Origin of the sequence: Pseudomonas sp. TWP3-2 (assembly GCF_049897765.1) — a bacterium.
Lineage (GTDB): Bacteria > Pseudomonadota > Gammaproteobacteria > Pseudomonadales > Pseudomonadaceae > Aquipseudomonas.
Window position 1 is genome coordinate 113,318 of the sequence record NZ_JAFCWW010000008.1, and the last position, 56,743, is coordinate 170,060.

Genomic DNA, 56,743 nt, shown 5'->3' on the forward strand with positions numbered 1-56,743 from the left:
GCCCGACAAACAAAACGGAACCGTCTGACTGCGCAGGCGCTTGGGCGCACGGCCTGCACTCGGGTATGCTCGGGGCCACTTTCGTATCGCTATAAGCCGAGCCATGACCCGTCTACTGCGTTACACCCTGCTGCTGGTATTGCTCGCCCTCGCCGTGATCGGCGCGCTGATCTACAGCCTGACCTGGCGCCCCGACGCCCGCGAGACCCTGCCGATCAGCTGTTCTGGCCAGCCGCCGACGCTGATGCCAGGTCAAGCCATGAAAGTCATGACGTGGAACGTGCAGTACCTGGCCGGTAAGCGCTATGTGTTCTGGAATGATCAGGCACAGGGCGACGATGAAGCGCCGACCCGCGAAGACATGGCCTTCAGCCTCGACGAAGTGGCGCGGGTGATCCGCGACGAGCAGCCCGATGTGGTGCTGTTGCAGGAACTCGATGACGGGGCCAAGGCCAGCGACTATCAGAATCAGTTGAAACTGTTGCAGGAACGGGTCGCCGATCTGTATCCGTGCAGCGTCAGCGCTTTCGACTGGAAGGCTGATTTCGTGCCTGACCGGCACATCTTCGGCAGTGTCGGCCGGCAACTGGCGACCCTCAGCCGCTATCGCATCGAACACGCCGAACGCCTGCAATTGCCGGTCGAACCATCCAACTTCATCAGCCGCCAGTTCCAGCCGAAAAACGCCTTGCTCGCAGCCACCCTGCCGCTGAGCGACGGCAGCCAGTTGACGGTTTTCAACACTCATCTGGATCGCGCCAGCCAATCTGATGACACCCTGCAAGCGCAAGTGACGGCGGTGGCCAAAGTCCTCGATAAATACGAAAGCCGGGGCACCCCGTGGGTGATTGGCGGCGACTTCAATCTATTGCCGCTCGGCCAGTATCGACGCCTGCCGGCCGAACAACGCACGCCCTACTCCGCCGACAGCGCGCTGCATCTGCTGTGGGACAAGTATCCGATGATCCCGACCAACAACGAGGCCAGCGGCATCGACCGCGCGCGCTGGCTCACGCACTACCCCAACGACCCCGGCCTGAATGGCCCGGATCGCACCGTCGACTATCTGTTCTACAGCGCCAAGATCAAACGCATTCAAGCGACGGTGCGCCAGGACGATACCTTGCGCATCTCCGATCACTTGCCGGTGATTGCACGGTTCCTGCTGCCCGCCGCGCCTTGATTACCCATACCCCTGTAGAGCTGTCGAGTGCAACGAGGCTGCGATCTTTTGATCCTCAGGTGCCACGCGGTTTAGCCCGTGCAGTGGCCTCAGCCACCAGCGGATCATCCGGCCAATAGTGCTTCGGATAACGCCCCTTCAGATCCTTCTTCACCTCGGCGTAGGTGCTGCGCCAGAAGTTCGCCAGGTCCTGCGTCACCTGCACCGGCCGCCGCGCCGGTGACAGTAGATGCAACTTCACCACCTGCCGCCCGCCGGCAATTCGCGGCGTCTCGGCCAGGCCAAACAACTCCTGCAAGCGCACCGCGAGAATCGGTGGGTGCTCACTGTAATCCAGACGAATCGAGGAACCCGACGGCACGCTCAGATGATGCGGCGCCAGTTCATCGAGTTGCTGCGGCAGCGGCCATGGCAGCAGATTGCGCACGATGCTCGACAGGTCCAGATTGGCGAAATGACTGAGTCGCGAGACTTTGCCCAGATACGGCATCAGCCAGTGTTCGAGGGTTTTCAGCAACGTCGCGTCGCTGACATCCGGCCATTGGCTTTCGCCTTTGCCGTGCAGGTCGAGCTGACGCAACAGCGCCACTCGCGCCTGCCACTGGCGTAGTTCCGGGGTCCATGGCAGCAGTTCCAGACCTTTACGCCGCACCAGATTGACCAGCGCTTGGCTGCGCGCATTTTCGTCGAGACCGGTCAGCGGTTCGCGGCTGAGGATCAGTTCGCCAACCTTGCGCTGACGCTCGGCGCGCAGTACGCCTTCGCGTTCGTCCCAGTCCAGTTGATCGACGCTGTGCACTTGCTCGGCGAGCACCGAATCGAACAGCGCCGGATCAAAATCCGCCGCCAGATAAATCCGCTCCTCGCGCTGGCCCTGACGGCTGCCGAGATCGGCGATGACGATCCATGCTTGTTTCATCAGGCTGTCGGCTTCGGCGAACAGCGCGGCGCGACCGTTGGCCAGACGATATTCGGCGCCACCGGCCCGCCGTTGCTGAGCGACACGATCCGGGTAGGCCAGCGCCAACAACGCGCCGAGCCAGCGTGGATGATCGGGATCGCTGACCGGCTCGGTGGCTTTGCCGCGCAGATAACCGCGATATTGCCGTGCCAGTTGCCGCGCACGCTGCACGCCGCCCTGCGCCCCACGGGCCGCACGCTCCTCGCCGGACAACAACACCAGACGGCTATGCAGATCCGCGCCCGCACCACGCAAAATATCGCGTTCGCCGAGCAGTGCGGCAACGTCGCAAGCCATGGTCGCCAGCCCCAATGCCTGACCGCGCAGCAGCAAATGCGCGATGCGCGGATGCGCCGGCAATTCGGCCATCGCCTGCCCGTGGCGATTGAGGGTTTCACCGTCCAGCGCCCCGAGACGCTGCAACAGATCCTGCGCCTGTGCATAGGCTGCGGCTGGCGGCACATCGAGCCAGACCAGATCCTGCGGCGTCACGCCCCAACGACCGAGTTGCAGCGCCAGCCCGGCCAGGTCCGCCGAGAGAATTTCCGCACTGCCATAGGCCGCCAGTTGTTCGTGTTGATCCTGCGACCACAAGCGATAACACACCCCCGGTTCCAAGCGACCGGCGCGGCCGGCGCGCTGGGTGGCGCTGGCCTTGGAGATGCGCTGGGTGTCGAGTCGGGTCATGCCGCTGCCCGGATCGAAACGCGGCACCCGCGCCAGTCCGGCATCGATCACCACGCGCACGCCGTTGATAGTCAGGCTGGTCTCGGCAATATTGGTCGCCAGCACCACTTTGCGCTGGCCGGCCGGGGCCGAATCAATGGCGGCGCGTTGCGCGTTCAGGTCGAGTTCACCGTGCAGCGGGCACAGCAACACGTTGCTGCTCTCGCCGATGGCATCCGCCAGTTGTTGATGAACGCGACGGATCTCCGCTTGCCCCGGCAAGAACACCAGCAGGCTGCCGGTTTCATCGTTCAGCGCTTCGAGCACAGTTTGTGTCACGCGCTGATCGATGTATTCGCCGGGCTGAAACGGCCGGCCCCAGCGCATCGTCACCGGGTACATGCGGCCTTCGCTGCGCAGGATCGGCGCGTCGTCGAGCAATCCGGACAAGCGCTCGCCTTCGAGCGTGGCCGACATCAGCAAAATCTTCAGCGGCTGTTCATCGCGAAACAGCTCGCGACCGTTCAGACTCAGCGCCAACGCGAGGTCGGCGTCGAGGCTGCGCTCGTGGAATTCGTCGAAGATCAGCAGACCCACGCCGTCCAGCGCCGGATCGTCCTGCAAGCGCCGGGTGAGGATGCCTTCGGTGACCACTTCGATTCGGGTGTTGGGACCGACCTTGCTGTCGAGGCGGATGCGATAACCGACGGTTTCGCCGACCTTCTCCCCGAGTTCACTGGCCAATCGTTCGGCAGCAGCGCGGGCGGCGAGTCGCCGTGGTTCGAGCATGAGGATGGTCTGCCCGTTCAGCCATGCTTCATTGAGCAGGGCCAAAGGCACGCGGGTGGTTTTACCGGCGCCGGGCGGTGCTTCGAGCACGGCTTCGTTGCGTGTCGCCAAGGCTTCACGCAGGGCGGGTAAAACTTCGTCGATGGGTAAAGAAATCATGCTGGCTCCAGAACAGAGGGCCGAGTATAACGGCGAACTGCCGGGCGTTCGTCAGGGTCTTAACTTCACCCGACTACGCTTCGTTAATAGATGACTCAGGAGATTTCCCATGCGCTTACCTTTTCGCCTGATTGGCGGTGTACTGGTTGCCACCCTGCTTACGCAAATCACCGCGTGCGGTTCGATTTTCTATCCCGACCGGCGTGGCCAGATCGATGGCAAGATTGACCCGGCGATTGCCGTGCTCGATGCCGTCGGCCTGTTGTTCTACATCGTTCCCGGCCTGATTGCGTTTGCCGTGGACTTCGCCACTGGCGCGATCTATTTCGAACCGGGCCACACCGCCCAAGTTGATCCGGCCAAGCTCAAGCAAGCCATCGGCCCCGACGGTCAGGTCGATAACCTCAAGTTGCAGGCGATTCTCGAAAGCGAGTTGGGCCGTAACTTGCCACTGGATGATCCGCGCCTGATCCAGCACAAGGGCAGCACTCAGCAACTGGCGATGTACGGCCTGCAACCTGCCGCATAAGGAATCGATGCACCCATGACATCCAGCCCCGAACACGCCCGCCTGCTGCGACTGGCAACCCGCGCCTCGGTGGCGGTGGCCTGCACGCTTATCGTCGCCAAAGCCATCGCCTGGTGGCTGAGCGGCTCGGTAAGCATGCTCGCCGGCCTCACCGACTCGGCGCTGGATGGCGTGGCGTCGGTGCTCAATCTGCTCGCGGTGCATTACGCGCTGCGTCCGGCGGACGACGATCATCGTTATGGGCACGGCAAAGCGGAATCGCTGGCCGGCATGGCGCAGGCGCTGTTCATTGGCGGCAGTGCTGTGCTGATTGCGTTTCAGGCTTATGAGCGACTGAACGACCCGCAGCCGCTGGGTGCACCGTGGCTGAGCATCGGTGTGATCGTATTCTCGCTCGCACTGACGGCGGCGCTGCTGATGTTGCAGCACCGGGTGATCAAGGCGACCGGCTCCAACGCCGTGCGCGCGGACTCGCTGCATTATCGTTCGGACATGCTGCTCAACGGCAGCATTCTGATTGCGCTGGTGTTGGCGGGAATGGGTTTCGAGCAACTGGATGCGTGGTTTGGTCTGGGAATCGCCGCGTACATTCTGTGGAGCGCCATTCAGATCGCGCGGGAAAGTTTTTCCGTGTTGATGGATGAAGAACTGCCGACGGACGTCAGCCAGCACATGCTCGAACTGGCTTGCGGTGTGCCCGGCGTATTGGGCGCGCATGATCTGCGCACGCGGATTTCCGGCAATCACTGGTTCGTGCAGTTGCATCTGGAATTGCCGGGGGAACTGACGCTGTCAGTCGCCCACGGCATCAGCGATCAGGCGGCAGACGCCATTCACGCCGCCTACCCACGGGCCGAAGTGCTGGTGCACGCCGACCCGCAGGAAGTGGTTAACGCCGCTCGGGCTCAGAAGTTGACCTGATAACCGCGACTGCTCAAGCAACTGCCCTGAGCCTGGCGGTAAGCCTGAACCACTCCGGGCGCTGGTTGATAGGTCGCGGTGCGCGGATCGAAACCGCTTTGCTGCACCGCGTACTGATAGCACTGATAACCGTCCTGCTGCACTTGCTGCGGCGACTGGCCGTTGGCCGGATACGCTTCGACGTCATAGCCATTGCCGGTGGGCTGCGGTTGCTGCTGCACCGGCGGTTCGACCACCACGTAATCCTGCGTCGCTTGCTGGTAGGCGTAATACGAGCCGGCCGCGAGGAACAGTAGCGATCCGCCAATCCACACTTCTCGCGCATAATCCGGCAGGTACTGCGTGCGAATCCCGCGCGGCGGTTGAACCACGATGTAACGCGGGCCCTGCGGGCGATACCAGTAGCCGCCGGAGTAGAAATAATCCTGGCCGCGATACGGCACGCGGTAGTCACGATCCGGGAACCGGTCGATCACATGCCCCGGCCGATATTGCGGGCCAGGCCCCCAGCCGTTGCCGTGTCCCTGTGGGCGACCGGGCCAGCGATTGTCGTTGGGACGATTACCGGTCTGCCATTGCTGGTTGTGGCCGTTTTGTGGGCGCTCGTCGCGGTAGTAACCTTGGCGTGGTTCCTGAGTCTGGCGCACGGCATCGGGGCGCGGCTGGATCGGCAGGCTGTTGGCCGGCAATTGCGGCGGCGGAGGCGGCTGGCGCACCGGGTTGGGGTTGTACGCCGGACGGTTCTGGTTTTGGTTCTGGTTCTGCCATTGGCCGTTATGCTGCGGCTGACCGTTGTGCTCGAACTGGCGGCTGTTGTCGCCACGGATGATTTCGTTGTTCTGCGGGCTGCGGCTCTCGGGATCATCGGCAAGTGCTTGCGCACCGACACTCACACACAGCAAACCAACACCGGCCAGCTGCCAGATGCGCGACTTCATGAAATTCCTCACTGCGGCTCAGGCCTGTGATTAAGAATGGCGTGTAGCTAAGACCGGGCAAATACACACCGGGTTCTGCTACAGGTTATCAGTCACGCAACTTATTTATTGAGCGCTGGGGCAGCAAATCGCGCGCAAGAAAAAAGGGAGACCCGTCGGCCTCCCTTCTAGAGAATTGCGTCCTGGCTCGACGCTTATGACGTCGGCTCACCTCACGCCGTCTTGTGGACAGTGTGCAGCTCGGGGGCCGGCCCAGCCCCGGTGGGGGTGGCGGCCGCGGAAGGCCGGATTGGGCGGGCCGCGTGGACTGTGTTACCGAGCAGTGATTCTAGTGTTAAGAATAGGCCCGAGGCTGCGACACAGGATTGCGAAGATTGCTCGAATAAACACCACTTGCGCAATTTTTAACCCTGGATAGATAATCCGCCGCAATAGTTACGACAAAGGACCGATTGATGAGCAAACTCGACCGTTACGACCTGAGCATTCTGGCGGAATTGCAGCGCGACGCCCGCATCTCCAACCAGGAGCTGGCCGAGCGCATCGGTCTGTCGCCCTCGCCGTGCTCGCGCCGGGTCAAGCAGCTGGAAGACGACGGCTACATCTCGCGTCAGGTCGCGCTGCTGGATCGCAAGATGCTTGGTCTGAGCCTGACGGCTTATGTACTGATCGGCATGGATCGGCACACGCCGGAGCGTTTCGAGAATTTCGAAGCGGCGATTCGCACGTTGCCGCAGGTGTTGGAATGCAGTCTGGTGACGGGCGTGGATGCTGACTATCAGTTGAAGGTGGTGGTGCCGGACATGGATCACTACCAGAAACTGCTGCTGGGGCATTTGACGCGGATTGACGGGGTGACGAGTGTGCGCTCGAGCTTTGTGTTGAATCAGGTGCTCAACAGCACTGAACTGCCCCTCACTCATCTGCGTAGCTGATGACGCCATCGCGGGCAAGCCACGCTCCCACAGGTTACGCGCTGATCGCAATATCGTGATCAACACAAAACTTGTGGGAGCGTGGCTTGCCCGCGATAGCGTCAGCACAGACAACCAATGACTGCGGCAGGTCAATGCTCGACGATTCACCCATGGCGTATAATCCCGCCCGCCCTTTCAGCCCCAACTGCGCCGGAGAACCCCGATGGATCCTGCACTACTTGAAGAGTGGATGATGACCGGCCTGGTCAGCATCCTGATCATTTTCATGGGTTTCATCGTCTGGGATCTGGCGAAGAAGTCCAAGGCAGGGCGCTTTGGCTCGTTCATTCTGTTTTTCGTGCTGGGCCTGGGCGTGGCCGCGTTCATCATCAAAAGCGTGGTGATCGGCCTGATCGAATCCGGCGCCTTATAAGCGTGCCGGCGCTTCTTTCCACTGGCCCTGATCGAGCCCTTCGATGCTCCAGTCGCCAATCCTGACCCGCACCAGACGCAAGGTCGGCAAACCCACTGCCGCGGTCATCCGCCGAACCTGACGATTACGCCCCTCGCGAATCACCAATTCCAGCCAACTGGTCGGCACACTTTTGCGAAAGCGTACGGGCGGGTTGCGTGGCCACAGCTCAGGTTCGTCGAGTTGTCGCGCCTCGGCCGGCAAGGTCATGCCGTCATTCAGCTCAACGCCATCGCGCAAACGCTGCAACTGTTCGGCAGTCGGCTCGCCTTCGACTTGCACCCAATAGGTTTTCGCCAGTTTGTGTTTCGGATCGGCGATCCGCGCCTGCAACTGTCCATCGTTGGTCAGCAGCAGCAAACCTTCGCTGTCGCGATCCAGCCGCCCCGCCGGATAAATTCCCGGCACGTCGATGTAATCCTTGAGCGTCGCCCGCCCTTCGCCGTCGCTGAATTGCGTCAGCACATCGAACGGTTTGTTGAACAGGATCAGCTTCGGCTCGGCCGGCGGTGCTTTGGCGACGCGGCGCGCGGCGGACGGAGCTGGCTTCGCGCCGGGGTGACGGGAAGGTGGACGTGGGGGACGCGACATAAGAAAGAAGACATTTAGCGATCAGGGCTGACAATGCTAGTGCCCCGACCGCCAAATGACCACGACAAACCGTTAGCGGAACGGCGGCTCGTCGAAGCTGCGCAGTTTGCGCGAGTGCAGCGAGTTGAGTTCGGTGCGCAGCAGATCCACCGCTTCGATGCCGATCTTCAAGTGCTGGCTGACCGCACGTTCGTAGAACGCGTTGGCCGAACCTGGCAGTTTGATTTCGCTGTGCAGCGGTTTGTCCGATACGCAGAGCAACGTGCCGTACGGCACGCGCAGGCGATAACCCTGTGCGGCAATCGTGCCGCTTTCCATGTCCACCGCCACGGCGCGGGACAGGTTGATCAACGGTCGCTCCTGGGCCCAGCGCAACTCCCAGTTACGGTCGTCGTAGGTCAGCACGGTGCCGGTGCGCAGGCGTTTTTTCAGGTCGTCGCCCTTCTCGCCGGTGATGTTGGCGGCCGCTTGTTGCAGCGCCATTTGCACTTCGGCGAGTGCCGGGATCGGAATGTTCGGCGGCACCACGCGGTCGAGAATCCCGTCGCGGCGCATGTAGGCGTGGGCCAGCACGTAGTCGCCAATGGTCTGCGACTGACGCAAACCGCCGCAGTGACCGATCATCAGCCAGCAATGCGGACGCAGCACGGCCAAATGGTCGGTGATGTTCTTGGCGTTGGATGGGCCGACGCCGATGTTGACCAGCGTCACCCCGTGGCCATCGCTGGCGATCAGGTGATAGGCCGGCATCTGGTAACGGTGCCAGACCACGCCGGCAGCAATCGCCGAGGCTTCTCCATGATCCATGCCCTTCTCGATGATCACGTTGCCGGGCAAAACCATGCGCACGAAACGCGGGTCGCTGCGCAGTTGCTCCAAGCCGTGGACGATGAACTGGTCAACGTAGCGGTGATAGTTGGTCAGCAGAATCCAAGGTTGCACATGACGCCAATCGCTGCCGGTGTAGTGCACCAGTCGGCGCAGCGAGAAGTCCACCCGCGCTGCGTCGAACAGCGCCAGCGGCAATGGATCGGTGTTTTCCCAATCGTAGAGACCGTCGGCAATGCCATCGGTGGCGGCGGACAGGTCGGTGCTCGGGAACACTCGCGCCAGCACGGCAGCGGTGACGCCGGAGCCAGCCAGTTCATCGCCCTGCTCGACCACGTACGGATACGGAATGTTCTGCTGGCTGACGCCGACCTCCACGGTGACGGTGAAGTCGTGCATCAACGGCACCAGCTGTTCCAGCAGGTATTTGCGGAAGGCTTTTGGATGGGTGACGGTGACGCTGTAGGTGCCCGGCAATTGCACTTTGGCGTAAGCGCGGGTGGTCTGCGGGACTTCGCCATGGCAATGATAGGTCAGTCGCAGTTCGGGATAACGGAACAGGGCGCGCTGCGCGGCGTCCGGCTCGACGCGATCCTTGAGGTAACGCTTGAGCGCCGAGTTCAGCGCAGTCGTGGCCTGCTCATGCAGTTCGGCCAGACGATCCACGGCTTGTTCGGCGGTTGCAACGACAATAAACGCTTCGGTCACGATCAGCTTCCTGTGTTCTGACTTGCAGAGCTTCATCTTGCCTGCATCGTGGCGCGACGGGAACAGTGGCATGTTGGCAACCACACAATATGTGGGCCGCCACAATCACTGTAGGAGCTGCCGCAGGCTGCGATCTTTTGATCTTGTCTTTAAATCTACAGATCAAAAGATCGCAGCCTTCGGCAGCTCCTACACGGGAATTGTGTTGGATCAGAAAGATTGTGGGGTTGAGCGGGCGACGATGGCTTCGACATCCAGCCCACGCGGCAACGCACCATAAACCCGGCCACCACCACTCAGGCGACTGGCGATGAACGCATCGCTGACCGCTGAATTCCCAGCCTCGAGCAACAGCTTGGCTTGCAGCCCCAAGGCAATGTCCTCGGTCAACTGCCGCGCCCGATACTGAATGTCACTGGTATCTTTGAACGACGCCTGCAACTGCTGGATATGCGCCGCCAGGCGTTTATCGCCATGCCCGTCGCCCATCTCGCTGAACAACACATCAAGCACGCCCGGCTCTTTCGACAGTGCTCGCAACACATCCAGACACTGCACGTTACCCGAGCCTTCCCACGTCGAATTGACCGGCGCCTCGCGGTACAGGCGCGGCAGGATGCCGTCTTCGACATAGCCAGCGCCACCCATGCATTCGGCCGCTTCGTTGATCATTGCCGGCGCGCGTTTGCAGATCCAGTATTTACCCACCGCCGTCACCAGCCGGGCGAATTGCGCTTCGTGGCGATCGTCCAGATGATCCAGCGCCTTGCCCATGCGCAGACTCAGCGCCAGCGCCGCTTCGCTTTCCAGCGCCAGATCGGCCAGTACGTTTTGCATCAACGGTTGTTCGCTGAGCAGTTTGCCGCCGACCGTGCGATGCGCACAGTGATGGCTGGCCTGAGTCAGGGCCTGACGCATCAATGCGCTGGAGCCGACCATGCAATCGAAACGGGTCATCGCGACCATTTCAATAATCGTCGGCACACCGCGCCCTTCTTCGCCGACCATCCACGCCAGCGCGCCACGGAACTCGACTTCGCTGGAAGCGTTCGAGCAATTGCCGAGTTTGTTTTTCAGACGCTGAATGTAGAACTGATTGCGCGTGTCGTCCGGGCGATGGCGCGGCAGCAGGAAACAGGTCAGGCCCTTGTCGGTCTGCGCCAGCGTCAGGAACGCATCGCACATCGGCGCCGAGCAAAACCACTTGTGCCCGACCAGTTCATAAGCCTGACCCGGCCCACTGGCGCCGACCGGATAAGCCTTGGTGGTGTTGGCGCGCACATCGGTGCCGCCCTGTTTCTCGGTCATGGCCATGCCGATGGTCACGCCAGCCTTGTGCGCCATGCCGATGTTGCGCGGGTCGTATTCAGTAGCGAGGATTTTCGGCAGCCATTGTTCGGCCAGATTCGGCTGCAAGCGCAGCGCCGGCACACTGGCGAAGGTCATGGTCAGCGGACAACCGCTGCCGGCCTCGGCCTGACTGTGCAGATAACTCATGGATGCACGCGCGACATGCGCGCCGTCCTGTGGATGCGCCCACGGTAGCGAAGTCAGGCCATGTTCAATCGCAGTGCGCATCAGTTGGTGATAAGCGGGATGAAATTCCACCAGATCGATGCGATGACCGTAGCGGTCGTGGCTGGCGAATACCGGTTTGTTTTGATTGGCGAGGAACCCGGCTTCCATCAACGGCCCGCCGGCCAGTGCGCCGTAGGCATCGATGCGCGACTCGGCCCACCCGGCCCCGAAGCGCCGCGACCACTCTTGCAACGGCAGGTCGATGCGGTACAGGTTGCTGCCGTCCAGCGACGGCGGCTGGTTGGTGACGTCGTGGGTTTCGGCGAACTGATGCAGGTTCATGACGGGGCTCCTTTGGTCAGCCAGAGCCTCAGTTAAGCACCGCACCGAGGCTGATCAAAGTGTCATATCGGCCTAAATGACGGCGCTTTCACCCCATCAAACGCACAGCACTCGTCGCTCAAGCGCGGCGCGCAAGTCTTCGAATTTCACCGGTTTGCTCAGGTAATCGATCAACGCGCCGGTCGCGCAATGCTCGCGATCCGGATTCAGCGCGATCATGAACACCGGCAGGTGCGCGCATCCCGGCAAGTCACGAATGCGGCAGCACAACGAAGCGCCATCGAGGTTCGGCAACTGGCAATCGATCAGCACCGCGTCGAACGGCTCACGCCCCAGATAATCCAGTGCCGCCGTAGCATTGTCGGCCGTGCGGACGCGAAAGCCGAGCTTGAGCAGCATGCCGCGCATCACCAGTTGATTGACGCTGTTGTCGTCCACCAGCAGCACCGTGCAATCCTGCGGCGCGCGCTCGGCGCCCCGAATCATCGAGGGCGCCGCTTCCACCACCGGTAACTCGAACTTCACGTCCAGTTGAAAGCGGCTACCGCTGCCAGGCTCGGAACGGTGCGTGAGTTTGCCGCCGAGCAATTCAACCAATTGACGACAAATCGCCAGACCGACGCCCAACCCGCCATATTCGCGTGTCATCGAACCGTCGAGCTGGAAGAAACGCTGATACAGGGTCGCCTCGCCCAAATCGGTAAAGCCGATGCCGGTGTCGATCACTGCGAACGTCAGCGCCATCCGATCACCCTCCGCCGGTTTGCCGGTGACGCGCAGCGCCAGACCGCCAACGCGGGTGAACTTGATCGCGTTATCCAGCAGGCATTCGAGGCATTGCGCGAGTTTCGCGCTATCGCCATACAAGCGATCCGGTAGGGTCGGCAGCACCTCGACTTTGAAGTCCAGGGACTTGGCCGCCGCGTTGCCGTCGAATTGCGCACGCAGCGCCTCGACCACCCCGCGCAGGCTGAAGCTGCCCGATGCAACCTTGAGCTTGCCGGCCTGCAATTCGGTGAGGGTGAGGATGCCGTTGACCATGCGCATCATGTCCCGCGCGGAACTGGCGGCGGTCTGTTGGTATTGCTCCAGCTCCGAATCCATCTCCACGGTCTGCATCAGTTCCAGCGAACCGATCACACCGTTCATCGGCGTACGCAATTCGTGGGTCAGGGTGGCGAGGAATTCATCCTTGAGTTTGTTGCTGTGCGCCAGTTGCTGGTTGAGCACTTCGAGTTTTTGCCCGGCATCGAACAAGGTCTGCGCCTGCTGCTCGCGCATCGCGTTGATGCGGTCGGCCAGCGCCAGCGACAGCAGCGCCACTTCGATCGCCGAGCCGATCTGGCTGGCGTACATGGTCAGGAACACGTTGGGCAGCAAGCCGAGGACCATCATCGTGTTGACCACGCCACCGAGCAGGAACGCCGACCAGGCGATGATGAAGTAACGCGCCACGCGCAGCCCGCGCCACCAGGCGAGAATCCCGGCGGCGAAGATCACCACGGTGAAGGTCAGCGCCAGCGTCGTCGCCAGGCGCAGGGCCAGCGCATAACTGGTCATCAGCGACAGACCGACCACCAAGGCGCCGAAGGCGATCAGCGCGATCAGCACGCGATCAAGCCAAGGGCTGTAGATTTTGGTCTGCAGGAAACTGCGGGCGAACTGGCTGCCGAACAGCCCGGCGCAACCAATAAAAAACGGCGTGGAGGCGTTAGCCCACCACGGATTGTCCGGCCAGAAATACTCGACCGCCGCGCCGTTCACCGACAATTGATAGAGGCCGAACGAGCCGATGTAGAAGATGTAATACAGGTAGCTGGTGTCGCGCACGCTGAGGTAGATGAACAGGTTGTAGACCAGCATCCCCAGCAGCACGCCATAAATGATGCCCAGCACGTACAGGCGCACCGGCTGATCTTCGAGATACGCGGTACTCGACCACAAAGTGACCGGCGCCTGAATCGAGCCTTCGCTGGACATCCTTAAATAGACGGTTTGTTGCTGGTCAGGCTTGAACGTCAGATCGAACAGGTAATTGTTCTGGCGAATCTCGCGACTGGCGAACGGCAACGCGTCACCGGTCTGGCGCACCAGACGGAACTCGCCATTCGCGTCGGGCAAGTACAGATCGAGATGATCGAGCGGCGGATACGCCAGTTCCAGCAGCCACGTGCGCTGGGCGGCGGGATTGCTCGGGCGGTAGTGCAGATCGATTTTCAGCCAGAACGCCGAGCGCGAGTAACCGGCATTCAGCGTGGCTTTGTCGTGAGCTTTGAAGTTGCCGGCAGCGGCTTGCGCACGCACGTCGGCAATGCTCGCCGTGCCGCTCGCGTCTTCAAACACTTGCAGGGATCGCCCGAGCGGGAGGCTCTGGGTGAATTCGTCGAATTCGACGGCGTTTGCCAGGAGGGGCAAACACAACAGCAACATCAAAAAATAGCGCATTGAAGCCCCAGCGTGGCTCGTCCGGTTGTGTCAGGAAGCCCCCCATTCCTTTTGAGTAGACGTACAACCGGTATCAAATGTTATTGGTTTGGATCCAGCCTAGCATAGCCGCTGATGGCCATTGAGCACCATTGAAATATTTCCTACAAAGGCTCTAGAACGGGCGTTCCAGAGCAGATGCGCGGGCTAGAGCTGTTGAGTCGGTCAGAATGTTCGGTGCGATGTGCTTTTGTGGCGAGGGGATTTATCCCCGTTGGGCTGCGAAGCGGCCCCAAAACCTGCGATGAGGTTTTTCCTGACACACCGCATAGGCTGGATTTACGACTGCTGCGCAGCCGAACGGGGATAAATCCCCTCGCCACAATGTATCGGCAAGCCTGTGCGCCACTGAACCGGAAAAAGATGTTTGGTGGTAAGCTCGCGCACCATGAATATCTACAGCTCCCGCCCCGTTGTCCTCTGTCTCTCCGGCCACGACCCCAGTGGTGGCGCCGGCTTGCAGGCAGATATCGAATCCTTGCTCGCGCAGGGTTGTCATGCGGCGCCGGCCGTCACCGCCCTGACTGTGCAAGACACGGTCAACGTCACGGACTTCCGCGTCCTCGACCGCGAATGGGTGCTGGCGCAGGCGAATGCCGTGCTCAACGACTCCGAAGTCGCCGCAGTCAAACTGGGCATGCTCGGTTCGCTGGAGATGGTCGACACCATCGTCGAGCTGCTCTCAGCGCATCCGCATCTGCCAGTGGTCTGCGATCCGGTACTGCGCGCCGGTGGCGGCGGACGGCTGGGCAAGGACGAAGTCGGCTATGCGATGCGCGAACGTCTGCTGCCGCTGTCGATCATCGCCACACCGAATCTTCCGGAAGCGCGAATCCTCGCCGAACTGCCGGAAGGCACTGCGGATGAGTGCGCGGAAAAGCTCCTGCCGTTCGTCAAGAATCTGCTGATCACTGGCGGGCATGGCGACGAAACTGAAATCCACAATCGCCTGTACAGCCGCGACGGTCTGCGCGAAACCTTCTATTGCCAGCGTTTGCCAGGCAGCTATCACGGGTCCGGTTGCACCCTGGCCAGCGCCTTGGCCGGTCGACTGGCCCAAGGCGAAGACCTTACCAGCGCCGTGCGCAGCGCCCTCGATTACACTTGGCGCACCTTGCGCGATGCCGAACAACTGGGCAAAGGCCAGTTCGTGCCGCGTCGTCTGCCGCTGGATTTCTGCTCGTAACGTCGTGAGGTGTGCCTGATGAAACTCCGTGGCCTGTATGCCATCACCGACAGCCAATTGCTGGCCGGCAAGTTTCTGTCTTACGTGGAGGCGGCGCTCGAAGGCGGCGTCACCCTGCTGCAATACCGCGACAAGAGCAGCGACGAGGCTCGGCGCTTGCGCGAGGCCGAAGCACTGCGCGATCTGTGCGAGCGCTACAAGACGCAACTGATCATCAACGATGACGCCGAACTCGCTGCACGGCTGAACGTCGGCGTGCACCTCGGGCAGACCGACGGCCCGCTGTCGCCGACCCGCGCCCTGCTCGGCTCGAAAGCGATCATCGGTTCGACCTGCCACGCGCAGATTGCGCTGGCCGAACAAGCGGCAAAGGAAGGCGCGAGTTACGTCGCCTTCGGCCGTTTCTTCAACTCCAACACCAAACCCGGTGCGCCGACGTGCGGCCTCGATCTGCTCGATGAGGCCAAGCGCACGCTGCATCTGCCGATCTGCGCGATTGGCGGCATCAGCCTGGATAACGCCGCGCCGCTGGTGGCCCACGGCGTCGATCTGCTGGCCGTGGTGCATGGCCTGTTCGGTGCCGAGAGCACAGCAGAAGTGACGCGCCGCGCCCGCGCATTCAACGAATTGTTCAAATCCTGATTTCTGAGAGCCCGATCATGTCTCGTTCCGAAACCCTGTTTGCCAACGCCCAGAAACACATTCCCGGTGGCGTCAACTCGCCGGTTCGCGCATTCAAGAGCGTTGGCGGCACGCCGCTGTTCTTCAAACACGCCGAAGGCGCCTACGTCACTGACGAAGACGACAAGCGTTATGTCGATTACGTCGGTTCCTGGGGGCCGATGATCCTCGGCCACAGCCATCCGGAAGTGCTCGACGCAGTGCGCAATCAGCTGCAACACGGCCTGTCCTACGGCGCACCGACGGCGATGGAAACCGAGATGGCCGATCTGGTCTGCTCGCTGGTGCCATCGATGGAAATGGTGCGCATGGTCAGCTCCGGCACCGAAGCGACCATGAGCGCGATCCGCCTGGCCCGTGGTTACACCGGTCGCGACAGCATCATCAAGTTCGAAGGCTGCTACCACGGCCACTCCGACAGCCTGCTGGTCAAGGCCGGCTCCGGTGCATTGACCCAAGGCGTGCCAAGCTCGGCCGGTGTGCCGGCGGCGTTCGCCAAACACACCCTGACCCTGCCGTTCAACGACATCGACGCCGTTGAAAAAATGCTCGCGGAAGTCGGCCAGGAAGTGGCGTGCATCATCGTCGAGCCTGTGGCCGGCAACATGAACTGCGTGCCACCGGCACCAGGCTTCCTTGAAGGCCTGCGCACCCTTTGTGACAAGCATGGCGTGGTGCTGATTTTCGACGAAGTGATGACTGGTTTTCGCGTAGCCCTCGGCGGTGCTCAAGCGCACTACGGGGTGAACCCGGACCTGACCACCTTCGGCAAGATCATCGGCGGCGGCATGCCGGTTGGCTGCTTCGGTGGCAAACGCGCAATCATGGAACGCATCGCGCCGCTCGGCCCGGTGTATCAGGCAGGTACTTTGTCCGGCAACCCGTTGGCCATGGCCGCCGGCCTGACCACGCTGCGCCTGATCAGCCGTCCGGGCTTCCACGCCGAACTGACCGATTACACCACGCGTCTGCTCGACGGCTTGCAGCAGCGTGCTGACGCGGCGGGCATTCCGTTCGTAACTACTCAGGCTGGCGGCATGTTCGGCCTGTATTTCAGCGGCGCTGACGACATTGTTACGTTTGAAGACGTGATGGCCAGCGACGCTGCGCTGTTCGGGCGCTTCTTCCACTTGATGCTCGAAGGTGGCGTGTACCTCGCACCGAGCGCCTTCGAAGCCGGTTTCACCTCGATCGCTCACGGCGACGCCGAGTTGAAAATCACCCTCGATGCCGCCGAGCGCGCCTTCGCTGCACTGAAGTAATTGCCGGACCGCTGACGTTGGCCATTGCCGACGTCAGCATTTACCTACACCCCCGCCCTTTTTCCGACGCCGCTGCCAAAAATCTCCCCTAAAGTGGGCGATATATTCCCCGCGCAGCAGAAAATCGAGTAAAGACTTTGTAAGGTTGGCCCTGCTTATTTCATAATGCGCGCTTATTGGATCCCTCGACGGGTCCGCGTGCCCTTCAGAGGTAAGTCGATTCTCATGAACCGCACCGGCCGCACCCTTGCATTGGGCTGCCTGTTGCTCCTTCAGCCCCTGCTCGCACATGCACAAGCAGGCGGCAACTCGTTGTTGATCCCGGCGATGGGTCGTTGCACCCTCAATACTCAGCCGCAAGACGTCACGCAGGCGCTCGCTGCCTGCCAAAAGGCTGCGGATGAAGGCGACGCGCAGGCGCAATACGAGTTGGGTGAGTTCTACTACGACGGCAAGAATGCGCCGCGCGACCTCAATCAAGCCCTGAGCTATTTCGAGAAGGCCTCACTGCTAGGCCACGCCCAGGCACAATTCAAGCTCGGCACGATGTTCTTCCACGGCGAAGGCGTGCAAGCGAATAACATCCAGGCTTATATCGTGCTGAAGATGGCGGCGGTCAACGGCGCGGAAGACGCGCTGGATACGGCTGACGAAGTGTCCGAGAAAATGTCCCGCGAAGATCTCGAAACCGCCACCCAGGTACTCGGGCAGATTTTCCGCAAATACCTGATGGAATTGCAGAGCGCCGACGGCCGTACGCCGTTTTCGCCATTGCCTTAATCGCTGCAAGATCCTGTCGAAAGAGGATTTACTGTGGCGAGGGGATTTATCCCCGTTCGGCTGCGCAGCAGTCGCAGTACAGTCACTGCGGTGAGTCAGACAGAACGAATTGGCAGAACTTGGGGCGGCTTCGCCACCCAACGGGGATAAATCCCCTCGCCACAAAAACCCTGCATCACGCGTTACTTACTTCTCAGGCATCGGCACCGGGAATGGCATCACATTGCCAACCCCGCCGCGCGCTTCGCTGATTTTCGGTGTGCCGAGGCGCTCCACTTCGTCGATGCGCACAATCGAATGCATCGGCACAAAGCTGCGCACCACGCCTTCGAACTGCGCCTTGAGCTTTTCTTCGCTCGGATCGACGACCACCTGAGTGCGCTCGCCAAAGACGAATTCTTCCACTTCCAGGAAGCCCCACAGATCACTTTGATAGATCTGCTTGGCGTACATTTCGAACACCTGACCCTGGTTGAGGAAAATCACCTTGTAGATTGGAGCTTCGCGTTTGGTCATGGCGGGCGGAAACACATCGGGGATAAAAATGAGGGCGCGAACTATAGCATAGCCGCCGGACGCGCAGCGGTAGGAACCTGGGGACATGTTCCCTATAATGCGCGGTTCTTTGAATCACGTGACGATCCGAATCCATGGCCAAGAAGCTTTACATCGAAACCCACGGTTGCCAGATGAACGAGTACGACAGCTCGCGCATGGTCGATCTGCTGGGTGAACATCAGGCCCTGGAAGTGACGGCCCGCGCCGAAGACGCCGACGTGATTCTGCTCAACACCTGCTCGATCCGCGAACGCGCCCAGGATCGGGTCTACTCCCAGCTCGGCCGCTGGCGCGAACTGAAACTGGCCAACCCGGAGATGGTGATTGCCGTCGGCGGCTGCGTGGCCAGTCAGGAAGGCGCGGCGATCCGTGATCGCGCCCCGTATGTCGACGTGGTGTTTGGCCCGCAGACCCTGCACCGCCTGCCGGAAATGATCGACGCTGCACGCATTACCAAACTGCCGCAAGTCGACGTCTCGTTCCCGGAAATCGAAAAATTCGACCACTTGCCCGAGCCGCGCATCGACGGCCCAAGCGCCTATGTCTCGGTGATGGAAGGTTGCAGCAAGTACTGCACGTTCTGCGTGGTGCCTTACACCCGTGGCGAAGAAGTCAGCCGACCGTTCGACGACGTACTGGCGGAGATCATCCACCTCGCTGAAAACGGCGTACGCGAAGTGACTCTGCTCGGGCAGAACGTCAACGGCTATCGCGGCACCACCCACGATGGGCGCCTGGCCGATCTGGCGGAGCTGATCCGCGTGGTGGCCGCCGTCGATGGCATCGACCGCATTCGCTACACCACTTCGCATCCACTGGAGTTTTCCGACAGCCTGATCCAGGCCCACGCTGATGTGCCGGAGCTGGTCAAACACCTGCACTTGCCGGTGCAATCGGGTTCCGACCGGATCCTGTCAGCGATGAAGCGCAACCACACTGCGCTCGAGTACAAATCCAAGCTGCGCAAACTGCGCGCGGCGGTGCCGGGGATCTGCATCAGTTCGGACTTCATCGTCGGCTTCCCGGGCGAGACCGAGAAAGATTTCGAGCAGACCATGAAGCTGATCGAAGACGTCGGTTTCGACTTTTCCTACTCGTTCGTCTACAGCCAGCGTCCGGGCACCCCGGCCGCCGACCTGACAGACGACACCCCGGAAGCGCTGAAGAAAGAACGCCTCAACGCCTTGCAGCACCGTTTGAATCAGCAAGGCTTCGAGATCAGCCGACAAATGGTCGGTTCGACCCAGCGCATTCTGGTCACTGACTATTCGAAGAAAGACCCGGGCGAGCTGCAAGGGCGCACCGAGAATAATCGTATCGTCAACTTCCGCTGCGACAATCCGACCCTGATCGGCCAGTTCGCCGACGTGCACATCGACGCGGCGCAACCGCACTCGCTGCGCGGCTCGTTGATCCAGTAACAAATTCCGAAATCAGTGGAGATCAAATGTGGGAGCTGGCTTGCCAGCGATAGCGGTGCAACAGGCGACATTTTTGCTGGACTTGCTGGCCTCATCGCTGGCATGCCAGCTCCCACAATGGACTGCGCTGTTCTTGAGAATGAGCTCATTTATTTAAGAGCTTTCGCACCCACGCCACTGGCGTTATCCTTGATTTCATCTTAATTGCCCCAGGGCGGCTAAATACGACCTTGAACGCACCCATCGAACCACATCGTTTTATCCTCGAGCCCTTTGAGGCTCGCCGCTTCGCCAATCTGTGCGGGCAATTCGACGAGCATTTGCGCTTGATCGAACAGCGCCTGACCATCGAGATCCGCAACCGCGGAAACCAGTTCGAGCTGATCGGCGACCCCAAGCACACCACGTCCGCGGAAAATCTGATTCGTCGCCTGTACCGGGAAACCAAAGGTTCAGAGCTGTCGCCAGATACGGTGCACCTGTTCCTGCAGGAATCGGCCGTGGTCGAGCTGGACAATCACGCTCCCGCCGAAGCTTCCGTCGCCCTGCGCACCAAGAAAGGCATGATTCGCCCGCGTGGCTTGAATCAGCTGCGCTATGTGAAGGAAATCCTTGGTAACGACATCAATTTCGGCATCGGCCCGGCCGGTACCGGCAAGACCTACCTGGCGGTTGCCTGTGCGGTAGACGCGCTGGAACGCGAACAGATCCGGCGCATCCTGCTGGTGCGCCCGGCAGTTGAAGCGGGTGAAAAACTCGGCTTCCTGCCTGGCGACCTGTCGCAGAAGATCGACCCGTACCTGCGCCCGCTCTACGACGCGCTGTACGAGATGCTCGGCTTCGAATACGTGGCCAAGTTGATCGAGCGTCAGGTGATCGAAGTTGCACCGCTGGCCTACATGCGCGGTCGTACGCTGAACAACAGCTTCATCATTCTCGATGAGAGCCAGAACACCACGGTCGAGCAGATGAAAATGTTTTTGACCCGCATCGGTTTTGGCTCCACGGCAGTGATCACCGGCGACATCACCCAGGTCGACCTGCCCAAGGGCACCAAGTCCGGTTTGCATCACGTGATCGAAGTCCTGAAAGACGTGCCGGGTATCAGCTTCACGCATTTCATGCCCAAAGACGTGGTGCGCCATCCACTGGTGCAACGCATCGTCGAAGCCTATGAGCGCTTCGAAAATCGCGTGGCCGATGAACCTGCGAAGGACACGCGCCGCGATGCTTGAGCTTGACCTGCAAATCGCCACCGAAGCGTCCGCACCCAGCGAAGCCGAATTCCGCCAATGGTGCGAACTGGCCCTGCGCCAGCGCACCGCCGACTCGGAAATGACCATCCGTCTGGTCGACGTGGAAGAAGCGCGTGAGCTCAATCACACCTGGCGCCAGAAAGATTACGCGACCAACGTGCTGTCGTTCCCGGCGGACGTGCCCGACGAGTTCCTCGACATTCCGCTGCTCGGTGATCTGGTGATCTGTGTGGCCGTGGTCGAGCGCGAAGCCGCCGAGCAAGGCAAGGAACTAAAGGCCCACTGGGCACATCTGGTCATTCACGGCTGTTTGCATTTGCTCGGTTACGACCATATAGATGACGACGAAGCCGAAGAAATGGAAGCGCTGGAACGGGAGTTGCTAGCCGAACTGGGCTACCCCGATCCGTACGCGGACGACGAAATCGACACAACCCCCACTGTTTAATACAAAGGATTCAGAGTAATCGCTATGAGCGAAGATCGATCGAGCAACGGGCAGAAGTCATGGCTGGGTAAACTCACCCAGGCTTTTGCCCACGAGCCGAAGAACCGTCAGGAGCTGCTTGAGCTGCTGCGCGATGCACATCAGAACAAACTGCTGGACAGCGAAGCGCTGGCCATCGTCGAAGGCGCCATTCAAGTGGCTGACCTGCAAGTGCGCGACATCATGGTGCCGCGCTCGCAGATGATCAGCATCAAGGCGACCCAGACACCCCGCGAATTTCTCCCTGCCGTGGTCGATTCGGCCCACTCGCGCTATCCGGTCATCGGCGAAAGCCATGACGACGTGATGGGCGTGCTGCTGGCCAAGGATCTGCTGCCGCTGATCCTCAAGGAGAACGGCGACAGCTTCAACATCAAGGATCTGCTGCGTCCGGCGACTTTCGTGCCGGAGTCCAAGCGTCTGAACGTGTTGCTGCGCGAGTTCCGCGCCAACCATAACCACATGGCCATCGTTATCGACGAATACGGCGGTGTGGCTGGTCTGGTGACCATCGAAGACGTGCTGGAACAAATCGTCGGCGACATCGAAGACGAGCACGACGTCGAAGAAGACAGCTACATCAAGCCGCTGCCCAGCGGCGACTTCCTGATCAAGGCCCTGACGCCGATCGAAAACTTCAACGAGTTTTTCGACAGCGAGTTCTCCGACGATGAGTTCGACACGGTCGGCGGTCTGGTGATGAGCGCGTTCGGGCACTTGCCAAAACGCAACGAAATCACTGAAATCGGCGCCTATCGTTTCCGCATCCTGAACGCCGACAGCCGTCGGATTCATCTGTTGCGACTGACCCCAATCGCCCGGTAAAAAATCTAAGGACTGAAATGCGCTGGACAACCCGCCCCGGCTGGCCCGGTAACCTGCTGGCCGTGGCGGCCGGTGCTATCACCACTTTCGCTCTCGCGCCGTTCGATATCTGGCCGCTGGCCTTGCTGGCGGTCGGCCTGTTCTATGCCGGCCTGCGCGAGCTGAACCCGCGTCAGGCGTTGGGCCGTGGCTGGTGCTTCGGTTTCGGCCTGTTCGGCGCCGGCACCAGCTGGATCTACTACAGCATTCACCACTTCGGCGGCGCTTCAGTGCTGTTGGCCGGGTTCCTGATGCTGCTGTTCACGGCGGCGATTGCCTGGTTCTTCGCCTTGCCTGCGTGGATTTGGGCGCGCTGGTTGCGCCGCAATGAAGCGCCGCTGGCCGATGCGATGGCATTTGCCGCGTTGTGGGTGGGTCAGGAAGCGTTTCGTGGCTGGTTCCTCACAGGTTTCCCGTGGCTGTATTCCGGTTACAGCCAGCTCGATGGCCCATTGGCCGGACTCGCGCCAGTCGGCGGCATGTGGCTGGTGTCGTTCGTGCTCGCGCTGACCGCTGCGCTGATCTACAACACGCCGCGCTTGCTGAAAACCGGCCGCAAAGGTTTTGTGGTGGCGGGTCTGTTGTTGCTCGCCGGGCCGTGGGTCGCGGGCATTGCGCTCAAGGGCCACGCCTGGACCAGTCCGTCCGGCGCGCCGCTGACGGTTGCTGCTATTCAAGGCAACGTTGCGCAAAGCATGAAGTGGGATCCGGCCGAGCTGAACGCGCAACTGGCGCTGTATCGTGACCTGAGCTTCCGCTCGAAACCGGTGGATCTGCTGATCTGGCCGGAAACCGCCGTCCCAGTGCTCAAGGAGTCGGCCGAGGGCTACCTGAGCATGATGGGCACCTTCGCCGCCGAGCGTAAATCGGCGCTGATCACCGGCGTACCGATTCGCGAAATGGTCCGTCACGAAAGACGCTTCTTCAACGGCATCACGGTTCTTGGCGAAGGTGATGGCACTTATCTGAAACAGAAACTGGTGCCGTTTGGCGAATACGTACCGCTGCAGGACATCCTGCGCGGGTTGATCGCATTCTTCGACCTGCCGATGTCCGACTTCGCCCGCGGCCCTGCCGATCAGGCACTGTTGCAGGCCAAGGGTTATCAGATCGCGCCGTTCATCTGCTATGAAGTCGTCTATCCGGAGTTCGCCGCCAGCCTGGCCGCGCGCAGTGATTTGCTGCTTACCATCAGCAACGACACCTGGTTCGGCACCTCGATCGGCCCGCTGCAACACTTGCAGATGGCGCAGATGCGCGCGCTCGAAGCGGGACGCTGGATGATTCGCGCCACCAACAACGGCGTGACCGGACTGATCAACCCGTTCGGGCAGATCACCGAACAGATCCCGCAGTTCGAGCAAGGCATTCTGTACGGCGAAGTCGTGCCGATGCATGACCTGACGCCGTACCTGCAATGGCGCTCATGGCCGCTGATCGTATTGTGTCTGGTGTTGTTCGGCTGGGCACTGATGGCGAGCCGGATGTCGAAAACCCTTTAAAGACCGACGCAACCCCCTGTGGCGAGGGAGCTTGCTCCCGCTCGGCTGCGCAGCAGTCGCAATGCAGACAACGCGGTCTGACTGTAACCACGCGGTGCCTGTTTTTGGGCCTGCTACGCAGGCCAGCGGGAGCAAGCTCCCTCGCCACAAAAGCTTTTCAGCGGTAGAACAGTGAATAGCCGACCTGCCCCACCGCCTCATTCAACAACTGTCCGCTCTGCCAGATCGACTTGAACTCCGGCATCCAGCCACCGAGCGGTCGGGCATTGTCAGTGCCGAGGAAGCCCACCGGCGCCGGCACAACCTCAAATCCCGCCTGCTTGAAACTCCACACCGCACGCGGCATATGCCAGGCCTGAGTGACGACCACTACCCGTTTGACCCCTTGCGGCAGCAAAATCTTCGCGCTCAGTTCGGCGTTCTCCCACGTTGTACGGCTTTCGCCTTCCTGCCAACGCACCGTCACGCCGAAATCATCCAGTAACGAATCAGCCATCAACTTGGCTTCCGTCGGCGGCGTACCGTAATGCAGACCGCCACTGGTCAGAATCGGAAGTCCCGAGGCCTTGGCCAAACGCGCTGCATAGCGCTGGCGCTCGAGCCCGACGCCGGTCGGCTGATCCTCGCCCCACGCCAGATCACCACGTTCACGCCCGGAACCCAGCACTACGATCGCATCGGCGCGCTGCGCCAGTGTTGTCCACTCTTCCCGGGGCAGCGGCGGCTCGCGCTCCAGCATCTTGGCGCTCCACTGCACCACCACCGGCAGACTCATCAGCAAGAACCCGCCAAACCCCAGAGCAAAACACAGCCCGGCCAGACGTGGCCGTGTGCGTCGCAGCCACCAGGCGGCGAGCAACAACAGCAAGAGAATGCCGGGCGGCAACAGAAGTTGTTTAACGAAATAACGAAAAGGCATCGAGCATCTCCAAAGATGCCCGAAGCCTAAGTGGGTTAGTACAGCGCGACAACCGGTAGGAGCGGATCCGTTGAAAAAGATCCGCTGTTTGACCTGCCATGCGTTACTTGGCCTGCAGAGTACGAACCTTTTCAATAACTCTGCCGGGCGCCTTGTCCTTGAGCCAGATGACCTTGGCCGAATGTGCTGCATCGAGCTGCTTCACTGCTTGCGACAAGCATCCGTGCGTTTCACGTTCACTGCGATCCAGATAGGCCTTGACCAGTTTGAACTCGGCGGGGCTCAAGCCACGCAATTCCAGTTCCAGGGGGCGCTCATCGCGCAGCCGGCCAGCGGTTTTGGCAGCATCCAGGGCCATTCCCAGACGGTCCATCAACCGCTCATACAACTCGGGTTTGGTAACGTTTTTTTGCTGTTGCTCCACCATCCCTCACCTCATTGAAGATAAGAATCACTCCCCAGTTAGAGCTTAGCTTCGCTGCACAATCCGGCTGTACGCCGCGACCAACGGCCCTCGCCAGCATTTCGCCGGCCAAAACCCCTGCAATCAGGGTTTCCCTAGGCCAAGCGCGGTCATGTATGCTACGGCGCTTCCTGTAACTCCACTTCCAGCATCCCCGGCCCGCTCCGGATGACGCATTGAAGAGGATTAGGCCACCCCTATCCAGTACAAAAGTAGCCATGCACGAACAATATCAGCCCCGTGAAATCGAAGCCGCCGCCCAGTCATTCTGGGACGAGCAAAAGTCCTTTGAAGTCAGTGAACAGCCAGGCAAGGAGACTTTCTACTGCCTGTCGATGTTCCCTTACCCCAGCGGCAAGCTACACATGGGGCACGTGCGCAACTACACCATCGGCGACGTGATCTCCCGCTATCAGCGCATGCAAGGCAAAAACGTTCTGCAACCGATGGGTTGGGACGCGTTCGGCATGCCGGCAGAAAACGCCGCGATGAAGAACAACGTGGCACCGGCCAAGTGGACCTACGAAAACATCGCCTACATGAAAACCCAGCTGCGCAGCCTGGGCCTGGCGGTGGACTGGTCGCGCGAAGTCACCACCTGCAAGCCGGATTACTACCGCTGGGAACAATGGCTGTTCACTCGCCTGTTCGAAAAAGGCGTGATCTACCGTAAAAACGGCACCGTGAACTGGGACCCGGTCGATCAGACCGTTCTGGCCAACGAGCAAGTGATCGACGGTCGCGGCTGGCGCTCCGGCGCGCTGATCGAAAAGCGTGAAATCCCGATGTACTACTTCAAGATCACCGCCTACGCGGATGAACTCCTGGAGAGCCTCGACGAACTGACTGGCTGGCCTGAACAGGTCAAGACCATGCAGCGCAACTGGATCGGCAAGTCGCGCGGGATGGAAGTGCAGTTCCCGTACAACGTCGATTCGATCGGCGAAGCCGGCGCACTCAAGGTGTTCACCACCCGTCCGGACACCCTGATGGGCGCGACTTATGTCGCTGTTGCCGCTGAACACCCGCTGGCCACTCTGGCCGCTCAGAACAATCCCGAGCTGCAAGCGTTCATCGCTGAATGCAAGGGCGGCAGCGTTGCTGAAGCCGACGTCGCCACGCAAGAGAAGAAGGGCCTGCCAACCGGCCTGTTCGTCGAGCACCCGTTGACTGGCGAAAAACTGCCGGTATGGGTCGCCAATTACGTGCTGATGCATTACGGCGACGGCGCGGTCATGGCCGTGCCGGCCCACGACGAGCGTGATTTCGAATTCGCCCACAAGTACGACCTGCCGATCAAATCGGTGGTGCGCACCAGCTCCGGCGAAACCAACCCGGCCCCGTGGCAAGACGCCTACGGCGAGCACGGCACGCTGATCAACTCCGGCGAATTCGACGGTCTCGACTTCGCTGGCGCGTTCGACGCGATCGAAGTTGCGCTGATCAAGAAAGAGCTGGGCGCCTCGCGCACCCAGTTCCGCCTGCGCGACTGGGGCATCAGCCGTCAGCGCTACTGGGGCTGCCCGATCCCGATCATCCACTGCGAAACCTGCGGTGACGTGCCGGTGCCGGAAGACCAATTGCCAGTCGTGCTGCCGGAAGACGTGGTGCCGGATGGCGCCGGTTCGCCGCTGGCGCGCATGCCCGAGTTCTACGAGTGCAGTTGCCCGAAATGCGGCCAGCCTGCCAAGCGTGAAACCGACACCATGGACACTTTCGTCGAGTCGTCGTGGTACTACGCCCGTTACGCCTCGCCGCACTTCGAAGGCGGCCTGGTGGAAAAATCCGCGGCTGACCACTGGTTGCCGGTGGATCAGTACATCGGCGGCATCGAACACGCGATTCTGCACCTGCTCTACGCGCGCTTCTTCCACAAGCTGATGCGTGACGAAGGTCTGGTCAGCTCCAACGAGCCGTTCAAGAACCTGCTGACCCAAGGCATGGTGATCGCCGAGACTTACTATCGTCGCGAAGCCAACGGCGCCTACACCTGGTTCAACCCGGCGGACGTGGAACTCGAACGCGACAGCAAAGCCAAGGTTATCAGCGCCAAGTTGATCTCCGACGGTCTGCCGGTGGAAATCGGCGGCACCGAGAAGATGGCCAAGTCGAAGAACAACGGCGTTGATCCACAGTCGATGATCGATCAGTTCGGAGCCGACACCTGCCGTCTGTTCATGATGTTCGCCTCGCCGCCAGACATGAGCGCCGAATGGTCGGACTCCGGCGTCGAAGGTTCGCACCGTTTCCTCAAGCGCGTCTGGCGTCTGGCTCAAGCGCATGTCGCTCAAGGCCTGCCGGGCAAACTCGATGTCGTCAGCCTGAACGACGAGCAGAAAGCCGTTCGCCGCTCGATCCACCTGGCCATCAAACAGGCCAGCCATGACGTCGGCCAGAACCACAAATTCAACACCGCCATCGCTCAGGTGATGACGCTGATGAACGTGCTGGAAAAAGCCGCGCAAGTCACCGAGCAGGATCGCGCGCTGGTTCACGAAGGTCTCGAAGCCGTAACGCTGTTGCTGGCGCCGATCACCCCGCACATCAGCCACGAGCTGTGGAAGCAACTGGGTCACGCTGACCCGGTGATCGACGCCGTCTGGCCGGTGGTGGATGAATCCGCGCTGGTGCAGGACAGCCTGACCCTGGTCATCCAGGTCAACGGCAAGTTGCGCGGCCAGATCGAAATGCCGGCAACCGCCACTCGCGAAGAAGTCGAAGCCGCCGCCCGTATCAACGAGAACGTGCTGCGCTTCGTCGATGGCCTGACTATTCGTAAAGTGATCGTAGTGCCCGGGAAACTGGTCAATATCGTCGCCAGCTAATTGGATCGGGCGCCAGGTCAGCCTGGCGCCGAGTAAAACCTTTCGGGCCGCAGAGTCGGCCCACATGGTTTCAAGGGGAGCAACAAGATGATCAAACGCAATCTGCTGGTGATGGGCCTCGCTGTCCTGCTGAGCGCCTGTGGTTTCCAGCTGCGCGGCACTGGCACCAACGAGCTGAGTATCAAGGAACTCGACCTGAGCGCGCGCAACGCTTACGGCGAGACCGTGACGCAACTGCGTCAGGTGCTGGAGTCCAGCGGCGTGAAAGTGATTTCCGGCGCACCGTACAAACTGTTTCTGGCTAACGAGCAGGAAAGCCAGCGCATTCTGAGCTACGCCGGCGCCGGTCGTACTGGTGAATATCAGGTCAGCACCGTGCTGAACTACGATATCCGCGGGGACAAAAATCTGCTGCTGTTGAGCGACAAGCTTGAAGTGCAGAAAGTCTTCATTCACGACGGCAACAACCTCGTCGGTTCCGATCAAGAGGCCAACGACGCTCGTCGCGAAACCCGCCGCGAACTGGTTCAGCGCATGATGCTGCGTCTGCAACAGCTGACGCCCGCTCAGCTTGAGCAACTGCAGCAAACCGCCGACAACCGCGCCAAGGCTGAAGCTGATGCGCTGGAAGCGGCGCAGAAAGCTGAAGCGGAAACCCCGCGTCAGTCGCCGCTCGAACTGCCGCAGCAGTAAGACGTACGGGGCGCTCAGGCGCCCCGTTCGCCGTTTCTTATGAAGCTCGCTCCCGCACAACTCGGTAAGCACCTGCAAGGCGCTCTCGCGCCGGTCTACATCATCAGCGGCGATGATCCGCTGTTGTGTCAGGAAGCTGCCGACGCTATCCGCGCTGCTGCCCGTCAGCAGGGTTTCGACGAACGCCAGGTATTCGCCGCCGACGCCAGTTTCGATTGGGGCACGTTGCTGATGGCTGGCGCGAGCATGTCGCTGTTCGCCGAAAAACGCCTGCTGGAACTGCGCCTGCCTTCGGGCAAGCCCGGTGACAAGGGTGCCGCGGCGCTGATCGAATATTGCTCACGCCCCGCTGAAGACACCCTGCTGCTGATCAGCTTGCCCAAGCTCGACGGCAGTGCGCAGAAAACCAAGTGGGGCAAGGCGCTGGTCGAAGGCCAGCAGACCCAGTTCGTGCAAATCTGGCCGGTGGATGCCAACCAGTTGCCGAGCTGGATCCGTCAGCGCCTGTCGCAAGCCGGATTGTCGGCCAGCCAAGACGCAGTGGAGCTGATCGCCGCGCGCGTCGAGGGCAATCTGCTCGCCGCCGCGCAGGAAATCGAAAAGCTCAAGCTGATGGCCGAAGGTGGGCAGATCACCGTCGAAACCGTGCAAGCGGCCGTGGCCGACAGTGCGCGTTTTGACGTGTTCGGCCTGACCGACGCGGTGCTCAACGGTGAAGCGGCCCATGCACTGCGCATTCTCGAAGGACTGCGCGGTGAAGGCGTCGAGCCGCCAGTGATTCTCTGGGCCTTGGCGCGCGAGTTGCGCCTATTGGCCAACATCGCGCTGCAATACAGCCAGGGTACGCCGCTGGACAAGTGCTTCAGCCAGGCGAAACCGCCGGTCTGGGACAAGCGCAAACCGCTGATGAGCAAAGCCTTGCAACGCTATACCGCGCAACGCTGGGCGCAACTGTTGCTCGAAGCGCAGCGCATTGATGCGCAGATCAAGGGCCAGGCTGCCGGTTCGCCGTGGATGAGCCTGAGCCGGTTGGCGTTGTTGATGGCCGGCCAGCGCTTGTCATTGCCCGCCGAATAAGATCTTTTGACTTTTTTCCTACACAAATCTCAGGCGTCTGCCCTATAGACAGACGCCTGACATCGGCAGATCATTTCCCGCGCAAAACTCACTCACTCGAGAGAATCCTCATGAGCAAAAAGCCATCGAAAAATGGCCCGAACAAGGCCAAATCCATCATCGCCCAGCCGCTGTTCCGCAGCCGCCAGGAACGCCCGGCCAAGGGCAAAGGCAGCTACCGCCGCGAAGCCTTCCAGTCTGACAGCTGGGGGGCTTCTTACTTTCTGGCCGCTTAAAGCGCAGCACCCCCTCCTCATGTTAAGGTCTGCACCTGATTCGTATCTTCTGGACCTGTGCATGCCCTTTTGTATTCCTCGTCGTTGGCCCTTCAGCCAACTGATCGCTGCATCCAGCTTCGTACTGCTTGTCGCCTGCGCGGAAAAACCCACCGCTGCCGACGCACAACCGCTTCAGACCGTTCCCGTTTCCACGGCCCCAGCGATCATCCCGCCGGTAGTGCCGACTGGTGACAACCTCGATCTCCAACCTTCCCAGACATTTGCCGAATGGCAGGCCGGTTTCCGCAAGGATGCTCTGGCCGCCGGGATTCGCGCCGACCTGTTCGACCGCGCCTTCGCCGATGTCAGCTTCGACGCCAGCGTGATCCGCGCCGACCGCAGCCAACCCGAGTTCTCGCGTCCGGTGTGGGAATACCTCGACGGCGCTCTGTCGCCACTGCGCGTGCGCAAGGGTCAGGCGCTGCTCACGCAGTACGCCGATATTCTGCAAAGCATCGAGCAGCGCTACGGCGTCGATCGCCAGGCACTGGTCTCGGTGTGGGGCATGGAGAGTAACTTCGGCCAGTTCCAGGGCAGCAAATCGGTGATCAACTCGCTGGCGACTTTGGCTTACGAAGGCCGGCGTCCGGGCTTTGCCCACGCGCAACTGATTGCAGCGCTGCAGATTCTGCAACAGGGCGATATCACCCCGGAGAAAATGCTTGGCTCCTGGGCCGGCGCCATGGGCCAGACTCAGTTCATTCCGACCACTTACAACACCCATGCCGTGGATTTCGATGGCGACGGTCGCCGCGACATCTGGGGCAGCCCGGCCGATGCATTGGCATCGACTGCGCACTACCTGCAAAGCTCGGGCTGGCAGCGTGGCCAGCCCTGGGGTTTCGAGGTGCAGTTGCCGAGCGGTTTCAATTACACCCTGGCTGACGGCACGATGCGCAAAACCGTCGCTGAGTGGCGGCAGTTGGGCGTGATTCTGCCGGGGGGCAGCCAAGGTTCCGAGCAGCTCTCGGCCGCCCTGCTGCTGCCGGCCGGTTATCGCGGCCCGGCGTTTTTGGTTCTCGACAACTTCCGCGCGATTCTCAAGTACAACAATTCTTCGTCGTATGCGTTGGCGGTGAGTCTGTTGTCCGAGCGTTTCACGGGGGCTGGTCTGATCAACGGTTCGTGGCCGAAAGACGACATGCCGCTGAGCCGCTCCGAGCGGATTGAATTGCAGAACCTGTTGAGTGCGCGCAATTACGATGCCGGCACAGCGGACGGGATCATCGGCGCGAATACGCGCAAGGCGATTCGCGCTGCGCAGCAGGCGCTTGGCTGGCCGGCGGATGGGTATCCGACGCACAAGTTGCTCGAGAGCCTGCGTAACCAATAAGGCAAGATCAAAAGATCGCAGCGTGCCGCAGCTCCTACACGGGATCGAGCTGCGGCACGCTGCGATCTTTTGCTTTATGGGGTGACTACATCCTGCTCCAGCATCAACTCTTTCTTGCCAGCATCCAGCCGAACCAGCGCGCCCATCGGCAGCGTCAGGTTCGGATTGCAATGCCCGCTGCGCCATCCCGACAACACCGGAATCCGCAATGGCGCGAACGTCTGCTTGAGCAAGCGGTTCAGCGCATCAGTATCAACCCCCGCCACATCCCCCACCAACACACCACGTAACTTGCCTAACACACCAGCCAGCCGTAAATGCGTGAGCATGCGGTCGATGCGATACAGCGGCTCGTTAATATCTTCGAGAAACAGAATCACCCCTTCGGCGTCCATCTCATAAGGTGTGCCCATGACCGCGGTGAGCATCGCCAGATTGCCGCCGAGCAAGCGCCCGTGGGCAATGCCCGGCTCCAAGGTGGTCAACGGCCAGGCAACCGGATGATTCAACACGCTGCCCGCCGTCAGTTGTCCACGCAGCATGGCGAAGAATGAAGTGACGGTCGGCGGTTCCTTGTCGCCCAACAGGTCGGCATTGAGCAGCGGCCCGTGGAATGTCACGAATCCGGCATAACGGCTGATCGCCAGGTGCAGCGCGGTGATGTCGCTGTAACCGATAAATGGCTTGGCATTGCGGCTCAGCAGGTCGAAGTCGATTTGGTCCAGCAAGCGTGGCGTGCCGTATCCGCCGCGCAGGCAGATGATCGCATCGACCTCTGGATCAGCGAATGCTGCGTGCAGGTCATTCAGGCGCACGTCATCGCTGCCGGCCAGATAACCGTCTTTCTCGTAAACGCCGGGAAACACCCGTAAGCCATAACCCCGGGCGCGCATCCATTGCACGGCTTTGTCGGTGTCGAGCGTGGCCGGGCCGGCAGGCGCGATTACGCCGATCAGCCCTTCAGACGGCAGCGCCGGTACGGGTTTGTGCGGACAAAGGGTGTGGGTCGGTCGAACGGTCATCCATGGATCTCCCTGTGTGTAGTCGTGCACACACAGTAGTCAGGAAAGCGGGTAAACAAAAGAGGCACTGCGGCCCTCGCCACAGGTTCAGTGATTGCTCCGCAAATGAAAATACCCGCCTGGGCGGGTATTTTTGTGAAGCAATCAACGTCGGATCAGGAACCCATCAGCTCGGCCTTGACCAGCTTCGCCTGCTCGTCGGCGTGGTACGACGAACGTACCAGCGGGCCGGAAGCGACGTTCTTGAAGCCCATCTTGTAACCTTCCTCGGCGAACCAGGCGAAGGTGTCCGGGTGCACGAAACGCTGCACCGGCAAGTGGCTGCGCGATGGTTGCAGGTACTGGCCGAGAGTCAGCATGTCGATGTCGTGTTCGCGCATGCGCTTCATGACTTCGATGACTTCTTCGTCGGTCTCGCCCAGACCCAGCATCAGGCCGGATTTGGTCGGAATGTGCGGCATCATTTGCTTGAAACGTTGCAGCAGGGTCAGCGACCACTGGTAGTCCGAACCCGGACGCGCAGCCTTGTACAGGCGCGGCACGGTTTCCAGGTTGTGGTTGAACACATCTGGCGGCTCGGCAGCGGTGATTTCCAGGGCAACGTCCATACGGCCACGGTAATCCGGGACCAGGGTTTCGAGTTGCACGTTCGGCGACAGCTTGCGGATTTCGCGGATGCAGTCGGCAAAGTGCTGGGCACCGCCGTCACGCAGGTCGTCGCGGTCAACCGAGGTGATCACCACGTATTTGAGCTTGAGATCGGCGATGGCGATGGCCAGGCTTGCCGGCTCGTTGACGTCCAGTGGTTTCGGACGACCGTGGCCCACGTCGCAGAACGGGCAGCGACGGGTGCAGATGTCGCCCATGATCATGAAGGTCGCGGTGCCACCGGAGAAGCACTCGCCGAGGTTCGGGCAGGACGCTTCTTCGCAGACGCTGTGCAGTTTGTGTTTGCGCAGCAGGCTTTTGATACGGTCGACTTCCGGCGAAACCGGGATGCGTACGCGAATCCAGTCAGGTTTCTTCGGCAGTTCGGTGGTCGGAATGATCTTTACCGGGATGCGTGCAACCTTCTCGGCGCCGCGCAGCTTGACGCCGGCTTCGACCTTGGGACGCGGGGCCGGGCGCTCGGTCACGTCGAGCGTCGGGATCATGGTTTGCACTGCATCAGTAGTCATATCAGTCGATTCCGCCCGTCAGGGTCGTCTGCTCAGCATAGTCGAGGTGTTTGACGAGCTGCGCGCGCAGCCGGGCACTTACCTCGGCAAATTCAATCGATCCTGCGTGATCGCTCAGCTGGGTCATCGCCAGCCCGGCGTAGCCGCAGGGATTAATCCGTCGAAACGGTTCCAGATTCATGTCCACGTTCAGGGCCAGGCCATGAAAAGAACAACCGTGGCGAATCCGCAAACCCAGCGAAGCGATTTTCGCCCCATCGACGTAGACACCGGGCGCATCCGGTTTGGCTGCGGCGCTGACGCCGTAACTGGCCAGCAGCTCGATCAGGCATTGCTCCATGCGGCTGACCAGATCACGTACGCCAAACCCGAGTTTGCGCACGTCCAGCAGCAAATACGCCACCAGTTGGCCGGGACCATGGTATGTCACCTGCCCACCACGATCGACCTGCACCACCGGGATATCTCCCGGCAGCAACAGATGTTCGGCCTTGCCGGCCTGGCCCTGGGTGAACACCGGAGGGTGTTCGACCAGCCAGATTTCGTCGGCGGCGTCGCTGCCACGTTCGTTGGTGAAGCGTTGCATGGCATGCCAGACCGGCTCGTAAGCCATCTGGCCGAGCTCGCGAAAGCCCAGCGTGCCAGACATCACAACACCATGTGTACGAAACCGGTAGCCCGCAGCTCGCTGTTGATGTCGTACAGCTGGTCTTGACCGGTGGCGATGATGTGCAGCTGGATGGTGGTGTACTTGCCGTTGGTGCTTTGACGCTCGTCGATGCGCTCATCATTGATGGTCGCGTGTTTTTTGACGATGTCGATAATCTTGTCTTTGTTGCCGACACCCGTGTCGCTGATCACCTTAACCGGGTAGTCAGTGGCAGGGAATTCGATCTTTGGCGCCTTTACTTCGGTATCGGTCATGGCGTAACGGCCTCTTGAGCCGTGCCAACGCGCATGGCCCCGCTTCGGGTGGAAGCGGGGCCATGCAGGTCAACACTCAAATCAGTTGAACAAGCCGTAGAAGAATAGACGGATGCTATCCCACATGCGACGGAAGATACCACCCTCCTCAACGCCATCGAGGGCGATCAGGTCGGCGCTGTGCACGACCTTGTCGTCCAGTTTGACTTCGACTTTACCGATCACGTCGCCCTTGGCGATTGGAGCGGTCAGTTGCGGGTTCATGGTCATGCTCGCAGCGAGCTTCTTCAACTGGCCTTTTGGCAGGGTCATGGTCAAGTCTTGAGCCAGGCCGGCCTTGACTTGATTGGTGGTGCCTTTCCACACCGGAGCCTGAGCCAGTTCGGTGCCCTTCTGATAGAAGGTCTGGGTTTCGAAGAAACGGAAACCGTAGGTCAGCAGCTTCTGGGTCTCGGAAGCACGGGCCACTTCGCTGTTGGTGCCGAACACCACGGCGATCAGGCGCATGCCATCACGTACGGCCGAGGACACCATGCAGTAGCCGGCTTCGTCGGTGTGACCGGTTTTCAGACCGTCAACGGTCTTGTCGCGCCACAGCAACAGGTTGCGGTTAGGCTGCTTGATGCCGTTCCAGAAGAACTCTTTCTGCGAGTAGATCGCGTAGTGAGCCGGATCTTCGTGGATGATCGCGCGAGCCAGGATCGCCATGTCGTGAGCCGACGAGTAGTGCTCCGGGTTCGGCAGACCGGTCGGGTTCATGAAGTGGCTGTTGGTCATGCCCAGATCGCTGACAGTTTTGTTCATCATGTCGGCGAACGCGTCTTCGCTGCCGGCGATGTGCTCGGACAGCGCCACGCTGGCGTCGTTGCCGGACTGGATGATGATGCCGTGCAACAGATCGCTGACAGTCACCTGCGAGCCGACCTTGATGAACATCCGCGAACCGCCGGTGCGCCAGGCGTTCTCGCTGACGGTCACCGGGTCATTTTCACCGATCTGGCCACGACGGATTTCCAGCGTAGCGATGTACGCGGTCATCAGTTTGGTCAGGCTGGCTGGCGGCAGACGCTGGTCACCGTTGTTCTCGACCAGCACGTTGCCGCTGCTGGCGTCCATGAGTACGTAGGCTTTGGCGGCCAGTTGAGGTGGCGACGGCATCATCTCGACCGCGAAAGCGGCTGGCGAGAGGAGCAGCGGGACTAGCAGACACAGGCGTTTGGCAAAGGTGGTGATGTTCATCCGTCTCTCGAAATCGCTAATGGAAACTGCCCGAAGGCAAAATTTAATCAGATGGCTTTCTAACGGGCCATCGCGTGTTCAGTTGCTCACTCCAGTCACCCTTGCCGGGCTTTTGTTCTTCGACGAGCCAACAACCTGATTCACCCCCCAATCGCTGGTGAATCGTCAATCAAGTCCTACGTATTGCTTACTCGGTGACCACGCTTGGCGAACCAAGATTGGCCGAGCGCACGCTGTTCTGCACCTGGGCAATTTCACCCGGCGAACCGATCGGCCCCAGACGGACCCGATGCAGGGTCTGCTGATTGCGCACGATCGAGCTGATGAACACCGGAGCGCTCACCATCCCGCTGAGCTTCGACCTCAGGAGTTCTGCAGCGTCCGGGTTGGCGAACGCGCCCACCTGCAGAAACTGGCCAGACGCTGTTGCAGAAGCGTTTTTTTTTGCATCGATCTGCACTGGCACTACGGCCGCGGCGTGTTGCTGCGGTGGCGGCGTCCATTGCTCGACGGTGCCGGCCGAGGCCGTGATCACCGGAGCACTATTCTGCGCGACTTGTGGCTCATTGAGCATCAGCGGCGCCGGACGGCCCTTGGCCGCCCACCATTGCTGCGGATCGATACCTTCAACCTTGACCCGCGCGGTACCGGTTTCGGCATAACCGAGTTTTTTCGCGGCAGCGTAGGACAAGTCGATGATCCGGTCGGAATAGAACGGGCCACGGTCGTTGACGCGCAGGATCACCGTGCGGTTGTTGTCGAGGTTGGTCACCCGAACGTAACTTGGTAGTGGCAAAGTCTTGTGCGCGGCGCTCATGCCGTACAGGTCATACACTTCGCCATTGGCGGTGTTCTGACCGTGAAACTTGGTGCCGTACCAGGACGCGGTGCCCGAAGCGACGTAAGTCTTCGATTCCTGCAACGGGAAATAGGTCTTGCCCAGCACGGTATACGGGTTGGCCTTGTAGGCGCCGGTGTGCAGAGTCGGGGTGGCATCAGGAATGCGTGAAACATCGACGTCCCACCACGGCGCGCCATCTTTGTGCGCGCGGTTGATATCCAGCTTCGGCTGCGTGCGGACGACAGTGGGCGACGACTTCGGGCTCGGCGAACGGCTGGTGGTGCAACTGGCAACCAGCACTGCCAACGCAGCGAAAGCCACCAGCTTCAGGGGTTTATTGTTAGGCAATGCCTGCATTACTTGACGCCCCGTGCTTGTACCAGCTGTTCAGACAATTGATGTACGGCCATGGCGTACATCACGCTGCGGTTATATCGCGTGATCGCGTAAAAATTCTTCAGGCCCATCCAGTATTCCGGGCCGTTCTCGCCTTCAAGACGAAATGCAGTGACCGGCATCTCGTCGCGCAGCGCATCATGACTCGACCAGCCCAACGCTCGCAACTCCCCGACGGTTTTCGTCGGCTCGATACCGGTGGTCAAACCTTCGTCGACCTGATCGCCACGCACATCGGCGCGACTGACCACCGGTTCGCCAGCGACCCAGCCATGACGTTTGAAGTAGCTGGCAACGCTGCCGATCGCATCGTCCGGGTTGTTCCAGATATTGATGTGGCCGTCGCCGTCGAAATCCACCGCATAGGCGCGGAAACTGCTCGGCATGAACTGCGGCAGCCCCATCGCCCCGGCGTAAGAGCCTTTGAGCGTCAGCGGATCGACCTGCTCTTCACGCGCCAACAGCAAGAACTCACGCAGTTCCTTGCGGAAAAATTCGGCACGCGGAGGATAGTCGAATCCGAGGGTCGACAAGGCATCGATTACCCGGAAATTGCCGGTATTGCGTCCGAAAAAGGTTTCGACGCCGATGATCGACACGATCACTTGTGCCGGCACGCCGTATTCCTGCTCGGCGCGGGCCAAAGTAGCCTCGTGCTGACGCCAGAAGTCCACACCACGGGCGATGCGCGCGTCGGTGATGAACATCGGTCGATATTCTTTCCACTGCTTGACCCGCTCGGCGGGTCTGGAGATGGCGTCAAGAATCGACTGCTTGCGCTCGGCTTCGCGGAACACACTCATCAATTGCTCGCCGGCAAAACCGTAGTCACGGGTCATTTCACCGACGAATTCGGCCACCTGAGGCGAGCCTTCGTAATCGCCGGCCAGCGCTTCCTGCGCGCTGCCAAGGATGCCTACCAGGCCGACCCATGGCGCGTTTCGAGTCGCCCAGCCACGCATTACTTGCATTGAACTCTTCACCTTATTCAAACCTGTGCGATCCACTTGCGATGGGTATGGATCGACATCAAAACCCCAAACGCTGACAGCAATGTCACCAGCGAAGTTCCTCCGTAGCTAATGAACGGCAACGGCACGCCCACCACCGGCAACAGGCCACTGACCATACCGATGTTGACGAAAACGTAAACAAAAAACGTCATGGTCAACGCGCCGGCGAGCAATTTGCCGAACAGCGTCTGCGCCTGAGCGGTGATCACCAGCCCGCGACCGATCAGCAGCAAATAGATCAGCAGCAGTGCGCAGATGCCCACCAGGCCGAACTCTTCGCCGAGCACGGCAATGATGAAGTCGGTGTGGCTTTCCGGCAGGAAGTCCAGGTGCGACTGGGTGCCGAGCAGCCAGCCCTTGCCAAACACACCGCCGGAGCCGATGGCGGCTTTCGACTGAATGATGTTCCAGCCGGTGCCCAACGGATCGCTCTCCGGGTCGAGAAAGGTCAGGATCCGCTGCTTCTGGTAGTCGTGCATGATGAAAAACCACATCGCCACCGACACCGGAATCGCCGCCGCCAGCACGCTGAGAATCCAGCGCCAGCGCAGCCCGCCCATAAACAGTACGAACGCACCACCGGCGAGAATCAGCAGCGACGTGCCGAGATCCGGCTGGCGCACGATCAAGGCAAACGGCACGCCGATCAGCATCAGGCTGATGCCGACGTGCTTGAGTTGCGGCGGCAACGTGCGCTTGGAGAGGTACCAGGCAATGGTCGCCGGCATCAGAATCTTCATGAATTCCGAGGGCTGGAAGCGAATCACCCCGGGGATGTTGATCCAGCGGGTCGCGCCCATGGCGTTGTGGCCCATGATGTCCACCACCAGCAGCAGCAGCACTCCGATCACGTAACCCAGCGGCACCCAGCGCGCCATGAAGCGCGGCTCGAACTGGGCAATGATGATCATCGACACCAGACCGATGCCGAACGAAGTGGCTTGCTTGCCGAGCAGGTCCCAGCTCTTGCCACTCGCCGAATACAGCACGAACAGACTGCCTGCGGCGAGAATCAGCAGCAGAATCAACAATGGTCCATCAATGTGCAAACGCTGCAACAGCGTGGCACGGCGGCGCATCACATCCTCACTGGAGAGCATGCGATCAAAATTATTCATCACGGGCCGTAGCCTCCGCACTGATAGGGCTGGCGTATTCGGCCTTCAAATGACCTTGCGGGTCGAGCAGCCAGGCATCCATGATCTGGCGCACCACCGGCGCAGCGACGCCGGAACCGGACTCACCGTTCTCGACCATCACCGACACCACGATTTTCGGGTCGTCGGCCGGGGCGAAACCGACGAATAAGGCGTGGTCGCGGTGGCGTTCCTGGACTTTCGAGCGGTCGTACTTCTCACCCTGCTTGATCGCCACGACCTGCGCGGTGCCCGACTTGCCGGCGATGCGGTATTGCGCGCCAATCGCCGCTTTACGCGCCGTGCCGCGCGCGCCGTGCATCACCTGCTGCATGCCGTGGTTGACCTTGGCCCAATCCGACGGATCGCGCAGGATGATGTCCGGAATCGGATTCTCATCCACCGGCTTCACGCCTTCGAGGGATTTGGCCAGATGTGGCCGGTTCCAAACGCCCTTGTTCGCCACCAGCGCTGTGGCCTGGGCCAGTTGCAGCGGGGTGGATTGCATGTAGCCCTGGCCGATTCCGAGGATCAGGGTTTCGCCCGGGAACCAGGCCTGACGCCGGGTAGCACGTTTCCATTCACGCGTCGGCATCAGGCCGGGGGATTCTTCGAACATGTCCAGCGAGACCTTCTGGCCGATGCCGAACTTGCTCATGTAGGCCGACAGCCGATCAATCCCCAGCTTGTGCGCCAGGTCATAGAAGTAGGTGTCGTTGGAACGCATGATCGCCGTGTCGAGGTCGACGAAGCCGTCCCCGGTACGGTTCCAGTTGCGATATTTGTGATCGTAGTTGGGCAGCATGTAGTAGCCCGGATCGAACACCCGGCTCGATGCAGTGACCACACCCGAATCAAGACCGGCGATGGCCACCGCCGGCTTGATCGTCGAACCCGGCGGATACAGGCCGCGCAGCACGCGGTTGAACAGCGGCCGGTCGATGGAATCGCGCAGCTCGGCGTAGGCCTTGAAGCTGATCCCGGTGACGAACAGGTTCGGGTCGAAACTCGGCTGGCTGACCATCGCCAACACTTCGCCGGTCTTCGGATCGAGCGCCACCACCGCGCCACGACGCCCACCGAGTGCAGCTTCGGCGGCTTCCTGCAACTTGATGTCGAGACTAAGGACGATGTCCTTGCCCGGCACCGGATCGGTGCGTTTGAGCACGCGCAACACGCGGCCACGGGCATTGGTCTCGACTTCCTCGTAACCGACCTGACCGTGCAACTCGGCTTCGTAGAAGCGCTCGATGCCGGTCTTGCCGATGTGGTGGGTGCCGCTGTAGTTGACCGGATCGAGAGTCTTCAGCTCTTTCTCGTTGATCCGCCCCATGTAGCCCACCGAGTGCGCAAAGTGCGCGCCCTGCGGGTAGTGACGCACCAACTGCGCAACCACTTCCACGCCGGGCAGCCGGAACTGGTTCACCGCGATCCGCGCAATTTGCTCTTCGGTCAGTTCGAACAGGATCGGCACCGGCTCGAACGGCCGGCGCCCCTGACGCATGCGCTTCTCGAAGATCACCCGATCCTCGGGCGTCATCTCCAGCACTTCGACGATCACATCGAGCACTTGCTGCCAGTCGCCGGAGCGCTCGCGGGTCATGCTCAGGCTAAAGCTCGGACGGTTGTCCGCCACCACCACGCCGTTGCGATCGAAGATCAGGCCACGGGTCGGCGGAATCGGCTGCACGTGCACCCGATTGTTTTCCGAAAGCGTCGAGTGATACTCATACTGAATCACCTGCAGGAAATACAGGCGCGCGATCAGCACACAGATCAGCGCCACCACCGCAATTGCACCGAACACGACGCGGCCACGCACCAGACGGGCGTCTTTTTCGTGGTCCTTGATGCGGATCGGCTGGGACATGGGGGCAGGCTTACTTGTGGTAAGGGTGACCGGACAACACGGTCCAGGCACGGTACAGCTGTTCGCCGATGAGGATCCGCACCAGCGGGTGCGGCAAGGTCAGCGGCGACAACGACCAGCGCTGATCGGCGCGGGCACAGACTTCCGGCGCCAGCCCTTCCGGGCCACCGACCATGAAATTCACCGTGCGCGAGTCCAGCCGCCAGCGATCCAGTTCGACCGCCAGTTGCTCGGTGCTCCAGGGCTTGCCGTGGACTTCGAGGGTGACAACCCGCTCGTTCGGCCCGACCTTGGCCAGCATGGCTTCGCCTTCCTGACGGATGAAACGAGCCACGTCGGCGTTCTTGCCGCGGGTATTTAGCGGAATTTCCACCAGTTCCAGCGCCAGCTCGGACGGAAGACGCTTGGCATATTCATGCCAGCCTTCTTCCACCCACTTGGGCATGCGTGAACCGACGGCGATCAGTCGCAGTCGCACAGCAATCCCTTACAGCTGGTCTTTGTTGAGCTTGGTGAAATGCTCGTGGGTGTTTTCCGGGCTGTGGTGTGCAGCGCTGGCCGAACGGCTTTGCTCGGCACCGGCCCACAGGCGTTCCAGGTCATAGAACTGGCGAGCCGAGGCGGTCATCATGTGCACGATGACATCGTCCATATCCAGCAGAACCCAGTCGCTGTCGCCCTTGCCTTCTTCGCCCAGTGGCTTGACGCCCAGAGCTTTGACGGCTTCGCGAACCTTGTCGAGCATCGCGCCGATCTGACGGTTGGACGTACCGGTGGCGATGATCATGTAGTCAGTGATGCTCTGCTTCTCGCGCACATCGATGATCTGGATGTCTTGCGCCTTGACGTCTTCCAGGGCTGCAACGGCAACCTTGACCAGCTCGTCACCCTTCAGCGGCTCGTTGGTGCTGGCCACTTCCGGCAGCGGAGCGCTCTTGAATGTGCCTTTGCGCTTAACTTTCTTTACGTTGTCAGTCATATAAAACTCGTTTTGCTCGTGTATTCGGCGGCTCGTCACACGTAGATCGTGTTACTTGAGCACGCCTTGTTCAGTTCGACGCACGGTACAGACCGTGCGCATCGATGTAGGCCAGGACCGCGTCGGGCACCAGGAAACGTACCGACTTACCGCTGGCCAGCAGTTGACGGATCTGGGTGGCGGAAACCGCGAGCGGTGTCTGCCAGACGAATGCAATCTGTCCGCTCGGCCCTTTCAGGGCCAACGGGTCGCTCACCGAACGCGCTGCCAGCAGGTTGCGCAAGGCATCCGGCGGTTCGCTGTCGGCGTCCGGGCGCTGTAGCACCAGGATGTGGCAATGCTGGAGCAACTCTTCCCAGCGGTGCCAAGTGGGCAGGCCGCAAAATGCGTCCCAGCCCAAAAGCAGAAAAACCTGGGTCTCGGCGGCCATTTCGGCACGCAGCGACTCCAGGGTATCGATGGTCCAGGACGGTTTGTCCCGCTGCAACTCACGGGCGTCCACCACCAGCGGCGGCACACCGGCCACCGCGCACTCGACCATTGCCAGCCGATCCTGCGCCGACACTTGCGGCGTACCGCGATGCGGCGGACGCGCGCTGGGCATCATACGCAGTTCATCGAGCGCCAGCGCTTCGGCGACTTCCAGCGCACCACGCAAATGGCCGATGTGCACCGGGTCGAAGGTTCCGCCCAGCACGCCGATGCGCAGGGGGCGGGACTCGCTGCCGGTGTGCGGCGCGGTCAGGTCGAGGTCGGACAAGTCAGACCGGCGCCTGGCCGCGCAACTGGCCATCACCGACCACGATGTACTTCTCGCAGGTCAGTCCTTCGAGGCCCACCGGGCCACGGGCGTGCAGCTTATCAGTAGAAATGCCGATCTCGGCACCCAATCCGTATTCGAATCCATCGGCGAAGCAGGTCGGGGTGTTGATCATCACCGACGCCGAGTCGACTTGCGCCACAAAACTGCGGGTGTCGGCGAGGTTTTCGCTGACGATCGAGTCGGTGTGATGCGAGCCGTAATGGTTGATGTGTTCAATCGCCTGATCGAGACCGTCGACCACACGAATCGACAGGATCGGCGCCAGATACTCGGTGTTCCAGTCTTCTTCAGTGGCCGCAACTGCATCGATGATCGCCCGGGTGCGCTCGCAGCCACGCAGTTCGACGCCTTTTTCGCGGAACTGCGCAGCCATCGACGGCAGGAAATCCCTGGCAACAGTTTGATCGACCAGCAAAGTCTCCATCGCGCCGCAGATCCCGTAACGGTAGGTCTTGGCATTGAAGGCGATGCGCTGGGCTTTCGCCAGGTCGGCGTGCTGGCTGACGTAGACGTGGCAGATGCCATCGAGGTGTTTGATCACCGGCACGCGGGCATCACGGCTGATGCGTTCGATCAGGCCACGGCCACCGCGCGGCACGATCACGTCGACGTATTCCGACATGGTGATCATCGCGCCGACCGCAGCGCGGTCAGTGGTTTCCACCACTTGCACTACGGCGGCGGGCAGTTCGGCTTCGGCCAGACCGCGCTGAATGCACGCAGCAATGGCGCGATTGGAATGAATCGCCTCGGAACCGCCGCGCAGGATGGTCGCATTGCCCGACTTCAGGCACAGGCTGGCGGCGTCGATGGTCACGTTCGGCCGGGATTCGTAGATGATCCCGATCACACCCAGCGGCACACGCATCTTGCCGACCTGAATCCCCGACGGACGGAAGCTCATGTCGCGGATTGCGCCGACCGGATCCGGCAGCGCTGCAACCTGACGCAAACCGACGATCATGCCGTCGATGCGCGCCGGCGTCAGCTCCAGACGCTCCAGCATTGCTGGCTCCAGACCATTTGCGCGACCGGCGGCCAGATCCAGTTCATTGGCTGCCGCCAGCTCCACGCGAGCCGCGTCCAGCGCATTGGCAGCAGCCTGCAAGGCGCGGTTTTTCTGCGCGGTGCTGGCACGGCCGATGACCCGGGAGGCTTCACGGGCGGCGCGACCCAATCGGGTCATGTAGTCAAGAACGGACTCAGTCATGGTCTGCTGGGGTCTTGGCAAAGAGGAAAGCGGCAGATTATAGCTGTCGCGTCCCCTGACTAACAGCGGTGACGGGCGGATGGTCGAAATGGACAGCGATTTGCCGACGTTCAGGCGTAATTAAGCTGGCAATTGATATCATCGCGCCCTCCTCTGACCGGAAAATACGCTTTGCCATGTCCAGACTGACCGTTCGCGCCGAAGCTGCGCGCCTGCCCGTGGGGCTTACGGACGAATTTTTCGACCGTGACGCCCAGACGCTTGCGCGCGATCTGCTCGGCAAAGTTATCCGCCATCGCATCGGTGATCTGTGGCTGAGTGCGCGGATCATCGAAACCGAAGCCTATTACTGCGCGGAAAAAGGCAGCCACGCGTCTCTCGGCTACACAGAAAAGCGTAAGGCTTTGTTTCTGGACGGCGGGCACATCTATATGTATTACGCCCGTGGCGGCGATTCGCTGAACTTCAGCGCGCAGGGTCCAGGCAATGCGGTGCTGATCAAATCTGCGTATCCGTGGGTCGATGAAATCAGCGGCCCGGCGAGTCTGGCGCAGATGCTGCTGAACAACCCCGATGCCCAAGGCCGGCCACGTCCGCCGCAAAAACTCTGCGCCGGCCAGACGCTGCTGTGCAAGGCGCTCGGTCTGAAAGTGCCGATGTGGGATGCCAAGCGTTTCGATCATGAATTGCTGCTGGTGGAAGACGCAGGGCCGAGGCCCGTACAGATTATTCAAACCACGCGCCTGGGGATTCCCCTTGGCCGTGATGAACACCTGATGTACCGCTTCGTCGACGCTGCCTATGCGCAATGGTGCACGCGGAACCCGCTGCGCCGGGGTCAGGTCGAAGGTCGCGATTATTTTTTGCTGTGAATGAAAGCCCCTGCCGGGGACATTAATGGAATGGAGTGGTTTGTATGGGCCCATGGCTCGATAGCGTAACCGGCTGGTTAGCCGCTAACCCGCAATGGCTGGCCGCCGCGGTGTTTGTTGTGGCTTTGGTTGAATGCCTGGCGATTGCCGGGTTGATCGTGCCCGGCACAGTGTTGCTGTTCGCCGTCGCGGTTCTCGCGGGCAGTGGCGCGTTGTCGTTGAGTGAAACCCTAGTACTGGGGTTTCTCGGCGGGATCCTCGGCGATCTGATCTCGTACTTCGTTGGAAGACACTTCCACCAGAACATCCGGCGTTTGCCGGGGCTGCGCCATCATCCGGAATGGATGGCCGGCGCCGAGTCGTATTTCCAGCGCTACGGTATCGCCAGTCTGCTGGTCGGACGCTTCATCGGGCCGCTGCGACCGATGCTGCCGATGGTCGCCGGCATGTGCGACATGCCGTTCCCGCGCTTCGCCGCCGTCAGCCTGTTGGCTGCCGCTGGCTGGAGTCTGGCGTACCTGCTGCCGGGCTGGGCCACCGGGGCGGCGTTCCGTCTGCCGCTGCCGGAAGGTTTCTGGCTGGAAGCCGGGATTGTCGCCGGCAGCATTGCGGCAATGGTTGGCTTGAGCGTCAATAGCAGCCTGCGTCGCCATCGCCGCGCGACGGTGTGGATCAGCAGCATGAGCCTGTTGATCCTGATCGGCCTGTTCATCGGCTATCCGTATCTGAATGCGCTCGATCAGGGCGTCATGACTCTGGTGCAGGAACACCGCAGCTCATGGCTGGACGAAGTGGCCGTCACCCTCACCCTGATCGGTGAATTCCGCAACATGCTGCTGTTCAGCGCCTTGTTCACTGTGCTGCTGCTGGTGTGCCGCCAGTGGCGCCAGGCGATTTTCGTCGGCGGTACCTTGCTGGTCACCGCACTGGCCAACACGGGTACCAAGGTTTTTTTCGCCCGTGTACGCCCGGAAGTGCTGACCGATCCGCTGACCAGCTACAGCATGCCCAGCGGTCACGCGTCCGGCGCGTTCGCGCTGTTTCTGACCCTCGCCGTACTGGCCGGGCGCGGACAACCGCCGCGCATGCGCCTGACCTGGCTGCTGATCGCCTGCATGCCAGCGCTGGCGATCGCCCTGTCGCGGGTGTACCTGGGCGCGCACTGGCCGACCGATGTACTGGCCGGCACGATGCTCGCCGCTTGCGTGTGCGCCGCCGGCCTGTGGCTTAGCCAGCGACAGACGCCGCTCGGCGCCATGCCGCAGAGAGTCTGGTGGCTGGTGCTGCCGGCGATGGTCGCGTTGTTCGGCTTCTTTGTGTTGCGGCATTTGCCACATACGTTGCTGCGATACGCCTACTAGGCCGCGGTAGTCAGCGCTGGCGGGATGGTTTTCAAGATGAACGACACAGGCTCGGGATTGTAGGCATTGTGCTTGGTGTCGTTCGGATTCCTGTCGAGAAAATACTTCAGGCCTTCCCTGGTTTCATGTTGAAACAAGCGGATTTTCTTCTCGACACTGACCAATCCCACTGAAGCCGGATTGGACGGCAAGTCGTCCAGCGTTTTGAGTTTTCCGGCATAGGTTTGCAGTTCGAAGTAACTGCTGGAATTTTTTTCCACCAGAAGATGTCGGGTGTTTTGATCAAGCCGCAGAGTCCAATTGAAGTAGCGACCGGCGGTTTTGACCTTGAGTGTGTAACGCTCCTGACTCTCCGGAGAAAACTCAATCAATAGCGGTTCAACATCGTCGTGATCCGCCAGTGTCACAATTCGCGAGCTGATTTCATCATTCAGCGAAATCTCGGCACTTAGTCGTTGCCCTGTGGTGATCCGCGAGTGCTTTAAACGCTGCTCCATAACCTGGTAATTGAGTACCAGCGGAAGTCCACCCACAAACAAATGCCCTGTGAACGTAATGTTTTTATCATCAGACATATAAGAACTCTCTTGTTTATCAAACAACCAGATCAAAGTTAAGACGCAGCTTTACTTGCCAGTGGTCGAAGGCGGCAGATCCGGCATATTCCTGACCCGCTTGCGCTTGCGCCGTTCAAGCACCATCGTATCAGCGTAAAACCCTGCGGCCTTGATAACAATGTCGGTGTTCAGATCAACACCGGCATGCTTGAAAATATACTTGCCGGCAATATCATCCCAAAATGCCCATTCATCTTCGTAAATCGTCATTGTGTTCTCCTTGATGATCAAACCCGCTTCCTGCGAGCTGGACTTACGCTAGATGAAAAACCACCGACAGACCACTTCGAACACAATACAAAAAACAACAATACAATCAGCAAAACATTAACCACGGAAACTTACAGCTCTTCATGGCAGATTAAATCGATATATCACCACCGAGCATTTATCTTGGCCAAGCCCTTTTTTACTGTAAGCACTGAAACTATTCCTACAGCACCAATAACTATTTCCGACATTAACAGTGAAACTGTTTCACCGACTGCCGCAGTTGGCAACGCTGCGGGCAAGTCACCTGACCTGCGAGATCTGGACAAATTGTTCGGGCCTCTGCGATTTGGCGAGCTGACCGTGAGCCGCCAGGAACTTCAGGCACTTGGAGCACGCATCAACGGAGAGGCCATTACAGCGGCCAGCATGTACTTCTCCGAGCCCGACCAGGCATTTACTGACGGTCTGGAACTCGACTCGGCGCAGGTCGAGCAGCGAATCAAATCCGTCGATGCACAAGATCGCCAACGGGTCCCGGAATTACTCTATGAAATCGTCACGCTGCGCTCTGCCGATGCGCCGCCACTGCTGCGCGAAATACCTGCTGGCGCGTCTGTCGAGCCCATGCAGAAAATCGCCAGGCTGCTGACCGCGACCCAACGCCTGGATATCCACAGAAGCCCGCTGCCCGACTACTTGCCGAGCTGGGTGGACAAGGTCAAGAGCCGCGGCATGACCAGCATGGGCGCGGGGTTGCAGGCCTACGGCTTGTACAGTGCCTACATCGGCACGATTGACGCGCTGAAGAAAGGCGATACCGCCGAAGCACTGATAAATATCGGCGGCGGCGTGGCGGAAATCGGCTCGCTGGGCGTGGAATATGCGCTGACCAAAACTGGCGAGCAGATGCTGCGCCAGGGCGCGCAGAGCTTCGAGCAATTCGGCAAGACCAGCATGGGCAAATGGCTGGCGCGCGGCGCAGGGCTGATCGCCAGTGTGCTGACGCTGCCGTTCGACATCTATACCGCGATCAAATCCTTCAGCGACGCGGCCAAGGCCGAGGGCAAAGCGGCCCAGGACCTGTATGTCACCGGCGGCTTGAGCGTGTTCAGCGCCGGGCTTTCGCTGATGCTCGGCGCCGCGGCGCTGATGGGCTTCCAGGCCGCTGGCCCGGTGGGCCTGGCGGCTGCGGCGATCCTGATTGTCGGCGCACGCATCTATGGCGCCGCGCGGGTGGTCGATGACATGGACGACTACATCGAACTGACCATCAACGAACGCTGGCGCGCCGGCTGGTTCGCATTTTGGGGTGTGGATCAGGATGCGGCTGTGATGGATCGTTTCACCGTCGCCAAGACGTATAGCGACTACGACAAAGCGCTGAAAAGCAAAAGCCTCGGCTGGCTGAAAAACGAACTCAAAGACAGTGTTGACGCTGTGGTCAACGGGCATTTCGAAGTGCGCCTGCAACCGACACGCGTCTACAAGCACCAGTGGGACGAAACCAAGGGCGAGTCGGCCTACAAGACGGTCAACTCGCCGGTCATCCACGAGACCGACGATATTTACGATGCCCGCAACGGCCTGCCATCTGGCAGCTCCAACATCATTACCGTACAAACTGATCCGGCCAAAGGCGTGCTGTGGAATCTGGGGGGCGGCAATGATCAAGTCAGCGGCGTGGGCGACAAGCCGAATCATTTCAATTACGGCGCCGGTGAAAAACGCCTGAGCGGCGGCGACAAGGATGACTCTTTTCTCTTTCAATCGGCAGCCGCAGCACTGACGTCAGCGCCGGATCAAGTCAGCCACCTGAGTGGCGGTGACGGTACTGATCTGTTGTGGCTGCAAGGCAAGCATGTCCGCCAGGATCACATTCCCGGCACCGCGCCCTACACCGGTTATGACATTGACTTGAACACCGGCAAGCTCGGCTTGCGCACTGCCGATGCGAACGCCGAACCGCAACCGCACTCAACCTTCGACGGCATCGAAAGAGTCGAAACCCTGGCGGGCGCGGCCAATCGGGTGACCGGTTCGGACCGGGCAGACATGATTACCGCCAATGGCCAGGACCGCATCAGTGCCGGCGCTGGCGACGATCAGGTGTCGATCCGTGGCAGCCACGTCATCGTTGACGGCGGCAGCGGTGTCGACACCTATCACATCGACCCGCTGAGCCTTGAAGTGTCGATCACCGATGATGATCAGGAGCAAAGCACCGTGTACCTCGGCGTGCCGCTCGAGGCCATCCAGCGCTGGTGCATTCGCGCAGATGCGCTGGTAATCGAAACTCTACGCGACGATGACCCGCAGTCATCCGGGCGCACGCTGATCATCGAAGCGGTGTACCAGACGATCAATGGCAAACGCTCGCTGCGCAACGACAAATGGCTGTTCGTCACGCAGGACGGTTATCACCTGCAACCGGACTGGCCCGCACAAACAGTCGACCTGAGCGAACAAGTACTGAACGCCGTGGTGATCAAGGCAGGTGTCGGCAAACCGTCCCCGTTCGTGTTGCACGACCGCGTGCAGACAGTCTCGGCGAGTGCGCAGTCTTTCTATTACGTATCCCGCGACAGCCATCACCCGACGTTGCGAGCGAGCGAGCAGATTGCCCGCAGCACGCTGTATATCGACTTCGACAGTAGCGAGATCGACGAGGTCAGGGCCGTCTATATCGTGCACTCAGCGCGCCATGGCGCTTTCACGACGCTGAGTCATCAAGGTGTGCATTTCACGCTCACCTTCAAAAAAGGCGGACTGCTTTCGCTGTACGGCGGGGTGCGCGAACATCCTGGCAAGAAAACCGACATGGGCGCCGGGATTCTCGCGTCACCGTGGCAGATCAGTCATCACTTCATCCTGGTGATGCGCGATGGCGTGTCTTACTACCTCGATGTCCCGCAGAACAACTATCGCGACGACGCGCAAAAACCTGGCTACACCGTGATTCAAAGTCGCGGCTCGCTGCGTGAGCGCGCCGGGAAATACACCTTCGTCAGGCCGGCGGTGGAAAAACGTACGCTGAAACAAACAGCGCAGCGCATCGACTTCAAATTGGCCCCGCACAGTGCCTCCTACGCATTGGAAGGCCGCTCGGGACGCTACGAAATCCATCCGGCGAGCAACATGTCCATCAGCCTCTCGACAGCGACGGCCGATGCTGGCACGTCCGGCTCTTCGAGCTGGGACATCTACACGCGACACCTTCAGGAGCCGATTGATCGCAGCAAGTTAGCCATCAGCAACAACCTGCTGAAGATCGGCAGCATTCACATCCACTTGCCCGACAGCAGCGATCCTTCGCTGCCACTCGAAAGCGTCGATGTCATCGTTTCCAGCGGACACCGTTACCGGATCAATGCGTTGTTCGAAGTCATCGGTCTGTATGCAGTCGACGCATCGGCATGCGCATCGCCCCAGGCGATCGTCGCGCTGATCGAGGCACACAAGGCCCGGGATGAACTCGAGAGTGGCGCAATCCACGTTCAGAACATTCAACTGGCGGACTTGGCCCCAGGCAAGATCCTTTACAACGCCGACATCGGCCGCTGGCAGATCGACAGCGATCCGGCACGCCTGATAAGCGTCGAACACCTGAGCATTCAGCAATTGTCCCCAGCCAAAGAGCCGGCACTCGCTTGATTGGTTTTTCACTCACTTCTGCAATCGTCAAGGAATGACACCATGCGCCCCAAACCACCTGCGTCGCCCAACATCCCGAAAGTCAATTCGCCGACGCTTGATACGGGATCCAACCGGTTCCGCCCAGACGCCGATCTGCCTGTGCTGCACCAGACGCCATTGGCTGGCACGAGTCGGCCCGCAGTCAACGTGGATGCGACGAACAGTGTTCGCGCCCATGCTGGCGCCGACGTATCGAGAGTCGAAATTTCCGACCTGCCTGGCGTCGTGTCTGAACCGCACAACGGACTGAGCAGTTACCTGCTGAATGCCGCGCTGCTGCGCAATATGCAAACCGCCGACGCTGACGGCTTTCGTTTTGTCGTTGGGCGCAGATTCGTCGACGTCAAAGATTCCGGTACCGTGCACGTCGAGTTCGATGCGGGGCTTGGCGCCTATCGGGCCACCGACCTGTACAAAAAACTGCCACCTGGCCCCGCACTGTTCAGAAACCAGGGCGAAGCCACCTGGAGCCCGGTTCGTCAGGTCGAGTCGGCTAACTCGTTAAAACGCCCAGGCACTGCGGGCGATGAAGGCGCAATACAGGTACCGGCCAAGCAGTTGCATATAGCGTCACTCTCCGCGCACGAAGCGACCAGGCAACTGCTCGGCGACTCACTGCTTGCAATGTATCCACTCCTGACGCATGGCCAACGCGTCGAGCTGCTGCGCTCCTACAATCTTTCGCCGGGGCAGCACGTGCAACTGCACAACGACTTGATGGCCAATCCGAAAGTGATGCCGGAGTGGGCCGAGCAGCATCGACTGCGATCCCTGGACGCGAACGATCCGACCCGCTTTGATCGACTCTACGAGGAAATACAGCCGCTGCTCCTGCCCGTAAGGAACGGCACAATGCACAGCGACCTGGTGGATTTCGACAAAAGTGTCAGTCGCGAATATCTCGACGGGTTTCTGGCCAGACTGGGTTATTTGCGCAACGCCAGCGACTGCCTGTACCGCACCGACATCCCCGGGTTGTTCCGGGCCGACGAGCGCACGCCCTTCGAGTTGTATAACGACGCCCGAATGTTGCCGCGCCTGAAACACCCGCGCGGCGCGACCACCGAGAAGCCGATCAGCGCAACGGTCAGCCACAAGCTGGTCAAGAGGTACAGCGGCAGAGGCTCCGAAGCGCCCAACCCGGAATACCTGCGCTACAACAGTCAGAGGAACAAGTTTCCCGGCAGAAAACCGGGCGATTCCGATACTGACTCTGGCCGTTCGGATAATGAATGGTCGGACGCATCAGACGTGGATCTGGACTCGGAGCGCAATTACGAAACCATCCGCCACGATCAGCAGTTCGTGTTCTCTTACATCATCGATACACGAAGAATGGAGGTGGTCCTCAACGAGGAAAACCATCTGCTCAATCTGTCGGCGCTGGAAAAGAGTGCGTGGTTTCCCGAGGACGAACTGGAGGCGCTGATTTCGGCGTCGAAAGCGGGCATTTCATCAGAGCGGCTGTGGCTAATGGACTCGACCTTCACGCGCGCAGCCAAGGTCGACGACGTTGCCGCAGAAGGCCAGAGCAGCTACATCGGCAATGATATCGAGGCGCGTACCCACAGTGGAATTTCCAACCAGCACGAATATGACGACCTGATCGATGCTGTCGCCAAGGCAGGCAAGCCGATATTGCACCTGCCAGCGGGCAAGGACTGGTTCGCCAACGATATCGTCTGGCCCGAATAACCAGTCGCTAAGCGAAGAGTTCGCCCTGCAGCTCATCGAGCAACGCCTGGATCGCATCCAGGCGTTGCTGCGGATCATCGAGTTGCAACAGGTCGATCTTGTCTTCTTCGGCGAACGGCAGCAGATAGGCCAATTGATTGGCCAGCGATTGCTGGCCGAGCGCTTCGATGCCCATGTTCAGCGCTTCGACCATCGGGTGTTCGGCCAAGGCCTTGAGCAGTGCCACCAGATCCGCGTCTTCATCCTGCAACGGCTGTTCGGGCTCATCGTCCAGCCACTCGACGTCGGCGACGATCAATTGATCGCGCTGCACTTCAGTGCGCAACACCGTGAAGCGCCGCCCGCCCTGCACGCGGATGCCGAGCAGGCCGTTGTCCTGCTGCTGGAAATCGGTGATCCGCGCTTCGCAGCCGACCATCGCGAAACCTTCCGGCGCAGCGCCGACCTCGTGACCTTCGAGGATGCACACCACGCCAAATCCGCCGCCCTGCTTCATGCAGCGGCCGATCATGTCGAGGTAGCGCGCTTCGAAGATCTGCAAATCCAGATTGCAGCCGGGAAACAGCACTGTGTTCAGCGGAAAAAGCGCCAGGCTCATAGACATTTCCTTACACCACCATCGACACCGCCAACGGCAGGAATACCGCCGTGGCCACGCCCATCAGACTCATTGCCAGTGCCGCAAAAGCACCGCACTCATCACTTTCCTGCATCGCCACCGCCGTGCCGACCGCATGCGCGGTCATGCCCAGCGCCATGCCGCGTGCTTCCGGGCTGTGCACGCCGAGACGGTTCAACAGCGCCGGGCCGAAGATTGCGCCGATCACCCCGGTGATCAGCACAAACACTGCCGCCAGCGCCGCCACGCCGCCAATCTGCTCGGCCACCAGCATGGCAATCGGTGAAGTCACCGATTTCGGCGCCATGGTCATCAAGATCATGTGATCAGCACCGAACCACCAACCGAGCGCCACGCCCAAACCCGTGGCAACCACCCCGCCTATCACCAGCGTAGTAAAAATCGGCCAGAACAATTGCCGGATGCGTCGCAGATTCAGATAAAGCGGCACCGCCAGCGCCACCGTCGCCGGACCGAGCAGAATACTCAGGATCTCAGTGCTCTTGCGGTACTCGGCATAGGTGATGCCGCACGCCGTCAGCACGCCGATCAGCACCAACATCGAGACCAGCACCGGTTGCAGAAAGATCCAGCGGGTTTTCTCGAATGCCGCCAGCACCATCTGATAGGCACCGAGGGTGATGCCGATGCCGAACAGCGGATGGTGAATCACCGACGTCCAGGCGCCGTGCCAGTCGAACAGCATCAGGATTCCTCCACCGGCGGCGCGTGGCGTTTGACCAGGCGCTGCATCAGCACCCCGGCGAAAGCCATCGAGAGAATCAGCGACAACACCAGCGCGCCGACAATCGCCCAGAAATCGGCGGCAATCGCCGTGGCGTAAACCATCACGCCCACCGCTGGCGGCACCAGCAGCAATGGCAGATAACGCAGCAGACTGCTGGCTGCCAGGCTCACCGGCTCGCCGACTTCACCGCGAATGATCAGGAATACCAGCAGCAGCAACAGGCCGATGATCGGCCCCGGCAGCACCGGCAACAGCAAATGATTGAGCGCCGTGCCGAGCAATTGGAACAGCACCAGCATGGTCAGGCCACGTAGCAACATCCGACATCTCCTACAAAAAACGCCCGGCATTATAAGCACGCCTGCGCTATGGATCGGCATTCGCCAAAAGCATGGTCGGTTGACCGGAGCAAATCGCCATGATGATCTACAGTGGTTCGCAGGGCGGTCAAATCCCCCACCAGAAAAACTATAAAACCGATGAACCCAAGGAGAGTCTCAATGCCCTATGTTCCAGTTGCAGAGCTCAAAGATTATGTCGGCAAGGAACTCGGACGTTCCGAATGGCTCACCATCGATCAGGAGCGCATCAACCTGTTCGCTGAAGCCACCGGGGATTATCAGTTCATTCACGTCGACCCGGTCAAAGCCGCGCAAACGCCATTTGGCAGCACCATCGCTCACGGTTTCCTGTCGTTGTCGCTGATGCCCAAACTGATGGAAGACATCCTGATCCTGCCTGAAGGCGTGAAAATGGTAGTCAACTACGGTCTGGACAGCGTGCGCTTCATCCAGCCAGTCAAGGTCAATTCGAAAGTCAGGCTCAAGGTCGACATGCTTGAAGTGACCGAGAAAAAACCCGGCCAATGGCTACTCAAAGCCACCGCCACGCTGGAGATAGAAGGCTCGGACAAACCGGCCTACATCGCCGAACCGCTGTCGCTCTGCTTCGTTTAAGCCTCCGGATGCGAACCGGCGCACGCTGTTTCGCATCCCCTCCTCGTTCCCGGCTGTATAAGGTCACATAGCTGCGGCATACTCCGTCGCCTACTTGCCCGGATCCCGCTATGCGCTCACTTGCCGCTCTTGTTCCGCTTGCCTTGACCCTGATGCTCACCGCTTGCGGCGACGGCGAATCGCTGTTGCCCCCGGACGCGCGCCTGCCCGACGGCGGGCGTTATCGCGGTGAACTGGTCGACGGCTTGCTGCACGGTCAGGGCCGCATCGACTACCCGAACGGCAGTTGGTACGCCGGGCAATTCGACAAGGGCCAATGGCACGGCCAGGGTGAATGGCATGGCAGCAACGGCGAGGTCTATCGCGGGCAGTTCCAGCAAGGGCTGTTCGACGGTCAGGGCAGCCTGACCACCAGTGTCAGCAGCTACACCGGCGGCTTCAAGCTCGGCCGGCGTGACGGCGAAGGCACCCTCAAAGAAAACGCCATGACCTACCGCGGCGAGTTCAAGGCGGATCAATATTCCGGGCTCGGTCGCCTCGAACTTGATGACGGCAGTTCTTATCAAGGCCAGTTCGCCCACGGCAAACCCAACGGCGAAGGCCAGCGCGGCGATGCCAGCGGTAATACCTTCAGCGGACATTTCGTCAACGGTCAGCTGGAAGGCAACGGCACGTTCAACAGTGCCGACGGCGACATCTACGTTGGCGGCTTCAAGAACAATCAGCTGCACGGCAAGGGCCGCTACGAAAACGCTGACGGCGATGTCTGGCTCGGTCAGTTCAAGGAAGGCGCACTGACCGGCAAGGGCGAGCTGATCGGCGCCGACGGCAGCCATTACACCGGCTCGTTCAGCGACTGGCGCTTCAGCGGTCAGGGCCGCTTGAACCTGGCCGACGGCAGCTTCTATATCGGCCAGTTCGACAACGACAGCTATTCGGGACGCGGCACTTTGGTGCTGACCGACGGCAGCGTGTTAAGCGGCACCTGGGTCAATGGTCAGCGCGTGCGCGATGCCGATGGCAAGTTGCTGCCCGACTCACTCGAACTTGGATTGCTCGCACAGGGTCGCCTGCTCGAAGACGCATTGGCCGCGGTTCCGGCCTCGACTCCGGCTGTCGAGTTGTACACCCTGACCCTCGGCGGCGACGGCAAGCAGAGCGTATTTCTGCGCGAATCGGACTTCGTCTCGAACATGCTCGCTACGCGCTTCGGCGCCTACGGTCAGATTCGTCTGGTCAACCATCGCGACCACCTCGGCGACCGGCCGATGGCCACCCGCGAAAACCTGCGCCGTGCCGCCCAGACCCTGGCCGAACGCAGCGGCCCGGAAGATTTGCTGTTCATCTACCTGACCAGCCACGGCACCGCCGAACACGAACTGGTACTCGACCAGCCGCGCATGGAACTGGCCGACCTGCCCGCCGACGAACTCGCCGCCGTGCTCACGCCACTGAAAAACCGCGACAAAGTGATCGTGATTTCCTCGTGCTACTCCGGCGGTTTCATCCCGGCGCTCAAAGACGAACGCACGCTGATCATGACCGCCTCGCGCGCCGATCGCGTGTCGTTTGGCTGCTCGGAAGAAGCCAACTTCACCTACTTCGGTGACGCGTTGTTCGCGCAGGCGCTGAACCAGACCGACGATCTGGAGCAAGCCTTCAAACTGGCCAAAGCCACCGTCGCCGAGCGCGAACTGGCGGACAGCTT

Annotated in this window: 53 protein-coding genes (2 of these 53 cut by a window edge); 26 read left to right on the plus strand and 27 right to left on the minus strand. The window is 60.6% G+C overall.

What is annotated here, in order from left to right; translation table 11 throughout:
• Positions 1-28 carry the end of a YciC family protein gene (locus ACP7EE_RS14275; RefSeq protein WP_420648505.1) on the plus strand. 647 nt of this gene lie to the left of the window's left edge, so 28 of the gene's 675 nt are visible here — the last part of the coding sequence; its start codon lies beyond the left edge, outside the window; it ends in the stop codon at positions 26-28.
• 75 nt (positions 29-103) lie between these two features.
• Positions 104-1,183: an endonuclease/exonuclease/phosphatase family protein gene (locus ACP7EE_RS14280; RefSeq protein WP_426234972.1), complete on the plus strand. Its 1,080-nt coding sequence runs from the start codon at positions 104-106 to the stop codon at positions 1,181-1,183.
• Positions 1,184-1,238: 55 nt separating this feature from the next.
• Here the strand turns inward: ACP7EE_RS14280 and hrpB are convergent, their stop codons facing one another.
• Entirely contained in the window at positions 1,239-3,758 is a 2,520-nt protein-coding gene (hrpB, locus tag ACP7EE_RS14285) for an ATP-dependent helicase HrpB (RefSeq protein WP_426234973.1), read from the minus strand.
• A 109-nt stretch (positions 3,759-3,867) separates the two neighbouring features.
• Here hrpB and ACP7EE_RS14290 point away from each other — a divergent pair, with 109 nt between their 5' ends.
• Positions 3,868-4,287 carry a polyribonucleotide nucleotidyltransferase gene (locus ACP7EE_RS14290; RefSeq protein WP_420648508.1) on the plus strand — a complete coding sequence of 140 codons (420 nt, stop codon included), beginning with the start codon at positions 3,868-3,870 and terminating at the stop codon, positions 4,285-4,287.
• A 15-nt stretch (positions 4,288-4,302) separates the two neighbouring features.
• On the plus strand, positions 4,303-5,208 hold the full coding sequence (locus tag ACP7EE_RS14295; RefSeq protein WP_426234974.1) for a cation diffusion facilitator family transporter: 906 nt from the start codon (positions 4,303-4,305) through the stop codon (positions 5,206-5,208).
• On the opposite strand, the gene ACP7EE_RS14300 is transcribed toward ACP7EE_RS14295, so the two are convergent.
• Positions 5,193-6,146 (minus strand): DUF6515 family protein, encoded by a 954-nt coding sequence (locus tag ACP7EE_RS14300; protein ID WP_426234975.1) that lies wholly within the window; start codon positions 6,144-6,146, stop codon positions 5,193-5,195. The two genes, ACP7EE_RS14295 and ACP7EE_RS14300, sit on opposite strands and share 16 nt — an antisense overlap.
• 455 nt (positions 6,147-6,601) lie before the next feature.
• Between ACP7EE_RS14300 and ACP7EE_RS14305 the strand changes: the two genes are divergently transcribed.
• Positions 6,602-7,081, plus strand: a complete 480-nt coding sequence (locus ACP7EE_RS14305) for an Lrp/AsnC family transcriptional regulator (protein ID WP_042561225.1) — start codon at positions 6,602-6,604, stop codon at positions 7,079-7,081.
• Positions 7,082-7,286: 205 nt separating this feature from the next.
• Positions 7,287-7,496 carry a DUF2788 domain-containing protein gene (locus ACP7EE_RS14310; protein ID WP_007909655.1) on the plus strand — a complete coding sequence of 70 codons (210 nt, stop codon included), beginning with the start codon at positions 7,287-7,289 and terminating at the stop codon, positions 7,494-7,496.
• Here the strand turns inward: ACP7EE_RS14310 and ACP7EE_RS14315 are convergent.
• The 4 genes from ACP7EE_RS14315 to ACP7EE_RS14330 form a co-directional block, all read right to left on the minus strand.
• The gene (locus ACP7EE_RS14315; protein ID WP_426234976.1) at positions 7,491-8,126 is read right to left on the minus strand and encodes a pseudouridine synthase; all 636 of its coding nucleotides are present in this window, start codon (positions 8,124-8,126) and stop codon (positions 7,491-7,493) included. The genes ACP7EE_RS14310 and ACP7EE_RS14315 overlap by 6 nt on opposite strands.
• A gap of 72 nt (positions 8,127-8,198) precedes the next feature.
• Positions 8,199-9,698: an AMP nucleosidase gene (amn, locus tag ACP7EE_RS14320; protein WP_420648622.1), complete on the minus strand. Its 1,500-nt coding sequence runs from the start codon at positions 9,696-9,698 to the stop codon at positions 8,199-8,201.
• Between the two features lie 174 nt (positions 9,699-9,872).
• Positions 9,873-11,522: an acyl-CoA dehydrogenase family protein gene (locus ACP7EE_RS14325; RefSeq protein WP_426234977.1), complete on the minus strand. Its 1,650-nt coding sequence runs from the start codon at positions 11,520-11,522 to the stop codon at positions 9,873-9,875.
• Between the two features lie 96 nt (positions 11,523-11,618).
• The gene (locus ACP7EE_RS14330; RefSeq protein WP_426234978.1) at positions 11,619-13,967 is read right to left on the minus strand and encodes a hybrid sensor histidine kinase/response regulator; all 2,349 of its coding nucleotides are present in this window, start codon (positions 13,965-13,967) and stop codon (positions 11,619-11,621) included.
• A gap of 427 nt (positions 13,968-14,394) precedes the next feature.
• On the opposite strand from ACP7EE_RS14330, the gene ACP7EE_RS14335 reads away from it, so the two are divergent.
• The 4 genes from ACP7EE_RS14335 to ACP7EE_RS14350 all read left to right on the plus strand — a co-directional run bounded on the left by ACP7EE_RS14335 (position 14,395) and on the right by ACP7EE_RS14350 (position 17,915).
• The gene (locus ACP7EE_RS14335) at positions 14,395-15,192 is read left to right on the plus strand and encodes a hydroxymethylpyrimidine/phosphomethylpyrimidine kinase (RefSeq protein ID WP_426234979.1); all 798 of its coding nucleotides are present in this window, start codon (positions 14,395-14,397) and stop codon (positions 15,190-15,192) included.
• Positions 15,193-15,210: 18 nt separating this feature from the next.
• On the plus strand, positions 15,211-15,834 hold the full coding sequence (gene thiE, locus ACP7EE_RS14340; protein ID WP_064118801.1) for a thiamine phosphate synthase: 624 nt from the start codon (positions 15,211-15,213) through the stop codon (positions 15,832-15,834).
• Positions 15,835-15,851: 17 nt separating this feature from the next.
• Positions 15,852-17,135 (plus strand): glutamate-1-semialdehyde 2,1-aminomutase, encoded by a 1,284-nt coding sequence (hemL, locus tag ACP7EE_RS14345; RefSeq protein WP_426234980.1) that lies wholly within the window; start codon positions 15,852-15,854, stop codon positions 17,133-17,135.
• A gap of 225 nt (positions 17,136-17,360) precedes the next feature.
• Positions 17,361-17,915 (plus strand): tetratricopeptide repeat protein, encoded by a 555-nt coding sequence (locus ACP7EE_RS14350; RefSeq protein ID WP_426234981.1) that lies wholly within the window; start codon positions 17,361-17,363, stop codon positions 17,913-17,915.
• A gap of 186 nt (positions 17,916-18,101) precedes the next feature.
• Here the strand turns inward: ACP7EE_RS14350 and ACP7EE_RS14355 are convergent, their stop codons facing one another.
• Positions 18,102-18,431 carry a DUF1820 family protein gene (locus ACP7EE_RS14355; RefSeq protein WP_007958692.1) on the minus strand — a complete coding sequence of 110 codons (330 nt, stop codon included), beginning with the start codon at positions 18,429-18,431 and terminating at the stop codon, positions 18,102-18,104.
• Positions 18,432-18,565: 134 nt separating this feature from the next.
• Between ACP7EE_RS14355 and miaB the strand changes: the two genes are divergently transcribed.
• From miaB to lnt, 5 genes are all read left to right on the plus strand, one after another.
• Entirely contained in the window at positions 18,566-19,894 is a 1,329-nt protein-coding gene (gene miaB, locus ACP7EE_RS14360) for a tRNA (N6-isopentenyl adenosine(37)-C2)-methylthiotransferase MiaB (protein ID WP_426234982.1), read from the plus strand.
• Between the two features lie 230 nt (positions 19,895-20,124).
• Positions 20,125-21,129 carry a PhoH family protein gene (locus ACP7EE_RS14365; protein ID WP_426204658.1) on the plus strand — a complete coding sequence of 335 codons (1,005 nt, stop codon included), beginning with the start codon at positions 20,125-20,127 and terminating at the stop codon, positions 21,127-21,129.
• The gene (gene ybeY / locus ACP7EE_RS14370; RefSeq protein ID WP_420648519.1) at positions 21,122-21,598 is read left to right on the plus strand and encodes an rRNA maturation RNase YbeY; all 477 of its coding nucleotides are present in this window, start codon (positions 21,122-21,124) and stop codon (positions 21,596-21,598) included. Before ACP7EE_RS14365 ends, ybeY begins: the two co-directional genes overlap by 8 nt.
• A gap of 24 nt (positions 21,599-21,622) precedes the next feature.
• Positions 21,623-22,462: an HlyC/CorC family transporter gene (locus ACP7EE_RS14375; protein ID WP_007909641.1), complete on the plus strand. Its 840-nt coding sequence runs from the start codon at positions 21,623-21,625 to the stop codon at positions 22,460-22,462.
• 17 nt (positions 22,463-22,479) lie between these two features.
• Positions 22,480-24,003, plus strand: a complete 1,524-nt coding sequence (gene lnt, locus ACP7EE_RS14380) for an apolipoprotein N-acyltransferase (protein ID WP_426234983.1) — start codon at positions 22,480-22,482, stop codon at positions 24,001-24,003.
• Positions 24,004-24,160: 157 nt separating this feature from the next.
• On the opposite strand, the gene ACP7EE_RS14385 is transcribed toward lnt, so the two are convergent.
• Together ACP7EE_RS14385 and ACP7EE_RS14390 are read right to left on the minus strand one after the other, a co-directional pair.
• Complete coding sequence (locus ACP7EE_RS14385; protein WP_426204664.1) at positions 24,161-24,922, minus strand: YdcF family protein; 762 nt, start codon at positions 24,920-24,922, stop codon at positions 24,161-24,163.
• A 103-nt stretch (positions 24,923-25,025) separates the two neighbouring features.
• Complete coding sequence (locus tag ACP7EE_RS14390; RefSeq protein WP_420648522.1) at positions 25,026-25,349, minus strand: hypothetical protein; 324 nt, start codon at positions 25,347-25,349, stop codon at positions 25,026-25,028.
• 254 nt (positions 25,350-25,603) lie between these two features.
• Between ACP7EE_RS14390 and leuS the strand changes: the two genes are divergently transcribed.
• From leuS to ACP7EE_RS14415, 5 genes are all read left to right on the plus strand, one after another.
• Positions 25,604-28,210 (plus strand): leucine--tRNA ligase, encoded by a 2,607-nt coding sequence (gene leuS / locus ACP7EE_RS14395; RefSeq protein ID WP_426234984.1) that lies wholly within the window; start codon positions 25,604-25,606, stop codon positions 28,208-28,210.
• Between the two features lie 87 nt (positions 28,211-28,297).
• Positions 28,298-28,903: an LPS assembly lipoprotein LptE gene (gene lptE, locus ACP7EE_RS14400; RefSeq protein WP_426204668.1), complete on the plus strand. Its 606-nt coding sequence runs from the start codon at positions 28,298-28,300 to the stop codon at positions 28,901-28,903.
• Positions 28,904-28,942: 39 nt separating this feature from the next.
• The gene (gene holA, locus ACP7EE_RS14405) at positions 28,943-29,980 is read left to right on the plus strand and encodes a DNA polymerase III subunit delta (RefSeq protein WP_426234985.1); all 1,038 of its coding nucleotides are present in this window, start codon (positions 28,943-28,945) and stop codon (positions 29,978-29,980) included.
• Between the two features lie 110 nt (positions 29,981-30,090).
• Positions 30,091-30,255 (plus strand): alternative ribosome rescue factor ArfA, encoded by a 165-nt coding sequence (gene arfA, locus ACP7EE_RS14410; RefSeq protein ID WP_420648526.1) that lies wholly within the window; start codon positions 30,091-30,093, stop codon positions 30,253-30,255.
• 61 nt (positions 30,256-30,316) lie between these two features.
• Positions 30,317-31,630 (plus strand): lytic murein transglycosylase, encoded by a 1,314-nt coding sequence (locus ACP7EE_RS14415; RefSeq protein ID WP_426234986.1) that lies wholly within the window; start codon positions 30,317-30,319, stop codon positions 31,628-31,630.
• Positions 31,631-31,704: 74 nt separating this feature from the next.
• Here ACP7EE_RS14415 and ACP7EE_RS14420 read toward each other — a convergent pair whose 3' ends face one another.
• The 13 genes from ACP7EE_RS14420 to ACP7EE_RS14480 all read right to left on the minus strand — a co-directional run bounded on the left by ACP7EE_RS14420 (position 31,705) and on the right by ACP7EE_RS14480 (position 44,261).
• Entirely contained in the window at positions 31,705-32,652 is a 948-nt protein-coding gene (locus ACP7EE_RS14420) for a S66 peptidase family protein (protein ID WP_426234987.1), read from the minus strand.
• A 155-nt stretch (positions 32,653-32,807) separates the two neighbouring features.
• Complete coding sequence (lipA, locus tag ACP7EE_RS14425; protein WP_426235045.1) at positions 32,808-33,806, minus strand: lipoyl synthase; 999 nt, start codon at positions 33,804-33,806, stop codon at positions 32,808-32,810.
• Positions 33,807-33,831: 25 nt separating this feature from the next.
• A complete protein-coding gene (lipB, locus tag ACP7EE_RS14430) occupies positions 33,832-34,479 on the minus strand; it encodes a lipoyl(octanoyl) transferase LipB (protein ID WP_426204678.1) in 648 nt (215 codons plus the stop codon).
• The gene (locus ACP7EE_RS14435; protein WP_401269017.1) at positions 34,479-34,754 is read right to left on the minus strand and encodes a DUF493 domain-containing protein; all 276 of its coding nucleotides are present in this window, start codon (positions 34,752-34,754) and stop codon (positions 34,479-34,481) included. Before ACP7EE_RS14435 ends, lipB begins: the two co-directional genes overlap by 1 nt.
• Positions 34,755-34,835: 81 nt before the next feature.
• Entirely contained in the window at positions 34,836-35,993 is a 1,158-nt protein-coding gene (locus ACP7EE_RS14440) for a D-alanyl-D-alanine carboxypeptidase family protein (RefSeq protein WP_420648530.1), read from the minus strand.
• A gap of 187 nt (positions 35,994-36,180) precedes the next feature.
• The gene (locus ACP7EE_RS14445) at positions 36,181-37,191 is read right to left on the minus strand and encodes a septal ring lytic transglycosylase RlpA family protein (RefSeq protein ID WP_426204681.1); all 1,011 of its coding nucleotides are present in this window, start codon (positions 37,189-37,191) and stop codon (positions 36,181-36,183) included.
• A complete protein-coding gene (gene mltB / locus ACP7EE_RS14450; RefSeq protein ID WP_426234988.1) occupies positions 37,191-38,201 on the minus strand; it encodes a lytic murein transglycosylase B in 1,011 nt (336 codons plus the stop codon). Before mltB ends, ACP7EE_RS14445 begins: the two co-directional genes overlap by 1 nt.
• Before the next feature lie 17 nt (positions 38,202-38,218).
• Positions 38,219-39,322, minus strand: a complete 1,104-nt coding sequence (rodA, locus tag ACP7EE_RS14455) for a rod shape-determining protein RodA (protein ID WP_420648623.1) — start codon at positions 39,320-39,322, stop codon at positions 38,219-38,221.
• A 31-nt stretch (positions 39,323-39,353) separates the two neighbouring features.
• The gene (mrdA, locus tag ACP7EE_RS14460) at positions 39,354-41,249 is read right to left on the minus strand and encodes a penicillin-binding protein 2 (RefSeq protein WP_426234989.1); all 1,896 of its coding nucleotides are present in this window, start codon (positions 41,247-41,249) and stop codon (positions 39,354-39,356) included.
• A 10-nt stretch (positions 41,250-41,259) separates the two neighbouring features.
• Positions 41,260-41,727: a 23S rRNA (pseudouridine(1915)-N(3))-methyltransferase RlmH gene (gene rlmH, locus ACP7EE_RS14465; RefSeq protein ID WP_007937439.1), complete on the minus strand. Its 468-nt coding sequence runs from the start codon at positions 41,725-41,727 to the stop codon at positions 41,260-41,262.
• Between the two features lie 9 nt (positions 41,728-41,736).
• Positions 41,737-42,228, minus strand: a complete 492-nt coding sequence (gene rsfS / locus ACP7EE_RS14470) for a ribosome silencing factor (RefSeq protein WP_420648534.1) — start codon at positions 42,226-42,228, stop codon at positions 41,737-41,739.
• Between the two features lie 70 nt (positions 42,229-42,298).
• Complete coding sequence (gene nadD / locus ACP7EE_RS14475) at positions 42,299-43,021, minus strand: nicotinate-nucleotide adenylyltransferase (protein ID WP_426204685.1); 723 nt, start codon at positions 43,019-43,021, stop codon at positions 42,299-42,301.
• Positions 42,990-44,261 carry a glutamate-5-semialdehyde dehydrogenase gene (locus ACP7EE_RS14480; RefSeq protein ID WP_426234990.1) on the minus strand — a complete coding sequence of 424 codons (1,272 nt, stop codon included), beginning with the start codon at positions 44,259-44,261 and terminating at the stop codon, positions 42,990-42,992. Before ACP7EE_RS14480 ends, nadD begins: the two co-directional genes overlap by 32 nt.
• Before the next feature lie 176 nt (positions 44,262-44,437).
• Between ACP7EE_RS14480 and ACP7EE_RS14485 the strand changes: the two genes are divergently transcribed.
• A complete protein-coding gene (locus ACP7EE_RS14485; protein WP_426234991.1) occupies positions 44,438-45,133 on the plus strand; it encodes a DNA-3-methyladenine glycosylase in 696 nt (231 codons plus the stop codon).
• A 44-nt stretch (positions 45,134-45,177) separates the two neighbouring features.
• Positions 45,178-46,494 (plus strand): bifunctional DedA family/phosphatase PAP2 family protein, encoded by a 1,317-nt coding sequence (locus ACP7EE_RS14490; RefSeq protein WP_420648538.1) that lies wholly within the window; start codon positions 45,178-45,180, stop codon positions 46,492-46,494.
• Here the strand turns inward: ACP7EE_RS14490 and ACP7EE_RS14495 are convergent.
• Both ACP7EE_RS14495 and ACP7EE_RS14500 read right to left on the minus strand, forming a co-directional pair.
• On the minus strand, positions 46,491-47,069 hold the full coding sequence (locus ACP7EE_RS14495) for a hypothetical protein (RefSeq protein WP_426234992.1): 579 nt from the start codon (positions 47,067-47,069) through the stop codon (positions 46,491-46,493). The two genes, ACP7EE_RS14490 and ACP7EE_RS14495, sit on opposite strands and share 4 nt — an antisense overlap.
• Before the next feature lie 51 nt (positions 47,070-47,120).
• Positions 47,121-47,321: a hypothetical protein gene (locus ACP7EE_RS14500; RefSeq protein ID WP_426204692.1), complete on the minus strand. Its 201-nt coding sequence runs from the start codon at positions 47,319-47,321 to the stop codon at positions 47,121-47,123.
• A gap of 363 nt (positions 47,322-47,684) precedes the next feature.
• Here ACP7EE_RS14500 and ACP7EE_RS14505 point away from each other — a divergent pair, with 363 nt between their 5' ends.
• Both ACP7EE_RS14505 and ACP7EE_RS14510 read left to right on the plus strand, forming a co-directional pair.
• Complete coding sequence (locus tag ACP7EE_RS14505) at positions 47,685-50,975, plus strand: calcium-binding protein (protein WP_426234993.1); 3,291 nt, start codon at positions 47,685-47,687, stop codon at positions 50,973-50,975.
• Positions 50,976-51,017: 42 nt separating this feature from the next.
• Entirely contained in the window at positions 51,018-52,712 is a 1,695-nt protein-coding gene (locus ACP7EE_RS14510) for a hypothetical protein (protein WP_426234994.1), read from the plus strand.
• Positions 52,713-52,719: 7 nt separating this feature from the next.
• Here the strand turns inward: ACP7EE_RS14510 and ACP7EE_RS14515 are convergent, their stop codons facing one another.
• The 3 genes from ACP7EE_RS14515 to ACP7EE_RS14525 are packed head-to-tail and all read right to left on the minus strand — an operon-like array spanning position 52,720 to position 54,399.
• Positions 52,720-53,310: an LON peptidase substrate-binding domain-containing protein gene (locus ACP7EE_RS14515; protein ID WP_420648543.1), complete on the minus strand. Its 591-nt coding sequence runs from the start codon at positions 53,308-53,310 to the stop codon at positions 52,720-52,722.
• 10 nt (positions 53,311-53,320) lie between these two features.
• Entirely contained in the window at positions 53,321-54,037 is a 717-nt protein-coding gene (locus tag ACP7EE_RS14520) for an LrgB family protein (protein ID WP_426204698.1), read from the minus strand.
• Complete coding sequence (locus ACP7EE_RS14525; protein WP_426234995.1) at positions 54,037-54,399, minus strand: CidA/LrgA family protein; 363 nt, start codon at positions 54,397-54,399, stop codon at positions 54,037-54,039. The genes ACP7EE_RS14520 and ACP7EE_RS14525 overlap by 1 nt, the downstream gene beginning before the upstream one ends.
• A 180-nt stretch (positions 54,400-54,579) precedes the next feature.
• On the opposite strand from ACP7EE_RS14525, the gene ACP7EE_RS14530 reads away from it, so the two are divergent.
• Positions 54,580-55,035 (plus strand): MaoC family dehydratase, encoded by a 456-nt coding sequence (locus ACP7EE_RS14530; RefSeq protein WP_426234996.1) that lies wholly within the window; start codon positions 54,580-54,582, stop codon positions 55,033-55,035.
• A gap of 110 nt (positions 55,036-55,145) precedes the next feature.
• Positions 55,146-56,743, plus strand: the 5' portion of a protein-coding gene (locus tag ACP7EE_RS14535) for a C13 family peptidase (protein ID WP_426234997.1). 130 nt of this gene lie beyond the right edge of the window; 1,598 of the gene's 1,728 nt are visible here — the first part of the coding sequence; its start codon is at positions 55,146-55,148; the stop codon falls past the right edge of the window.

Excerpts from the sequence above, each read along its gene's own strand:
- ACP7EE_RS14485 (WP_426234991.1), top strand. The coding sequence starts at position 44,438 with ATGTCCAGACTGACCGTTCGCGCCGAAGCTGCGCGCCTGCCCGTGGGG.
- ACP7EE_RS14510 (WP_426234994.1), top strand. The coding sequence starts at position 51,018 with ATGCGCCCCAAACCACCTGCGTCGCCCAACATCCCGAAAGTCAATTCG.
- ACP7EE_RS14325 (WP_426234977.1), bottom strand. The coding sequence starts at position 11,522 with ATGAACCTGCATCAGTTCGCCGAAACCCACGACGTCACCAACCAGCCG.
- ACP7EE_RS14520 (WP_426204698.1), bottom strand. The coding sequence starts at position 54,037 with ATGCTGTTCGACTGGCACGGCGCCTGGACGTCGGTGATTCACCATCCG.
- ACP7EE_RS14305 (WP_042561225.1), top strand. The coding sequence starts at position 6,602 with ATGAGCAAACTCGACCGTTACGACCTGAGCATTCTGGCGGAATTGCAG.
- ACP7EE_RS14355 (WP_007958692.1), bottom strand. The coding sequence starts at position 18,431 with ATGACCAAACGCGAAGCTCCAATCTACAAGGTGATTTTCCTCAACCAG.
- ACP7EE_RS14335 (WP_426234979.1), top strand. The coding sequence starts at position 14,395 with ATGAATATCTACAGCTCCCGCCCCGTTGTCCTCTGTCTCTCCGGCCAC.
- ACP7EE_RS14530 (WP_426234996.1), top strand. The coding sequence starts at position 54,580 with ATGCCCTATGTTCCAGTTGCAGAGCTCAAAGATTATGTCGGCAAGGAA.
- miaB (WP_426234982.1), top strand. The coding sequence starts at position 18,566 with ATGGCCAAGAAGCTTTACATCGAAACCCACGGTTGCCAGATGAACGAG.
- ACP7EE_RS14385 (WP_426204664.1), bottom strand. The coding sequence starts at position 24,922 with ATGCCTTTTCGTTATTTCGTTAAACAACTTCTGTTGCCGCCCGGCATT.
- ACP7EE_RS14415 (WP_426234986.1), top strand. The coding sequence starts at position 30,317 with ATGCCCTTTTGTATTCCTCGTCGTTGGCCCTTCAGCCAACTGATCGCT.
- ybeY (WP_420648519.1), top strand. The coding sequence starts at position 21,122 with ATGCTTGAGCTTGACCTGCAAATCGCCACCGAAGCGTCCGCACCCAGC.
- ACP7EE_RS14315 (WP_426234976.1), bottom strand. The coding sequence starts at position 8,126 with ATGTCGCGTCCCCCACGTCCACCTTCCCGTCACCCCGGCGCGAAGCCA.
- ACP7EE_RS14310 (WP_007909655.1), top strand. The coding sequence starts at position 7,287 with ATGGATCCTGCACTACTTGAAGAGTGGATGATGACCGGCCTGGTCAGC.
- ACP7EE_RS14300 (WP_426234975.1), bottom strand. The coding sequence starts at position 6,146 with ATGAAGTCGCGCATCTGGCAGCTGGCCGGTGTTGGTTTGCTGTGTGTG.
- arfA (WP_420648526.1), top strand. The coding sequence starts at position 30,091 with ATGAGCAAAAAGCCATCGAAAAATGGCCCGAACAAGGCCAAATCCATC.
- lptE (WP_426204668.1), top strand. The coding sequence starts at position 28,298 with ATGATCAAACGCAATCTGCTGGTGATGGGCCTCGCTGTCCTGCTGAGC.
- holA (WP_426234985.1), top strand. The coding sequence starts at position 28,943 with ATGAAGCTCGCTCCCGCACAACTCGGTAAGCACCTGCAAGGCGCTCTC.
- ACP7EE_RS14440 (WP_420648530.1), bottom strand. The coding sequence starts at position 35,993 with ATGAACATCACCACCTTTGCCAAACGCCTGTGTCTGCTAGTCCCGCTG.
- mltB (WP_426234988.1), bottom strand. The coding sequence starts at position 38,201 with ATGCAAGTAATGCGTGGCTGGGCGACTCGAAACGCGCCATGGGTCGGC.
- ACP7EE_RS14390 (WP_420648522.1), bottom strand. The coding sequence starts at position 25,349 with ATGGTGGAGCAACAGCAAAAAAACGTTACCAAACCCGAGTTGTATGAG.
- ACP7EE_RS14350 (WP_426234981.1), top strand. The coding sequence starts at position 17,361 with ATGAACCGCACCGGCCGCACCCTTGCATTGGGCTGCCTGTTGCTCCTT.
- lnt (WP_426234983.1), top strand. The coding sequence starts at position 22,480 with ATGCGCTGGACAACCCGCCCCGGCTGGCCCGGTAACCTGCTGGCCGTG.
- leuS (WP_426234984.1), top strand. The coding sequence starts at position 25,604 with ATGCACGAACAATATCAGCCCCGTGAAATCGAAGCCGCCGCCCAGTCA.
- lipA (WP_426235045.1), bottom strand. The coding sequence starts at position 33,806 with ATGATCCCGACGCTCGACGTGACCGAGCGCCCGGCCCCGCGTCCCAAG.
- ACP7EE_RS14290 (WP_420648508.1), top strand. The coding sequence starts at position 3,868 with ATGCGCTTACCTTTTCGCCTGATTGGCGGTGTACTGGTTGCCACCCTG.
- ACP7EE_RS14495 (WP_426234992.1), bottom strand. The coding sequence starts at position 47,069 with ATGTCTGATGATAAAAACATTACGTTCACAGGGCATTTGTTTGTGGGT.
- ACP7EE_RS14420 (WP_426234987.1), bottom strand. The coding sequence starts at position 32,652 with ATGACCGTTCGACCGACCCACACCCTTTGTCCGCACAAACCCGTACCG.
- lipB (WP_426204678.1), bottom strand. The coding sequence starts at position 34,479 with ATGTCTGGCACGCTGGGCTTTCGCGAGCTCGGCCAGATGGCTTACGAG.
- ACP7EE_RS14480 (WP_426234990.1), bottom strand. The coding sequence starts at position 44,261 with ATGACTGAGTCCGTTCTTGACTACATGACCCGATTGGGTCGCGCCGCC.
- thiE (WP_064118801.1), top strand. The coding sequence starts at position 15,211 with ATGAAACTCCGTGGCCTGTATGCCATCACCGACAGCCAATTGCTGGCC.
- rodA (WP_420648623.1), bottom strand. The coding sequence starts at position 39,322 with ATGCGCCGCCGTGCCACGCTGTTGCAGCGTTTGCACATTGATGGACCA.
- ACP7EE_RS14490 (WP_420648538.1), top strand. The coding sequence starts at position 45,178 with ATGGGCCCATGGCTCGATAGCGTAACCGGCTGGTTAGCCGCTAACCCG.
- ACP7EE_RS14525 (WP_426234995.1), bottom strand. The coding sequence starts at position 54,399 with ATGTTGCTACGTGGCCTGACCATGCTGGTGCTGTTCCAATTGCTCGGC.
- ACP7EE_RS14445 (WP_426204681.1), bottom strand. The coding sequence starts at position 37,191 with ATGCAGGCATTGCCTAACAATAAACCCCTGAAGCTGGTGGCTTTCGCT.
- ACP7EE_RS14295 (WP_426234974.1), top strand. The coding sequence starts at position 4,303 with ATGACATCCAGCCCCGAACACGCCCGCCTGCTGCGACTGGCAACCCGC.
- ACP7EE_RS14515 (WP_420648543.1), bottom strand. The coding sequence starts at position 53,310 with ATGAGCCTGGCGCTTTTTCCGCTGAACACAGTGCTGTTTCCCGGCTGC.
- hemL (WP_426234980.1), top strand. The coding sequence starts at position 15,852 with ATGTCTCGTTCCGAAACCCTGTTTGCCAACGCCCAGAAACACATTCCC.
- amn (WP_420648622.1), bottom strand. The coding sequence starts at position 9,698 with ATGAAGCTCTGCAAGTCAGAACACAGGAAGCTGATCGTGACCGAAGCG.
- ACP7EE_RS14280 (WP_426234972.1), top strand. The coding sequence starts at position 104 with ATGACCCGTCTACTGCGTTACACCCTGCTGCTGGTATTGCTCGCCCTC.
- nadD (WP_426204685.1), bottom strand. The coding sequence starts at position 43,021 with ATGGCCAGTTGCGCGGCCAGGCGCCGGTCTGACTTGTCCGACCTCGAC.
- ACP7EE_RS14500 (WP_426204692.1), bottom strand. The coding sequence starts at position 47,321 with ATGACGATTTACGAAGATGAATGGGCATTTTGGGATGATATTGCCGGC.
- ACP7EE_RS14375 (WP_007909641.1), top strand. The coding sequence starts at position 21,623 with ATGAGCGAAGATCGATCGAGCAACGGGCAGAAGTCATGGCTGGGTAAA.
- rsfS (WP_420648534.1), bottom strand. The coding sequence starts at position 42,228 with ATGACTGACAACGTAAAGAAAGTTAAGCGCAAAGGCACATTCAAGAGC.
- mrdA (WP_426234989.1), bottom strand. The coding sequence starts at position 41,249 with ATGTCCCAGCCGATCCGCATCAAGGACCACGAAAAAGACGCCCGTCTG.
- hrpB (WP_426234973.1), bottom strand. The coding sequence starts at position 3,758 with ATGATTTCTTTACCCATCGACGAAGTTTTACCCGCCCTGCGTGAAGCC.
- ACP7EE_RS14435 (WP_401269017.1), bottom strand. The coding sequence starts at position 34,754 with ATGACCGATACCGAAGTAAAGGCGCCAAAGATCGAATTCCCTGCCACT.
- ACP7EE_RS14330 (WP_426234978.1), bottom strand. The coding sequence starts at position 13,967 with ATGCGCTATTTTTTGATGTTGCTGTTGTGTTTGCCCCTCCTGGCAAAC.